54 protein-coding genes and 1 tRNA gene (1 of these 55 only partly in view) are annotated in these 55,566 nt (G+C 72.0%); 28 read left to right on the top strand and 27 right to left on the bottom strand.

From position 1 onward, the window contains the following. On the top strand, positions 1–1,216 hold the 3' portion of the coding sequence (locus ACH4FH_RS27135) for a class I adenylate-forming enzyme family protein (protein WP_398558526.1). The gene continues 446 nt to the left of window position 1, outside the view; the window shows 1,216 of its 1,662 coding nt (coding positions 447–1,662); its start codon lies beyond the left edge, outside the window; its stop codon occupies positions 1,214–1,216. Between the two features lie 104 nt (positions 1,217–1,320). Next, a complete protein-coding gene (locus ACH4FH_RS27130) occupies positions 1,321–1,920 on the top strand; it encodes a TetR/AcrR family transcriptional regulator (RefSeq protein WP_398558525.1) in 600 nt (199 codons plus the stop codon). A 60-nt stretch (positions 1,921–1,980) separates the two neighbouring features. Here ACH4FH_RS27130 and ACH4FH_RS27125 read toward each other — a convergent pair whose 3' ends face one another. The 9 genes from ACH4FH_RS27125 to ACH4FH_RS27085 form a co-directional block, all read right to left on the bottom strand. After that, on the bottom strand, positions 1,981–3,195 hold the full coding sequence (locus ACH4FH_RS27125) for an acyl-CoA dehydrogenase family protein (protein ID WP_398558524.1): 1,215 nt from the start codon (positions 3,193–3,195) through the stop codon (positions 1,981–1,983). Between the two features lie 5 nt (positions 3,196–3,200). Beyond that, the gene (locus ACH4FH_RS27120; RefSeq protein WP_398558523.1) at positions 3,201–4,262 is read right to left on the bottom strand and encodes a phosphotransferase family protein; all 1,062 of its coding nucleotides are present in this window, start codon (positions 4,260–4,262) and stop codon (positions 3,201–3,203) included. Between the two features lie 201 nt (positions 4,263–4,463). Next, positions 4,464–5,480, bottom strand: a complete 1,017-nt coding sequence (locus ACH4FH_RS27115) for an MBL fold metallo-hydrolase (protein WP_398558522.1) — start codon at positions 5,478–5,480, stop codon at positions 4,464–4,466. A 148-nt stretch (positions 5,481–5,628) separates the two neighbouring features. After that, a complete protein-coding gene (locus tag ACH4FH_RS27110; protein WP_398558521.1) occupies positions 5,629–5,979 on the bottom strand; it encodes a DUF202 domain-containing protein in 351 nt (116 codons plus the stop codon). A 3-nt stretch (positions 5,980–5,982) separates the two neighbouring features. Next, complete coding sequence (locus ACH4FH_RS27105; protein WP_398558520.1) at positions 5,983–6,393, bottom strand: YidH family protein; 411 nt, start codon at positions 6,391–6,393, stop codon at positions 5,983–5,985. 42 nt (positions 6,394–6,435) lie between these two features. Then, positions 6,436–6,969 carry an NUDIX domain-containing protein gene (locus ACH4FH_RS27100; RefSeq protein ID WP_398558519.1) on the bottom strand — a complete coding sequence of 178 codons (534 nt, stop codon included), beginning with the start codon at positions 6,967–6,969 and terminating at the stop codon, positions 6,436–6,438. A gap of 81 nt (positions 6,970–7,050) precedes the next feature. Then, positions 7,051–7,863, bottom strand: a complete 813-nt coding sequence (locus ACH4FH_RS27095) for a glucose 1-dehydrogenase (RefSeq protein ID WP_398558518.1) — start codon at positions 7,861–7,863, stop codon at positions 7,051–7,053. Next, positions 7,860–8,516 carry a TetR/AcrR family transcriptional regulator gene (locus ACH4FH_RS27090; protein WP_398558517.1) on the bottom strand — a complete coding sequence of 219 codons (657 nt, stop codon included), beginning with the start codon at positions 8,514–8,516 and terminating at the stop codon, positions 7,860–7,862. Before ACH4FH_RS27090 ends, ACH4FH_RS27095 begins: the two co-directional genes overlap by 4 nt. 125 nt (positions 8,517–8,641) lie before the next feature. Further along, positions 8,642–9,529 carry a DMT family transporter gene (locus tag ACH4FH_RS27085; protein WP_398558516.1) on the bottom strand — a complete coding sequence of 296 codons (888 nt, stop codon included), beginning with the start codon at positions 9,527–9,529 and terminating at the stop codon, positions 8,642–8,644. Between the two features lie 208 nt (positions 9,530–9,737). On the opposite strand from ACH4FH_RS27085, the gene ACH4FH_RS27080 reads away from it, so the two are divergent. Next, positions 9,738–11,393 (top strand): FAD-binding dehydrogenase, encoded by a 1,656-nt coding sequence (locus ACH4FH_RS27080; RefSeq protein WP_398558515.1) that lies wholly within the window; start codon positions 9,738–9,740, stop codon positions 11,391–11,393. Positions 11,394–11,430: 37 nt separating this feature from the next. Here the strand turns inward: ACH4FH_RS27080 and ACH4FH_RS27075 are convergent, their stop codons facing one another. Continuing rightward, positions 11,431–12,072, bottom strand: coding sequence for a ScbR family autoregulator-binding transcription factor (locus tag ACH4FH_RS27075; RefSeq protein WP_398558514.1), 642 nt, complete (start codon positions 12,070–12,072; stop codon positions 11,431–11,433). 525 nt (positions 12,073–12,597) lie between these two features. Here ACH4FH_RS27075 and fabG point away from each other — a divergent pair. The 5 genes from fabG (at position 12,598) to ACH4FH_RS27050 (ending at position 17,034) form a co-directional block, all read left to right on the top strand. Continuing rightward, the gene (fabG, locus tag ACH4FH_RS27070) at positions 12,598–13,305 is read left to right on the top strand and encodes a 3-oxoacyl-ACP reductase FabG (protein WP_398558513.1); all 708 of its coding nucleotides are present in this window, start codon (positions 12,598–12,600) and stop codon (positions 13,303–13,305) included. A gap of 144 nt (positions 13,306–13,449) precedes the next feature. After that, complete coding sequence (locus tag ACH4FH_RS27065) at positions 13,450–14,205, top strand: molybdopterin-dependent oxidoreductase (protein WP_398558512.1); 756 nt, start codon at positions 13,450–13,452, stop codon at positions 14,203–14,205. Beyond that, positions 14,189–14,911, top strand: a complete 723-nt coding sequence (locus tag ACH4FH_RS27060; RefSeq protein ID WP_398558511.1) for a cytochrome b/b6 domain-containing protein — start codon at positions 14,189–14,191, stop codon at positions 14,909–14,911. The genes ACH4FH_RS27065 and ACH4FH_RS27060 overlap by 17 nt, the downstream gene beginning before the upstream one ends. A gap of 84 nt (positions 14,912–14,995) precedes the next feature. Next, the gene (locus ACH4FH_RS27055; protein ID WP_398558510.1) at positions 14,996–15,739 is read left to right on the top strand and encodes a helix-turn-helix domain-containing protein; all 744 of its coding nucleotides are present in this window, start codon (positions 14,996–14,998) and stop codon (positions 15,737–15,739) included. Further along, the gene (locus ACH4FH_RS27050; protein ID WP_398558509.1) at positions 15,736–17,034 is read left to right on the top strand and encodes an MFS transporter; all 1,299 of its coding nucleotides are present in this window, start codon (positions 15,736–15,738) and stop codon (positions 17,032–17,034) included. The genes ACH4FH_RS27055 and ACH4FH_RS27050 overlap by 4 nt, the downstream gene beginning before the upstream one ends. A gap of 96 nt (positions 17,035–17,130) precedes the next feature. Here ACH4FH_RS27050 and ACH4FH_RS27045 read toward each other — a convergent pair whose 3' ends face one another. From ACH4FH_RS27045 to ACH4FH_RS27035, 3 genes are all read right to left on the bottom strand, one after another. After that, positions 17,131–18,264 carry a sensor histidine kinase gene (locus tag ACH4FH_RS27045; RefSeq protein ID WP_398558508.1) on the bottom strand — a complete coding sequence of 378 codons (1,134 nt, stop codon included), beginning with the start codon at positions 18,262–18,264 and terminating at the stop codon, positions 17,131–17,133. Then, entirely contained in the window at positions 18,264–19,025 is a 762-nt protein-coding gene (locus ACH4FH_RS27040; RefSeq protein WP_398558507.1) for a response regulator transcription factor, read from the bottom strand. Before ACH4FH_RS27040 ends, ACH4FH_RS27045 begins: the two co-directional genes overlap by 1 nt. 284 nt (positions 19,026–19,309) lie before the next feature. Then, a complete protein-coding gene (locus ACH4FH_RS27035; RefSeq protein WP_398558506.1) occupies positions 19,310–19,711 on the bottom strand; it encodes a (2Fe-2S) ferredoxin domain-containing protein in 402 nt (133 codons plus the stop codon). Positions 19,712–19,855: 144 nt separating this feature from the next. On the opposite strand from ACH4FH_RS27035, the gene ACH4FH_RS27030 reads away from it, so the two are divergent. Continuing rightward, a complete protein-coding gene (locus tag ACH4FH_RS27030; RefSeq protein WP_398558505.1) occupies positions 19,856–21,307 on the top strand; it encodes a cytochrome P450 in 1,452 nt (483 codons plus the stop codon). A gap of 254 nt (positions 21,308–21,561) precedes the next feature. Here the strand turns inward: ACH4FH_RS27030 and ACH4FH_RS27025 are convergent, their stop codons facing one another. The 3 genes from ACH4FH_RS27025 to ACH4FH_RS27015 all read right to left on the bottom strand — a co-directional run bounded on the left by ACH4FH_RS27025 (position 21,562) and on the right by ACH4FH_RS27015 (position 22,948). Continuing rightward, on the bottom strand, positions 21,562–21,963 hold the full coding sequence (locus ACH4FH_RS27025; RefSeq protein WP_398558504.1) for an NUDIX domain-containing protein: 402 nt from the start codon (positions 21,961–21,963) through the stop codon (positions 21,562–21,564). Between the two features lie 69 nt (positions 21,964–22,032). Further along, complete coding sequence (locus tag ACH4FH_RS27020) at positions 22,033–22,707, bottom strand: HAD family hydrolase (RefSeq protein ID WP_398558503.1); 675 nt, start codon at positions 22,705–22,707, stop codon at positions 22,033–22,035. Between the two features lie 153 nt (positions 22,708–22,860). Continuing rightward, a tRNA-Leu gene (locus ACH4FH_RS27015) sits at positions 22,861–22,948 on the bottom strand. A 308-nt stretch (positions 22,949–23,256) separates the two neighbouring features. On the opposite strand from ACH4FH_RS27015, the gene ACH4FH_RS27010 reads away from it, so the two are divergent. From ACH4FH_RS27010 to ACH4FH_RS27000, 3 genes are all read left to right on the top strand, one after another. Continuing rightward, the gene (locus ACH4FH_RS27010; RefSeq protein WP_398558502.1) at positions 23,257–24,582 is read left to right on the top strand and encodes a M20/M25/M40 family metallo-hydrolase; all 1,326 of its coding nucleotides are present in this window, start codon (positions 23,257–23,259) and stop codon (positions 24,580–24,582) included. A gap of 142 nt (positions 24,583–24,724) precedes the next feature. Continuing rightward, positions 24,725–24,958: a chaplin gene (locus ACH4FH_RS27005; protein ID WP_398558501.1), complete on the top strand. Its 234-nt coding sequence runs from the start codon at positions 24,725–24,727 to the stop codon at positions 24,956–24,958. 153 nt (positions 24,959–25,111) lie between these two features. Continuing rightward, positions 25,112–25,900, top strand: coding sequence for a chaplin (locus tag ACH4FH_RS27000; protein ID WP_398558500.1), 789 nt, complete (start codon positions 25,112–25,114; stop codon positions 25,898–25,900). Positions 25,901–25,996: 96 nt separating this feature from the next. On the opposite strand, the gene ACH4FH_RS26995 is transcribed toward ACH4FH_RS27000, so the two are convergent. Then, the gene (locus ACH4FH_RS26995; RefSeq protein WP_018537156.1) at positions 25,997–26,185 is read right to left on the bottom strand and encodes a DUF5703 family protein; all 189 of its coding nucleotides are present in this window, start codon (positions 26,183–26,185) and stop codon (positions 25,997–25,999) included. 47 nt (positions 26,186–26,232) lie between these two features. On the opposite strand from ACH4FH_RS26995, the gene ACH4FH_RS26990 reads away from it, so the two are divergent. After that, complete coding sequence (locus tag ACH4FH_RS26990) at positions 26,233–26,922, top strand: hypothetical protein (protein ID WP_398558499.1); 690 nt, start codon at positions 26,233–26,235, stop codon at positions 26,920–26,922. A 108-nt stretch (positions 26,923–27,030) separates the two neighbouring features. Here the strand turns inward: ACH4FH_RS26990 and ACH4FH_RS26985 are convergent, their stop codons facing one another. Together ACH4FH_RS26985 and ACH4FH_RS26980 are read right to left on the bottom strand one after the other, a co-directional pair. Next, the gene (locus tag ACH4FH_RS26985) at positions 27,031–29,583 is read right to left on the bottom strand and encodes a helix-hairpin-helix domain-containing protein (RefSeq protein ID WP_398558498.1); all 2,553 of its coding nucleotides are present in this window, start codon (positions 29,581–29,583) and stop codon (positions 27,031–27,033) included. Beyond that, a complete protein-coding gene (locus tag ACH4FH_RS26980; RefSeq protein WP_398558497.1) occupies positions 29,580–30,563 on the bottom strand; it encodes an aldo/keto reductase in 984 nt (327 codons plus the stop codon). Before ACH4FH_RS26980 ends, ACH4FH_RS26985 begins: the two co-directional genes overlap by 4 nt. Before the next feature lie 127 nt (positions 30,564–30,690). Between ACH4FH_RS26980 and ACH4FH_RS26975 the strand changes: the two genes are divergently transcribed. Beyond that, positions 30,691–31,740, top strand: coding sequence for an LLM class F420-dependent oxidoreductase (locus tag ACH4FH_RS26975; RefSeq protein ID WP_398558496.1), 1,050 nt, complete (start codon positions 30,691–30,693; stop codon positions 31,738–31,740). Between the two features lie 277 nt (positions 31,741–32,017). Beyond that, positions 32,018–32,806, top strand: a complete 789-nt coding sequence (locus ACH4FH_RS26970; RefSeq protein WP_398558495.1) for a ferritin-like domain-containing protein — start codon at positions 32,018–32,020, stop codon at positions 32,804–32,806. A gap of 45 nt (positions 32,807–32,851) precedes the next feature. Here the strand turns inward: ACH4FH_RS26970 and corA are convergent, their stop codons facing one another. Then, the gene (corA, locus tag ACH4FH_RS26965) at positions 32,852–33,844 is read right to left on the bottom strand and encodes a magnesium/cobalt transporter CorA (RefSeq protein ID WP_398558494.1); all 993 of its coding nucleotides are present in this window, start codon (positions 33,842–33,844) and stop codon (positions 32,852–32,854) included. A gap of 59 nt (positions 33,845–33,903) precedes the next feature. Between corA and ACH4FH_RS26960 the strand changes: the two genes are divergently transcribed. From ACH4FH_RS26960 to mshC, 4 genes are all read left to right on the top strand, one after another. Further along, positions 33,904–34,602: a histidine phosphatase family protein gene (locus ACH4FH_RS26960; protein ID WP_398558493.1), complete on the top strand. Its 699-nt coding sequence runs from the start codon at positions 33,904–33,906 to the stop codon at positions 34,600–34,602. Positions 34,603–34,720: 118 nt separating this feature from the next. Next, complete coding sequence (locus ACH4FH_RS26955; protein ID WP_398558492.1) at positions 34,721–35,311, top strand: DUF3090 domain-containing protein; 591 nt, start codon at positions 34,721–34,723, stop codon at positions 35,309–35,311. 5 nt (positions 35,312–35,316) lie between these two features. After that, positions 35,317–36,216 (top strand): SCO1664 family protein, encoded by a 900-nt coding sequence (locus tag ACH4FH_RS26950; protein WP_398558632.1) that lies wholly within the window; start codon positions 35,317–35,319, stop codon positions 36,214–36,216. A 121-nt stretch (positions 36,217–36,337) separates the two neighbouring features. Next, positions 36,338–37,567, top strand: coding sequence for a cysteine--1-D-myo-inosityl 2-amino-2-deoxy-alpha-D-glucopyranoside ligase (gene mshC / locus ACH4FH_RS26945; RefSeq protein ID WP_398558491.1), 1,230 nt, complete (start codon positions 36,338–36,340; stop codon positions 37,565–37,567). Positions 37,568–37,905: 338 nt separating this feature from the next. On the opposite strand, the gene ACH4FH_RS26940 is transcribed toward mshC, so the two are convergent. Next, positions 37,906–39,042 carry a PAC2 family protein gene (locus ACH4FH_RS26940; protein WP_398558490.1) on the bottom strand — a complete coding sequence of 379 codons (1,137 nt, stop codon included), beginning with the start codon at positions 39,040–39,042 and terminating at the stop codon, positions 37,906–37,908. A gap of 261 nt (positions 39,043–39,303) precedes the next feature. Here ACH4FH_RS26940 and ACH4FH_RS26935 point away from each other — a divergent pair, with 261 nt between their 5' ends. The 8 genes from ACH4FH_RS26935 (at position 39,304) to ACH4FH_RS26900 (ending at position 48,055) form a co-directional block, all read left to right on the top strand. After that, positions 39,304–40,671 (top strand): enolase C-terminal domain-like protein, encoded by a 1,368-nt coding sequence (locus tag ACH4FH_RS26935; protein ID WP_398558489.1) that lies wholly within the window; start codon positions 39,304–39,306, stop codon positions 40,669–40,671. Then, entirely contained in the window at positions 40,668–41,465 is a 798-nt protein-coding gene (locus ACH4FH_RS26930; protein ID WP_398558488.1) for an SDR family NAD(P)-dependent oxidoreductase, read from the top strand. The genes ACH4FH_RS26935 and ACH4FH_RS26930 overlap by 4 nt, the downstream gene beginning before the upstream one ends. 68 nt (positions 41,466–41,533) lie before the next feature. Then, complete coding sequence (locus ACH4FH_RS26925) at positions 41,534–42,565, top strand: sugar ABC transporter substrate-binding protein (protein ID WP_398558487.1); 1,032 nt, start codon at positions 41,534–41,536, stop codon at positions 42,563–42,565. Positions 42,566–42,651: 86 nt separating this feature from the next. Next, positions 42,652–44,184, top strand: a complete 1,533-nt coding sequence (locus ACH4FH_RS26920) for a sugar ABC transporter ATP-binding protein (protein WP_398558631.1) — start codon at positions 42,652–42,654, stop codon at positions 44,182–44,184. Then, complete coding sequence (locus tag ACH4FH_RS26915; RefSeq protein ID WP_398558486.1) at positions 44,181–45,215, top strand: ABC transporter permease; 1,035 nt, start codon at positions 44,181–44,183, stop codon at positions 45,213–45,215. Before ACH4FH_RS26920 ends, ACH4FH_RS26915 begins: the two co-directional genes overlap by 4 nt. A gap of 6 nt (positions 45,216–45,221) precedes the next feature. Further along, the gene (locus ACH4FH_RS26910) at positions 45,222–46,238 is read left to right on the top strand and encodes an aldo/keto reductase (protein WP_398558485.1); all 1,017 of its coding nucleotides are present in this window, start codon (positions 45,222–45,224) and stop codon (positions 46,236–46,238) included. Beyond that, positions 46,235–47,083 carry an amidohydrolase family protein gene (locus ACH4FH_RS26905; RefSeq protein ID WP_398558484.1) on the top strand — a complete coding sequence of 283 codons (849 nt, stop codon included), beginning with the start codon at positions 46,235–46,237 and terminating at the stop codon, positions 47,081–47,083. Before ACH4FH_RS26910 ends, ACH4FH_RS26905 begins: the two co-directional genes overlap by 4 nt. Before the next feature lie 150 nt (positions 47,084–47,233). Continuing rightward, complete coding sequence (locus tag ACH4FH_RS26900; RefSeq protein WP_398558483.1) at positions 47,234–48,055, top strand: SDR family NAD(P)-dependent oxidoreductase; 822 nt, start codon at positions 47,234–47,236, stop codon at positions 48,053–48,055. Positions 48,056–48,125: 70 nt separating this feature from the next. Here ACH4FH_RS26900 and ACH4FH_RS26895 read toward each other — a convergent pair whose 3' ends face one another. The 6 genes from ACH4FH_RS26895 to ACH4FH_RS26870 all read right to left on the bottom strand — a co-directional run bounded on the left by ACH4FH_RS26895 (position 48,126) and on the right by ACH4FH_RS26870 (position 55,106). Beyond that, on the bottom strand, positions 48,126–48,797 hold the full coding sequence (locus ACH4FH_RS26895; RefSeq protein WP_398558482.1) for a FadR/GntR family transcriptional regulator: 672 nt from the start codon (positions 48,795–48,797) through the stop codon (positions 48,126–48,128). Positions 48,798–48,857: 60 nt separating this feature from the next. Continuing rightward, positions 48,858–49,898 (bottom strand): hypothetical protein, encoded by a 1,041-nt coding sequence (locus ACH4FH_RS26890; RefSeq protein ID WP_398558481.1) that lies wholly within the window; start codon positions 49,896–49,898, stop codon positions 48,858–48,860. 217 nt (positions 49,899–50,115) lie between these two features. After that, positions 50,116–51,720 carry an FAD-dependent oxidoreductase gene (locus ACH4FH_RS26885; protein WP_398558480.1) on the bottom strand — a complete coding sequence of 535 codons (1,605 nt, stop codon included), beginning with the start codon at positions 51,718–51,720 and terminating at the stop codon, positions 50,116–50,118. A gap of 2 nt (positions 51,721–51,722) precedes the next feature. Then, on the bottom strand, positions 51,723–53,276 hold the full coding sequence (gene glpK / locus ACH4FH_RS26880) for a glycerol kinase GlpK (protein WP_398558479.1): 1,554 nt from the start codon (positions 53,274–53,276) through the stop codon (positions 51,723–51,725). Between the two features lie 49 nt (positions 53,277–53,325). Then, on the bottom strand, positions 53,326–54,114 hold the full coding sequence (locus ACH4FH_RS26875) for an MIP/aquaporin family protein (protein WP_398558478.1): 789 nt from the start codon (positions 54,112–54,114) through the stop codon (positions 53,326–53,328). Between the two features lie 227 nt (positions 54,115–54,341). Continuing rightward, on the bottom strand, positions 54,342–55,106 hold the full coding sequence (locus ACH4FH_RS26870) for an IclR family transcriptional regulator (RefSeq protein WP_398558477.1): 765 nt from the start codon (positions 55,104–55,106) through the stop codon (positions 54,342–54,344). 238 nt (positions 55,107–55,344) lie between these two features. Here ACH4FH_RS26870 and ACH4FH_RS26865 point away from each other — a divergent pair. After that, a partial coding sequence (locus tag ACH4FH_RS26865) for a homocysteine S-methyltransferase family protein (protein ID WP_398558476.1) occupies positions 55,345–55,566 on the top strand: 222 nt, incomplete at its 3' end.

Genomic DNA, 55,566 nt, shown 5'->3' with positions numbered 1-55,566 from the left:
CGCGCTGACCGCCTGTGAACTGGGCTTGCAGACCCGCGACGACACGCGGGTGCTGCGCGGCGATCGCCTCGGTCCGCGCGAGGGTGCCGATGACCTGCTCACGGTCGCGCGCACCGCCGGCCGGATACGCGCCGTACCCACCGACCCGGACCTCACCGCCGACGACATCGCACTGATCAGCTACACCTCGGGCACCAGCGGAGCCCCCAAGGGCGCCACCAACACCCACGGCAACATCAGTTACAACGCCGAGCGGCAGCGCACCGGCCTGGGCCTGCCCGAGGGCGCCACCTACTTCGCGCTCGCCCCGCTCTTCCACATCACCGGCATGGTGTGCGAGCTCTCCGCGTGCATAGCCAACTCCGGCACCCTCGTGCTGGCCTACCGCTTCGAGGCGGGCGTCGTCCTGGACGCCTTTCTGGAGCACCGCCCCGCCTACACGGTCGGCCCCTCCACCGCCTACATGGCGCTGACGGCCCACCCCGACGTCAGCCGGGACCACTTCGCGTCGTTCCTGACGCTGTCCTCGGGCGGTGCCCCCCTGCCGCCCGCGCTCGTCGAGAAGTTCCGGGCCGGCTTCGGCCCCTACATCCACAACGGCTACGGCCTGACCGAGTGCACCGCCCCCTGCGCCAGCGTCCCGCCGGGCAAAGAAGCGCCGGTGGACAAGGTCTCGGGCACCCTGGCGGTCGGCGTGCCCAGCCCCGACGCGGTCGTCCGCATCATCGACGAGAACGGCGCCGACCTGCCGTTCGGTGAGCAGGGCGAGATCGCGGTGCGCGGCCCGCAGGTCGTACCCGGCTACTGGCGGCGCCCCGAGGCCACCGCCGACGGCCTCCCGGACGGCGAGCTGCGCACCGGCGACATCGGCTTCATGGACTCCGACGGCTGGCTGTACGTCGTCGACCGCAAGAAGGACATGATCAACGCGTCCGGCTTCAAGGTGTGGCCGCGCGAGGTCGAGGACGTCCTGTACACCCACCCGGCGGTGCGCGAGGCCGCCGTGGTCGGCGTGCCCGACGCCTACCGCGGCGAGTCGGTGAAGGCCTACGTCAGCCTGCGACCGGGGGACACTCCCGAACCCGGCGAGCTGGCCGCGTACTGCAAGGAGCGGCTGGCAGCGTACAAATATCCGCGGGAGGTGGAGATCCTGCCGGAGCTTCCCAAGACCACGAGTGGCAAGATCCTCCGACGGGAGCTGCGCCACCGCGCATGACCCCGGGCATCGGCGGGTGCCGGGCCGGGCCGACCGGCCGGGTCCGCCGACCGGCCGGGCCCCCGGCACCACAGGCACATCAGCACGAAGGACAGGTGAGGGCGATGGCCGGCACGAAGGACGGCAACGGCAGCACGAAGCCCGTGGCCCAGCGGCTGCTGGCCACCGCCACCAAGCTCTTCGCGGAGCAGGGCTACGACCGCACCTCCGTCCAGGAGATCGTCGACGCGGCGGGCGTCACCAAGGGCGCCCTCTACCACTACTTCGGCTCCAAGGACGATCTGCTGCACGAGGTCTACGGCCGGGTGCTGCGGCTCCAGCAGGAGCGGCTGGACCACTTCGCCGACTCCGACGCGCCGGTCGAGCGGCGGCTGCGGGACGCCGCCGCCGATGTCGTCGTCACCACCATCGACAACCTCGACGACACCAAGATCTTCTTCCGCTCGATGCACCACCTCGGCCCCGAGAAGGACAAGCAGGTCCGCGCGGAGCGGCGGCGCTACCACGAGCGGTTCCGGGCACTGATCGAGGAGGGCCAGCGGTCCGGTGTGTTCGCCTCCGACATCCCCGCCGACCTCGTCGTCGACTACCACTTCGGCTCGGTGCACCACCTCGGCACGTGGTACCGCGAGCGCGGCCCGCTCACACCCCAGCAGGTCGCCGACCACCTCGCCGACCTGCTGCTGCGCGCGCTGCGCCCATAACGCATGCAACGCCGGAGGGCCCCGCGGCCGAACAGCCGCGGGGCCCCTCCGTCGTTGACGCTAGAGGTACTTCTTCAGCTCGCGGCGGGCCAGCGACCGCTGGTGCACCTCGTCGGGACCGTCCGCCAGCCGCAGCGTGCGGGCCGCCGCCCACAGCTCCGCCAGCGGGAAGTCCTGGCTCACGCCGCCGGCGCCGTACAGCTGCACCGCCTGGTCGAGGATGCCGACGACCGTGCGCGGGGTGGCGATCTTGATGGACTGGATCTCGGTGTGCGCGCCCTTGTTGCCGACGGTGTCCATCAGCCAGGCGGTCTTGAGCACCAGCAGCCGCAGCTGCTCCACCGCGACCCGCGCGTCCGCGATCCACTCCTGGACCACGCCCTGCTGGGCCAGCGGCTTGCCGAAGGCCGAACGGGCCACCGCGCGGCGGCACATCAGCTCGATGGCCCGCTCGGCCATGCCGATCAGCCGCATGCAGTGGTGGATCCGGCCGGGGCCGAGCCGGGCCTGGGCGATGGCGAAGCCGCCGCCCTCCTCGCCGATCAGGTTGCTCGCCGGCACCCGCACGTCGTGGAAGATCACCTCGGCGTGGCCGCCGTGGTAGTGATCCTCGTAGCCGTAGACCTGCATGGCGCGCTTGACCTCGAGCCCCGGGGTGTCGCGCGGCACCAGGATCATCGACTGCTGACGGCGGATGTCCTCGCCGCCGGGGTCCGTCTTGCCCATCACGATGAAGACCTGGCACAGCGGGTTCATCGCCCCGGAGATGTACCACTTGCGCCCGTTGATGACGTACTCGTCACCCTGCCGCTCGATCCGCGTCTCGATGTTCGTCGCGTCCGACGAGGCCACCTCGGGCTCTGTCATCGCGAACGCCGACCGGATCTCGCCCGCGAGCAGCGGCTCCAGCCACTGCTTCTGCTGGGCCTCGGAGCCGAACTGCGTCAGCACCTCCATGTTGCCGGTGTCCGGCGCCGCGCAGTTCAGCGCGGTGGGGGCGAGCTGCGGGCTGCGGCCGGTGATCTCCGCCAGCGGCGCGTACTGCAGGTTGGTCAGGCCCGCGCCGTGCTCCGCGTCCGGCAGGAAGAGATTCCACAGGCCCTGCCGGCGCGCCTCCGCCTTGAGCTCCTCCACGATCGCCGGGGTGTCCCACGGGGAGGCCAGCCGCGCGCGCTGCTCCTCGACGATCTCCTCGGCCGGCAGGACGTGCTCGTCCATGAAGGCCAGCAGCTTCTCCCGCAGCTCTTCCGTACGGGCGTCGAATGCGAAGTCCATGGGGCTCAGCCTTCCTTCAGGGCGGACAGGGTGGAACGGCCGTGCTCGATGAAGACCGGCACGACCTCGCCGATCCGGTCGAAGCCGGCGCCCAGGGTCTGGCCGAGCGTGTAGCGGTAGTGGATGCCTTCGAGGATCACCGCGAGCTTGAAGTAGGCGAAGGCGGTGTACCAGGCGACCTGCGAGACATCGCGGCCCGAGCGGGTCGCGTAACGCTCGATCAGCTCGGCCGGTTCGGGGTGTCCCGGGGCGCTGCGGGTCGTGGTGATGGGGGAGTCCGGGGTGTCCTCCTGCTCGCTGTACATCACCAGCAGCCCGAGGTCGGCGAGCGGATCGCCGAGCGTGGACATCTCCCAGTCCAATACGGCGGTGATCCGGTCGTCGGCGCCGACCAGGACGTTGTCCAGGCGGTAGTCCCCGTGGATCACGGTCGGCGCGGGGGAGTCGGGCAGCGCCTTGGCCAGCTCCTCGTGCAGCGCGTCGATGCCCGGCAGCTCACGGTTCCTCGACGCCGCCAGCTGCTTGCCCCAGCGCCGTAGCTGGCGCTCCAGGAAGCCCTCGGGACGGCCGAAGTCCGCGAGGCCGACCGCCTCGGGGTCCACGGCGTGCAGTGCGACGAGGGTGTCGACGAGGGAGAGCACCACGCCCCGGGTGCGCTCCGCTCCCAGCGGTCGCAGCTGGTCGGCCGTGCGGTACGGCGTGCCCTCGACCAGCTCCATCACGTAGAAGGGCGCCCCGATGACCGACTCGTCCTCGCACAGCAGCAGCGCCTCGGGCACCGGCACCGGCGTCTCGTGCAGCGCGCTGATCACACGGTGCTCGCGCCGCATGTCGTGCGCGGTGGCCAGCACATGGCCGAGCGGCGGCCGTCGGACGACCCAGGAGGACGTGCCGTCGGTGACGCGGTAGGTGAGGTTGGACCGCCCGCCCTCGATCAGCTGCGCGCGCAACGGGCCGCCGGTCAGGCCGGGCCGTTCCCGTTCCAGGTGCTCGCGCAATCGCGCCAGGTCCAGGCCGGGGGGTACCTCCCGGGCGGCGGCCTGAGGGGGAGGGGTGCCCTTGCTCATCGTGCTCCTCCGTACGGAGTGGACAGTCACTCGGTCAACGCCTCGATCATGCCGACTAGTCGGTATGGCGTCCAGTGCGCGCACGTGGGGCGTCGGTCACGCGACGGCGGCCGGGCGCCCCGGCAGGCCACGGGCCGACCGCCGTGCAGCCCCTGTGACCAGGCCGGATCGCATCGCGGCGGGCCGCCGCCCGCACTGCCCTCATGCGTGGCAGGCCATCGGAATCCCGCCGTTCATGACCGTCATGTCCCCGAACCCGGCCACCGGATCCAGCAGGGAGCCGGGCGCGGCGCCCGACAGTTCCGCGTACGCACGATGCAGATTCGCCACCAGCCGCTCGCTCTCGGCCAGCTCGGCGAAGGGGCCGAGGTCCGTCTCCCGGGCCACCTCCAACGGCGTCCGGCCGGCCGCGTGGCCCTCCGTCGCCAGCCGCTGGACGAAGCGCAGATAGCGCTCGACGCCGTCGTACACCTCCGGTCCGGTCACCGGGCCGTGCCCGGGTACGACCGTGACGGCGTCCAGCGAGCGCAGCACCTCGATCGCGTGCAGCGAGCCGGTCAGCGAGCCCATGAACACGAACGGTGTGCCGCCGTGGAAGACGAGATCGCCGGTGAAGACGATCCGGTGGTCGGGCAGCCAGACGATGGTGTCGCCCGGGGTGTGCGCGACGCCCGGATGGATCAGCTGCACCTCGATCCCGCCGACGTGCAGCGTCAGCGCGTCGGTGTACGTGACCGTCGGCGCGGTGAGGCGGATGTCGCCGTAGGCGACCTGCGGCCACATCGCGTGCAGCTGATGGCCGGCGGCCAGCAGTTCGCGGCGGCAGGCGGTGTGCCCGATGATCGTCGCCTCGGGCGCGAAGACGCCGTTGCCGTAGGTGTGGTCGCCGTGGTGGTGGGTGTTGACCACGGTACGGGGCGTCGCGGCGCCGCTCTCGGCGATCCGCCGGCGCAGCAGGCGCGCCCGGCGTTCGGTGGCGGCGGTGTCCACCACGAGAGTGGCGTCCCCGTCGGTGACGAACCCCGCGTTGTTCAGGCACCAGCCGCCGTCCGGCTGGATGAACGCGCCGACTCCGGCGGCCAGTTCGACGAGATACGGCTCCGGTACCGCCGTTTCCGTCACGGCTGCCGCGCCGGCCGGCGGCTCGGTGGCGGTCACTTCGGCGGCTGGCCCCGGGACGGTGCCGGGACCGGTGGCGGTCGGTGCGGTGTGGCTCATGCGTATGTTGCCCCTCGGCTGATGGATGCTCACTCCGCACTGTCGGTGCGGGTGTTGTGCCTGCTCCGGCAATGTGCGGGGTCGCGCCACGGTACCGCCGGGGGCCGAGCCGTCGGCGCACCGGGCGCCCTCCGCGCGACGGGCGCCTTCAGGGCAGCAGGATCGTCGCGCCACCCACCGCCAGCGCCAGGGTGCAGCCGACCAGCAGCAGCGCGGTCCGCGGGGGCATACCGGGCGGGCGCCCGTCGGCCATCGCCTGCATCCTGCGGTGGGCGACGGCGACGAAGACGATCCACACCAGCCCCATCAGCACCACCAGCGCCGCCTCCACGGCACCCGGGGCGTCGCTCTGGATCAGCTGCCTGCCGGCCAGCACCGCCACGGCCGTGCAGGACAGCGTCGTACGCCGCCATGCCAGCCTGGTCCGTTCGGGCTGCAGCCCCGGGTCCCGGTCGGGCTCCGGCTGCGGTGCGACGCCCTGCGTCCGCCCGTCACCCATCGGCTAGCGGGTCCGGCCCAGCAGCACCAGCACGACCATCGCCACCGCGAGCACCCCGACGCCCAGCGCCAGCACCGAGGGGAAACGGGACGTCGGCAGATCCTCACCGCGGCGCATTGCCCGCTCGCACCGCACCCAGTGGTTGACCGCCCGGAGCGCACACAGCGCCCCGCCCGCAAGCAGCGCGACGGTGAACGTCACCCGCAGCGCCTCGTGCAGCCGGGGCAGGAACTGATCCACCGCGAATCCGCCGCCGACCAGCGCCAGCCCGGTACGCAGCCAGGCGAGGAAGGTGCGCTCGTTGGCGAGGGAGAAGCGGTAGTCGGGTGTCGAGCCCTCCTCGCGGACCCGCCCGGGGGAGAACCAGAGCCGCACGGCCGCCGCCGTCGACCGCAGCCCGTCGGTGAGGATCATGCCCAGAACCCTACCCACCGGTTGGCTCGCCCGCGGGTGCCATCAGCGGGTCCCGCCCGCCCGGTGGGCGAGCAACTGACGCCATGCCGCCATGCCGTCCGGCGTCCACGGCCACTCGCTGAGCCGCCGGTCCAGCTCGTCCTCGGCCACGAAGGCATGCCAGTCGATCTCCGACTCCTGCGGGGCGACCGGCAGCGTGCAGCGCACCTCGTACACCGCGGACCACCAGGTGTGCTCGGGCGTCTCGTACAGGAAGGTGAAGAGGTGCTCCGGCTGCGGCAGGCCCTGGACGCCCAGCTCCTCCTCCGCCTCGCGCAACGCCGCCTCGTCGTAGGTCTCCCCGGTGCCGACCACGCCACCGACGAACATGTCGTAGTGCGAGGGGAAGACGAGCTTCTGCGGGGTGCGCCGGTGCACGAAGATCCGGTCCTCGGCGTCCCGGGCGAGGACGAACGCGCAGCGGGTGCGCAGCCTGCGGGCGTAGGCCTCACCCCGTGGGGCCTGTCCCACGACCTGATCGTTCTCGTCGACGACGTCGAGGATCTCGTCCGCGTTGAGCGGCTGCTGATCGGTCATGGGGCCATGCAATCACCCCCGGCGGCGGCCGGTTCCGCCGGGGACGCGGGGCCCCCGGGCACCGCGTCCCCGGCCGACCGCTCACTGCCCCATGACGTACTTCACCGTCGGGCCGGTGGTCCAGCCGCCGTCCACGGCCAGCTCGGCGCCGGTCACGTAGGAGGCGGCGTCGGACAGCAGGAAGACCACGGCGCCGGCGATCTCGTGGGCCTCGCCGACCCGGCCCATCGGGGTGTTGGGGTACCTGCCCTCGCCCCGCTCGATGCCGACCTCGGCGGTCATCGGCGTGTACGTCATACCGGGGTGGACGGAGTTCACGCGGATCCGCGCCGTGCCCAGTTCCACCGCCCCGATCTTGGTCAGTCCGCGCACGCCCCACTTCGACGCGCCGTAGCCGCCGGTCAGTGCCAGCCCCATCAGCCCGGCCGCCGAGGAGATGTTCACGATCGAGCCGGCACCGCGCTCCCGCATGGCGGGGATGACGGTCTTCATCCCGATGAAGACGCCGGTGAGATTGACGTCCAAAACCTTGCGGAAGAAGTCGACGGAGACCGACTCCAAGGGCGCCCCGGTGGATATCCCGGCGTTGTTGACCAGGCCGTCGATACCGCCGAACGCGTCCACGCAGAACTCCGCCACCCGCTGCCAGTCCTCCTCGGACGTGACGTCATGGGCGAGGAAGCGGGCCCGCTCGCCGAGCCGGGCCGCCGTCGCCGCGCCCTCCTCCTGGAGCACATCGGTGAGCACGACCCGGGCCCCGGCGGCCACGGCCTGCTCGGCGGCGGCCGCGCCCAGCCCGCGCGCGCCGCCGGTGATGATGAGGGTCTTGCCGGCCAGGTTCGCGGCGGGGGCGGGTGCGGCGGCGGGTGCGGCGGCGGGTGCGGCGGCGGTCATGAAGCGCTCCTTGAAGACGGGGTCGGGCCCGGGGCGGCGGCAAGCAGGAACGCCACCGTGGTCCCGGTGAGGTCGGCGAGGAACAGCTCCTCGCCGGTGAGGGGTGTGGCACCGTCGAGGTGGTGCCGTGCGCGGTCGGCCATCGCCGCGCCGATGAGGGTCAGCGCGAGGTCCAGCCGCTCCAGCCGCAGCGCCTCGGGCAGCCCGCCCGCGACGAGGGCGTCCTCGACACGGCAGATCAGCCGCCAGTAGGCGGTGCCGGCCAGCGTCGGGTGCGGAATCCGGGTGCGCACCCCGCTCTCGTGGCTGAGTTGGGCGGAGATCCGCAGACAGCGCCGCCCGCGGTTGTCGCGCAGCTCGGTCGCCTCCGCGGTGACCAGGGCGCCGATCAGCTCCCTGAGGGACGGCTCGCCCGGCATCGCCGCCAGCAGCGGCTCCAGCGCGGCTTCGGTACGGGCCAGCCGGCTGGCCATCACGGCGTCCAGCAGCCCGGCACGCGAGCCGAAGTGGTACTGCACCGCCGAGGGGTTGCTCTGCCCCGCCCGCCGCACGATGTCGCGGGTCTGGGCACCGTCCACCCCCTGCGCCGCGAAGACCTCCTCGGCGGCACGGAGCAACTTCTCCCGGGTTTCGGGTCCTGAGGTCCTGGCCATGGCGCCACTCTAATGCTGGCCATTATTAAAAAGCCATTGGTCAGCCGGTTCCCGACACCCGCCTGGGGCCTGCCTGCCGGCTGGGCCCCGCCAGGCACCCGGGCTCCGCCGGGCAACGGTCGGCGTCAGCGCGGCTGCAGCTCCCGCGAGGCCTCGGAGCGGCCCGCGCCCGGCGGCATCGCGGGGTGGCTGCCGATCAGCACGATGCCCGTGACGACGGCCGCGATCCCGACCCCTTCCCAGGCCAGTGCCCCGGCCGTGACCTCCAGCCGGTCGCCGAGGAATCCGACTCCGCAGGCGATACCGGCCAGCGGCTGGGCGGCGGTCAGCGCGGGCAGGGACATCCGCAGCGGCGCGGTCTCGAAGGCGCTCTGGACCAGCACCAGCGCCAGCACGCCGAGCACCACGATCGCGTACGGCTGCCACGTGGTGAGCAGGGCGCTCCAGCCACCCTCACCGAACCGCTCCCCGCTCATCCGGGTGAGCGCGTCCTGGAGCCCGTACAGCAGCCCCGCCGCGACGCCCAGCAGTGCGGCCTCCACGCTTATCCGCGCCCGCTTGGCGACCGCCGCGAGCAGCAGGGCGGTACCGAGCACCAGGCCCATGATCAGCCAGTGCCACATCGGTTCGCTCTCGGTGCTCCCGCCGCGGGGCCGGCCCGCCACGATGAAGGCCGTCACCCCGCCCGCCAGCAGCCACAGCCCCGCCCAGCCGCTGCGCCCGAGCCGCTGCCGGGTCAGCCGCCTGGCCAGGGCCATCGCGAACAGCAGATTGGTCGCCAACAGCGGCTCCACGAGGGTGATGTCGCCCATCCCCAGCGCCACCGCGCCCAACGACATCCCGACCACCATCAGGCCGATGCCCGCCAGCCAGCGCGGCATCCGCACCAGGTCGAGCAGCAGCCGAAGGGAGAGGAAGTCCTTCATCGGGGCTTGCTGCGCCGCGGCTTGCTGGAACACGAAACCCAGTCCCAGACAGCAAGCCGCACCAAGGGCGAGCAGTATCACCGTCACGTCGCACACCTCGTATCGCGCGGGGCGGGGGATGCGCCTGAGGATAGTCATCCGCCGGCGTCGGTGGAGTGGCCCTGGTCACCCCCATTCTCCCGCTCACCCGTGCGTACCACCCGGTAACAGCTGTTGACGGCCGTGCCCGGTGCGCTGAGGATCGTGTTCACCACGGCGGCCAGGTCGTCCGGCGTGTCCGGTGAGGAGAGCTGAGATGGCGTACGACGCTGATGTGATCGTGATCGGAGCGGGTCTTGCGGGGCTGGCGGCGACGGCGGAGCTGGTGGACGCCGGGCGCAAGGTCATCCTCCTCGACCAGGAGCCCGAACAATCCCTCGGCGGTCAGGCCCATTGGTCCTTCGGTGGCCTCTTCCTCGTGGACTCGCCCGAGCAGCGCCGGCTGCGGATCCGCGACAGCCATGAGCTGGCCTGGCAGGACTGGCTCGGCACGGCCGGTTTCGACCGCCCGGAGGACCACTGGCCGCGCCAATGGGCGGAGGCGTACGTCGACTTCGCGGCGGGGGAGAAGCGCTCCTGGCTGCACCGCCAGGGCCTGCGCATCTTCCCCGTCGTCGGCTGGGCCGAACGTGGCGGCTACGGCGCCACCGGGCACGGCAACTCCGTCCCCCGCTTCCACATCACCTGGGGCACCGGCCCCGGCATCGTGGCACCCTTCGAACGCCGGGTGCGCGCCGGTGTGGCGCGTGGCCTGGTGGAGCTGCGCTTCCGCCACCGCGTCACCGGCCTGTCGCGCAGCGCGGGCAGCCTGGACACGGTCAGCGGCGAAATCCTGGAGCCTTCCGACGCCGAACGGGGGACACCCAGCAGCCGGGCGGTGACCGGCTCCTTCGAACTCCGGGCGCAGGCCGTGATCGTCACCTCAGGCGGAATCGGCGGCAACCACGACCTGGTCCGCGCCAACTGGCCCGAACGGCTGGGCAACCCCCCGGAGCGGATGCTCTCGGGGGTACCGGCGCATGTGGACGGCAAGATGCTCGGCATCACCGAGGCGGCCGGCGGCCGGATCATCAACCGGGACCGGATGTGGCACTACACCGAGGGCATCGAGAACTGGAACCCGATCTGGCCGCAGCACGGCATCCGGATCCTTTCCGGACCGTCCCCGCTGTGGCTGGACGCCCGGGGAAACCGGCTGCCCGTGCCGCTGTTCCCCGGCTTCGACACGCTCGGCACGCTGGAGCACATCATGCGGACCGGTCATGACCACACCTGGTTCGTGCTCACCCAGAAGATCATCGAGAAGGAGTTCACCCTCTCCGGCTCCGAGCAGAACCCGGACCTGACCGGGAAGAGCATCCGGGACGTCCTGGGGCGGGCCAGGGCCGGCGCGCCGGGGCCGGTGCAGGCGTTCATGGACCACGGCGCGGACTTCATCGTGGAGCGGTCGCCGGCCGACCTGGTGCGGCGGATGAACGAGCTCACCGGGGAGCCGCTGATCGACGAGGCCGCGCTGCGCGACGAGATGGTGGCGCGGGACCGGGAGATCGCCCACCCCTTCACCAAGGACCTCCAGGTGACGGCGATGCGCGGCGCCCGCAAATTCCTCGGCGACCGCCTGATCCGCACGGCTGCCCCGCACCGCCTGCTCGACCCCAAGGCCGGGCCGCTGATCGCCGTGCGCCTGCACATCCTGACCCGCAAGACGCTCGGCGGGCTGGAGACCGATCTCTCCTCGCGGGTACTGGCCGAGGAGGGATCCCCCGTCCCGGGCCTGTACGCGGCGGGCGAGGCGGCGGGCTTCGGCGGCGGCGGAGTCCACGGCTACCGCTCGCTGGAGGGCACCTTCCTCGGCGGCTGCCTCTTCTCCGGCCGCACGGCGGGCCGCGCCGCGGCAAAGGCGGTCTCCTGACCGGAGGGCCGGGGGGCGGCCCGGGGGACTCTCTCTCCTAGGCCGCCGAGGAGCTCTGCACGATCTTGGCGTGCGCCTCGGCCGAGGCCAGGCCCAGCAAGGGGATGATCGGGGGGTGGGCGAGGGTCGGGATCACCGTCTGGAAGAACACCGTGAGCCAGTGCTGCAGGGGCGACGGGCCGCGTCCCGCCGAGAAGGTGTCCGACACCAGCTCGATGCCGGCGAACGACCCGACGATCATCTCGGCGACATCCCGACGCGCGGTCGCGCTCTCCATCGTCGGCAGCAGTTCACCCCGGGCATGCGCCACCGTCAGCAACTCCTCGACATACTCCGTCCACATGAGCATCGGCTGCGCACGGTCCAACTGGTTGGCGCCCTGCTCCAGGGTGAGACGTGCGGCCGCGCGCTGCACGACGTCCGTCTGGAGCCGGTCCACCAGGGTGTAGCCCGCGGACATCAGTTCACGGAGCTTGATGGCGTCCGGCTCGACCCTGATCTCGCTGACGTGCTCGGTCAGGAGGGTGTCGGCGAGCGCCTGCTTGTCCGTGAAGTGGAAGTACAACGCGCCCTTGGTGACGTTCGCTTCTCTCAGGATGTCGGAGATTCTGGCCTTGTCGTAGCCGTTCTCGGCGAAGACCTTGGCAGCGGCTTCGAGTATCACTCGCCTGGTTGCCATCGCGCGTTCCTGCTGAACCACAGGGCGCCTCCCGTCCGTCGAAGAATGTCAGGTGAGCAACTCGCTGCTCACGTCATTTGGCAGACCACCAGTCGTCTTCGGTCGAGCCCGGAAACAGCAGAACGTACCTGGTGGTGCGCAGCGTAGCCGTGCCGGCCCCCTCGTGAGAGGCGGGGCGGAGAGCGCCCGCCACACGGCGCACGGCGCCCGCCGCGCCGGGGCGCCGGGCTTCGCGTCGGCCAGATGGCCGGGACGGTCGGGACGGCCCGAAAAAATGGCCGACGCATCCCTGGCGGTGACAGTCATGACCTGATTGCGATGCCCGCGGTGCGACGCTCTACCGTTGCCCACGCGGTCGCCCTGACGCCCTGCGCGCTCCCGGATGAGGTTCTCGAGACATCGGACGGGACCACCCAGGGGTGTCATGGACACCGCAGGTGCCGCGCGGGGCGATCCCTGCGGCGGGCCCTGCGCACCGCCGCTTCACCCGTCCCCACCGACACTTCAGACAAAGGAGTCACCCGGATGTCCCGATCGGTACTGGTGACCGGAGGCAACCGCGGCATCGGCCGGGCTGTCGCCGAGACGTTCCGCGACGAGGGCGACAAGGTCGCCATCACCTACCGCAAGGAAGACCCGGAGATACCGGGGGTTCTCGCGGTGCGCTGCGATGTCACCGACAGCCGGCAGGTCAATGCGGCGTTCGCGGAGGTCGAGGCCCGGCACGGCAACGTCGAGGTGCTCGTCGCCAACGCGGGCGTCACCGCCGACAACCTGCTCGCGGACATGTCGGACGAGCAGTTCCGGCACGTCTACGAGACCAATGTGGCGGGCACCTTCTACGTCGCCCGGCGCGCCGCCACCGCGCCCATGCCGAACGGCGGCCGCATCATCGCGATCTCCTCGGCGATAGCCCCCTACGGCGCCTACGGCCAGGCCAACTACGCGTCCTCCAAGGCCGGGCAGATCGGGCTGGTCAAGTCGCTGATGCGCGAGCTGGCTCCGCGGGACATCACGGTGAACGCGGTTCTCCCGGGCCCCGTCCAGACCGACATGTACGACGAGCTCTCGGAGGAGGCCAAGGCCGGGCATCTGCGGAGCATCCCCCTGGGCCGCTGCGGTCAGCCCGAGGAGATCGCCGGAGTCGTGGCCTTCCTCGCCTCGCCCAAGGCCGCGTTCATCAACGGAGTGGCGCTGCCCGTCGACGGTGGGGCACTCGGCCACCTGATCTGATGCGTCCGCCGCGGTCGCACGACGGAAAAGGCAGGGAGCCGCCCGGTCCGGTCGCCGTGCACCTGGCGCCGCCGCCGATGACGAAAGTCTGACGCGATGGCCGGGGCACTGGACCGGGCGGCCGTACGGTGTTCGAATCCAAGAGTGACAAAGGACGCGATTCCGGCCCGCCCGGCGGACGGCGACGGCGAGGACGGGCGCGGTACACCCGTCGGCCGCCGCGTCGTGCTCGGCATGCTCGGGGCGGGCGCCGCGGGCGTCGCCGCGGCCCCCTTCCTCCAGCGTGCGTACGACAACACCCTCGGCGCCGCCGCCCAGAAGGACCCCACCGGGCTGTCCGGTCTGCTGCCGGCCGGCGGCGGCTTCCGCTACTACTCGGTCACCGGCTCCGTCCCGCCCAAGGACGAACGGACCTACCGGCTCACGATCGACGGTCTGGTGCGCCAACGCGTCACCTACCGCCTCGACGACCTGCGCCGACTCCCGCAGACCCGGCTCGTCCGCGACGTGCAGTGCGTCACCGGCTGGCGGGTGCCCGGCACCCCCTTCGAGGGCGTACGCCTCGCCGACCTCCTCGACGACGCCGGAGTCCGCCCCCAGGCCAAGGCCGTCCGGTTCACCTGCTTCGACGGCGCCTACAGCGAGTCCCTCACCCTCGAACAGGCCCGCCGCAGCGACGTCCTGGTGGCCCTGCGGATGCAGGACAAGCCGATCGGCCACGCACACGGCGGGCCGGTGCGGCTCTACGTGGCACCCATGTACTTCTACAAATCCGCGAAGTGGCTCTCCACGATCACCGTCACCGAGCGCGTCGAGCCCGGCTACTGGGAGGACCGTGGATATGACGTCGACGCCTGGGTCGGCAAGTCGAACGGACGCGACGATGCCCCGACCACCTGAGCGCGCCGAGGCCGGCCGCGTCGCCCGCTTCACGCCCGCCGAACACTGGGTGCACCGCGCCACCGCCACCCTGATGGCGCTCTGCGTCCTGACCGCGGGCTGCCTCTACCTGCCCTTCCTCGCCGAACTCGTCGGCCGGCGCGCCCTCATGGTCACGGTCCACGAATGGTCGGGCATCCTGCTGCCGGTGCCCCTCCTGGTCGGCCTCGCCTCGCGGGCCCTGCGTGCGGACCTCACCCGGCTGAACCGCTACGGCCCGCACGACCGCCGCTGGCTGCGCGCGTCCCTGCGCCGCCGCAGGCACCGCACCCGCGCCCGCACCGCCGGCAAGTTCAACGCCGGCCAGAAGGTCTACGCCGCCTGGATCGCCGGTGCCGTCCTGGTCATGCTCTGCACCGGTCTGCTGATGTGGTTCACCGACCTCGCCCCGCTGGTGTGGCGGACCGGCGCCACCTTCGTCCATGACTGGCTCGCCCTCGCCGTGGTCATCGTGATCGCGGGCCACGTCTGGATGGCCTTCGGCGACCCCGAGTCGCGTCGCGGCATGCGCACCGGCTTCGTCGACGCGGACTGGGCCCGGCGCGAGCACCCCCTCTGGGACCACGAGAAGGATCACCGGAGCGATCGCACCGGAAGCCGGGGGAGCGGCCGCGAAGCCGACAGGGGCGACGGCCGCGAAGACGACGGCGGGAGCGGCGTTCGTTAGGTCCCGGGCTCTTCCGGAGAAAGTGTCGCGACTCTTGCAGAGAAACCTCTGCAAAGAAGTCTCTGCATCTTCTACTCTGTCGCCATGACGGAGTCTCCCGAGCCACCCCCGACGGCCGCCGCCGCGCGCCCCGTCCGCCGCCTGGACGCCCGTAGCCTGCGCGGCCTCGCGCACCCGCTGCGGATGCGCATCCTCGAACTGCTGACCCTCGACGGCCCCGACACCGCCACCGGCCTCAGCCGCCGCGTCGGCGAGAACACCGGCACCGTGAGCTGGCATCTGCGCCACCTGGCCGACCACGGATTCATCGAGGAGGAGACCGGCCGCGGCACCAAGCGGCAGCGCTGGTGGCGGGCGGTCGCGGTCTCCCGCCACCTCGAAACGACGGAGTTCCGCGACGATCCGGATGCCCGCGGGCCGCTCTCCGTCTACGTGCACGAGCTCGTCCAGCAGCACTTCCACCAGGTCGTCAGCTACCTCGCCGAGGACTGGGACGCCGGTTGGCGCAACGCCGGCACCATCGCCCAATGGCACGACCTGCGCCTGACCGCCGGTCAACTCGAAGCACTGAACGCCGAGGTGACGGCCGTTGTCGACCGCTACCGGCAGTCCGCGGCCGCCACCGGCGAGCAGTCGAGCGACGAAGCGGCCGCCCGTACGAGCGCTTCCGGGGGGCCGGAGACCCAGCCCGTCCTCGTCCAACTGCAGTCCTTCCCCCGTAAGGAACGCGCGGAGCGCGCCGCGGCCCCGGAGCAGCCGGACGGGCGTGCCGAGGGCGAGCAGGAGGGGCGGCGCGAACCGCGGCGCCCGCGGGGAGACGGCCGATGAGCGGGCTGCTGCGCCGCGACCGGGACTTCCGGCTGCTGTGGTGCGGCGAGACCTCCGGGAAGTTCGGCACGGCGGTCACCGGTGTGGCCATGCCGCTGGTCGCCGTCTCCACCCTGCACGCCGACACCTTCGCGGTCGGGCTGCTGGGTGCCTGCAGCTGGCTCCCGTGGCTGCTGATAGGGCTGCCGGTGGGCGTCTGGGTGGACCGCACACGCCGCCGTCCGCTGATGCTGTCCGCCGCGGCACTGTCGCTGGCGCTGTTCGCCACCGTGCCGGTTCTCGCCTGGCTCGGCGGGCTGGGGCTCGGCATGCTGATCGTCGTGGCGCTGCTGGCGGGGGCCGCCTCGGTGGTGTTCCAGACCGCCTACAGCGCCTACCTCCCCACCCTCCTCCCGCCGGCCGATCAGGCCGAGGGCAACGCCGCACTGCACGGCAGCGCGTCCGCGGCGCAGATCGCGGGGCAGGGGGCTGGGGGCCTGCTCGTCCAACTGGCGGGCGCGGTCAGCGGATTGGCCGCCCAGGCCGCGACCTTCCTCGTCTCGCTGCTGTGCCTGCTCGGCATCCGCCACCGCGAACCGCGGCCAGCGGGGCGGGGCGGCGCGCCGCGGGCGCTGATCGCGGAGGTCGCCGAGGGCCTGCGGCTGGTCGCGGGCGACAAATGGTTCCGTACGCTCACCCTCTTCGGCGCCTCGTCCAACCTCGCGCTCATGGGCTACCAGTCCCTCCTGGTCGTCTTCCTGGTCCGCGAGGTCGGCCTGTCGCCGGGGGTGGTCGGCGGCCTGCTGGCGCTGGCCGGTACGGGCGGGATCGCCGGTGCCTTCGCCGCCCGCCGGCTGGCGAACCGCCTGGGCACCGCCCGCGCCATGCTGTTGTCCGAACTGGTCCTGCCCACCGGCGCATTGCTCATCCCCCTCACCGGAGGCGGCGCCGGCGCGCTGCTCTTCGTCGCGGGCAGCTTCTGCGTCTCCGCGGGCATCGTCGCGGGCAACATCGTCAAGGTCGGCTTCCAGCAGCGCTACTGTCCGCCGGCGCTGCTCGGCCGGCTCGTCGCCAGCACCGCCTTCCTCAACTACGGGACGCTGCCGCTGGGCGCCCTCCTCGGCGGCGCGCTCGGCGAGGTGCTGGGGCCCCGCACCGCGATGTGGATCCTGACCGCCGGCGTCCCGCTGGCCGCCCTGATCCTCGTGTTCTCTCCGGTGCGCACCGTCCGGGACCTGCCCCTCGCCCCACCGGAAGCCGACCGGGACCCCGAAACGCCGGGTCGCGAGGGGACGGCGTCCCTGCCGGGGCGATGAGGACTTCGCGCCGGGGGAGGGCCCGGTGGGCGCGCGCCCACCACCGAAGGCGAGCGCTCCCAGAAGCCGTGCCGCGGAGGTCCGCTGCCGGGAGCCTCACCCCACCGGCGTTTCCGCTGCCGGGAGTTCGACCTCGAAGCGGCAGCCCGCGCCGGCGTTGCGGACCGTCGCGCGGCCCTCGTGGGCCTCCACGATGCCGCGGACGATCGCGAGGCCGAGACCGGCGCCGCTCTCACCGTCCGAGCGGGGCGTCCGGGCCTGGCCGCCGCGCCAGCCGGTGTCGAAGACCCGCTCCAGGTCGCCCGGCGGAATGCCGCCGCAGCCGTCCTCGACGGCGAGGACGACCCGGCCTGCCTCGTGCCGCGCGCTGACCGCGACGGTGCCGTCAGCCGGTGTCGCGCGGATGGCGTTGACGAGCAGATTGCCCAGTACGCGGGTGATCTGCTGGGCGTCCACCCGCACCGGCAGCGGCACCACCCCGCCGTCCACCAGCCGCACACCGCTCACCCGGGCCAGTGGCCGGGCCCCCGCGAGCGCGTCGTCCACCAGGTCGTACACGGACACCCGCGACAGGGTCAGCGCCAGTGCCCCGGCCTGGATGCGGGAGAGTTCGAAGAGGTCGTCGACCATCGCCGCGAGCCTCTCCACCTCCACCCGCATCCGGGAGTGGTAGCGGGCGGTGTCCTCGGCGACGCCGTCCTCCAGCGCCTCGGCCATCGCCCGCAGCCCGGCGAGCGGGGTGCGCAGATCGTGCGAGATCCCGGCGATCAGGTCGCGCCGGGAGGCGTCCAGCGCCCGCTCCCGCTCGCGTGCCTCGGCGAGCCGCCCGCTGGTCTCCTCCAACGCGGCGGAGAGCGCGGCGAGTTCCGCGGTCGGCGGTTCGGCGGGCGCCATGAACCCGCCCTCGCTGCCGACGGTACGGGCCGACCGCGCCAGCTGCCGGCTGCCCGTGGCGATCCGCCGCCCGAACAGCAGGGCGGCGGCCAGCGAGACCACCCCCGAGACACCGACCACCGCCATCACCACGCCCAGGTCGTGCCCGGACAGGAACATCGCCTGGGCGACCGCGACGGTGCCCGCCGCCATCGAGACCACCGCCAGGGCGGCCACCGCGAACAGGGAGACGGCGACGGAGCGCCGCCGCAGCACGCGTACGGCGGGTGCCGCGAGCAGGCCCACGAGCACCGCGCCGAGCGCCGCAAGACCCACGATGACCAGGAAGTCCGTCATCACGGCGCCCCGCCTTCCGTGGGGTCGAAGCGGTAGCCGGCGCCCCACACCGTCGTCACCAGCCGGGGCGCCGCCGGATCGTCCTCGACCTTCTCGCGGAGCCGCCGTACGTGCACGGTCACCGTCGACAGGTCACCGAACTCCCACCCCCACACCCGGTGCAGCAGTGCCTCCCGGGAGAAGACCTGTCCGGGGTGCCGCATGAAGAAGACCAGCAGGTCGAACTCTCGGGCGGTAAGGGCGAGTTCGCGGCCGTCCCGGTCGGCCCGCCGGCCGCCGGGATCGGCCCGCAGATCACCGGACCGCAGGACCGGGGCGGGGGCCGCGGGCGGCGGCGCCGATTCCGCCCGCCGCAGCACCGAACCGATGCGCAACACCAGTTCCCGCGGGCTGAACGGCTTGGTCACGTAGTCGTCCGCACCCAGCTCCAGGCCGAGGATACGGTCGGCCTCCTCGCCCCGCGCCGTCAGCATCACCACCGGAACGGCGGGGCCCTCCTCCGCGCGGCGCAGCCGCCGGCACACCTCCAGGCCGTCGATGCCCGGCAGCATGAGGTCGAGGACGACGAGATGGGGGCGGAAGGCCGCTGCCCGGTCGAGGGCGGCGAAGCCGTCGGCCACATGCTCGGTGGCGTAGCCGGCGCGCGAGAGATAGCCGGTGACGACTTCGGCGACGGTCGGATCGTCCTCGACGACCAGGACGCGGCGCGGCGGCCCGTGTGACGGGGGGCGTGGGGGCGCGGGAGGCGTGGCTCGGTGCACGGGGTCAGCGTGCCATTCCCGGCGCGGCGCCGTGGGCGGCAGCGACGCCCGCGGGAGCGTACGCGCCGGTTTCCTTCAGGCAGCCGGCCTCCCGGCTACCCGCGGGCGAGGGATACCCGCCGACCAAGGGCCGTCCGGGGTCACCCGTCCCCTCGACAGGTCGGCTGTACAGGTGGTGCGTCATGCCTCCAGGAAACACCGGCCGGCGCCGCGGCGTGCGGCACGGGCCTGCCGCCGTAAGACTCCGGTAATAGCGGGCGGTCTCCGGCCCCCGCCCGCCCGGGTCAGCTCTCCAGCCCCTCCCGCACCCGCCGCGACACCGAGATCGCGTAGAGGTCGAGCACACCCGGCGGTTCGGCGAGGCCGGGACCGCCGGCGCGGATCCAGGCGGCGATGTCCGCCAGCGCGTCGTCGTCGTTGACCAGTCCCAGCCAGACGGGGCGTCCGCCCGCGGCCCGGCCCGCCGCCGACGGCTGGACCACGACGACATTCGCCTGGTCGCAGACGTCCAGGCACTCGGAGGCGCGTACCGGCGCCGCACCGTCGAGCGCCGCGCGCAGCTTGGGTATCTGGCCGGCGTGGTCGACGCCCGGGATCTTGGCCGCGTCGCCGCAGCAGCAGCCGCGGCAGACGGTGACCCGGCACGGGGATGCGGTGGCCGCACGGCCGGAACGCTGGGAGCTCATCCGCCCCATGCTACGTGCGGCGATCCGGCGGCCCGCCCCGTGCCCCCGGCCCCAAGCCACCCGCACCGACCGTCCCGTCGGCCCGCCTCGAAGGAATGCCGCAACCCGCTGTGCGGGCCACGTTTTTGGGATAGGAATCCGAATATGACGCTCACCGATTCCGATCGCACCCCAGGCCCCGGACCCGGTTCCGGAGAGCCCGTCACCGACATTCCCGGACCGGCCGGCCTGCCCCTCATCGGTTCGATGCTCGACCTCCGCCGCGACTCCCTGAGCGCGTTCCTCCGCGCGCGGCGCGAACACGGCGACGTGGTCCGCCTCGAAGCAGGCCCGCCCGGCCTGCGCAGCGTGTTCCACGCCGTCTTCTCGCCGGCCGGCGTCCAGCAGATCCTCGGCACCGAAGCCGCCAACTTCCGCAAGGACCACCCCCTCTACGAAGAGGTCCGGCAGGCATTCGGCAACGGCCTGCTCACCAGCCAGGACGAGGACTACCTCCGCCAGCGGCGACTGGTGCAGCCCCTCTTCACCAAGCGCCGCGTCGACACCTACGCGGCGGCCGTGACCACCGAGGCCGATGCCGTCTGCGAGCGCTGGCGGACCGCGGACCCGGCCGGCGTCGACCTCGTCGCCGAGATGAACCGGCTGGCGCTGCGCACCGTCTCCCGGATCCTGTTCGGCACGGACGTCGAGGCCGCCGTGGACGTCATCCACCGGTGCGCCCCGATCATCAACGCCTATGTCGTGCGCCGCGCCTACGCTCCCCTGAAGGTCCCACGCGACTGGCCGACGCCCGGAAACCGCAAGGCGCAGGAGGCCTCCGCGGAATTCTCCGCCGTCTGCGACCGCATCATCGCGGAACGGCGCGCCGCGTCCCGGGAGGCCGCCGAGGACGGTGGCCGCGCGGCGGACGGCGACGACCTGCTCTCACTCCTCGCCGAGGCAGGCAACGAGGAGGACGGCTCCCTGGATGCCACCGAGGTCCGCGAACAGGTGCTCATCTTCCTGCTGGCCGGCCACGAGACCACCGCCACCTCCATGGCCTTCACCCTCCACCTCCTCGCCAAGCACCCGGAGGAGCAGGCACGGGTCCGCGAGGAGATCGACCGCGTACTGGCGGACCGCGCGCCCACGGCTGCGGACCTGGAGCGACTGCCGTGTCTGACCCGGGCGTTCAAGGAGGCCATGCGGCTGTATCCGGCCGCGCCCGTCATCAGCCGCCGCGCCGTCGAGGCCACCGTGATCGGGGGCTACGTCATTCCCGCGGGCGCCGATGTGGTGGTCGCGCCGTGGGTCACCCACCGCAGCCCCGACCTCTGGGAGGACCCGGAGCGCTTCGACCCCGAACGCTTCACTCCGGAGCGGGAGGCGGCCCGGCACCGCTACGCCTGGTTCCCGTTCGGCGGTGGCCCGCGCGCCTGCATCGGCCAGCACTTCTCGATGCTGGAATCGGTGCTGGCGATGGCGACGCTGCTGCGGTCCCACGAACTGGAGGCCGTGGACCAGGAGGTGCCGGTCGCGGCCGGTATCACCCTCCAGGCGACCGGCCCGGCCCGGGTACGCCTGCGCCCGCGCGACCTCGTCGCGGAAGGCAGGTGAGCGAGCCGGTCCGCGGAATCGAGGCCCCGTGGCACCCGGGTAGCCGCCCCACGGTGGGCCGTTACCGCCCGAATTCGGTTGCCGAGTGCCGTTCCTGTGGGCCATGCTGCTGCGCATGACCTACAGGAAGGGCGGTTGCCGCCCCACCCGTTGACCGCGCGGACGCCGGGCCGGAGCCCGGTCCCCGTCCCGGAGTTGACCGACCGCACCGACTCGCACCGCCCGTGACGCCGCCGTCGTCAGGCCCTGCGACGTTACGCAGACCGGGCCGCGAAGAGCGCCAGGCTCGCCCCGCACTGCGAGTGCAACGGCGCCGGCAGCGCGTCCGGCGCGAACCACTCCCACGCATCGAACTTGTGCGGCTCGCCGAGCGCCACCTCACCCGGCTCCACCCGGACGGCGAAGACCACCGCGACCCAGTGCGAGTGCACCGGATCGCCACGCAGCACATTGCGCACTCCGATCCGGTCGATGCCGAGCGGCATCGTGCCGTACTCCTCGTGCACCTCCCGCGTCACCGCCGCCTCGAAGGTCTCTCCGAACTCCAGAGCCCCGGCCCCGCAGTCCCATGTCCCCGGCTCGTCCCTGGCGCCCCGGCTGCGCCGCGCCAGCAGCACCCGCCCGGCCCCGTCGTGGCACACGAAGACGCACGACACCCTTGGCTCCGACCCGCTCACACCGCACCCCTCAACACTCTCGTGGCCTTCCCCATACCCGCGCCCCTCTCAGAAGTGCCGCAGCAACTCGCCGAACGCCGACAGCCGCAGCACCTTCTCGTCGCCCGGATCCACGTCGCTGTGCTCCAGCACCCAGGTGTGCTCGTGCGGAATGAAGACGGCGTTCAGCCCGGCCGCGCGGGCGGGGAGGATGTCCGACTTCGGGGAATTCCCGATCATCCAGGTCGAGCCCGGCACCAGGTCATGGACCCGCACCAGCTCCTCGTACGTCGACACGTCCTTCTCCGCCACGATGTGCACGTCCCGGAAGTACGGCAGCAGACCGGACGCCGCCACCTTCCGCTCCTGCTCCTCGGTGTCGCCCTTGGTCAGCAACAGCAGTTCATGCCGCCTGGCCAGCTCCGCAAGCGTCTCGGCCACACCCGGAACGAGCTCCACCCGGTCGTGGGCGAAGGCCGACGCCCACCCCGCGATACGGGCCGTCTCCTCGGCCGTCGCCGCCCGCTCCCGCAGCCGTGCCACGCACTCGCCGAGGCTGCGCAGGAACACCTTGCTGCCGTAGCCGTGCGTCAGGGCGTTCGCGGCCTCGATGCCGTCGAGCACGGCCCGCACCCCGGCCCGGTCGAGCTCGGGGTGCGTCATCCACTCCAGAAACTCGTCGATGACCCGCTCGAAGATCACGTTGTTCTCCCACAACGTGTCATCCGCATCGAAGATCAGCACTTGCCCGCCCCTCCCACGCTCCACCGACCCGCGCAGCCTACGCACGCCCGGCCGGCCCGCGCACCGGAAATATCGCGGTGCCGGAGCGAACGGGCCCTGCGGCCGGGCGCCCCCGGGAAAAGCAAAGGACCCCAGATGAACTGGGGTCCTGGCTGGTGTCCGAGGGGGGACTTGAACCCCCACGCCCGATAAAGGGCACTAGCACCTCAAGCTAGCGCGTCTGCCATTCCGCCACCCGGACAAGGTGTCTGTCGTCGCGGCTGCGCCGTTCCGACGTGGAAAACAATAGCAAACCTTCGGCGGTGGTCGATCACCCACTCTTTTGGCCGGGGGAGGGGCTGTGACCAGGGCATGTCGGGAGTATTGCGGCCTTGGGCACAGCGGTCGCGAGGTGGAGGATGGCGGTGGACCCCCGCCGCGCTGCGGGCTCCCGCGGGGAGCGCGACGCGGCCGTGAACCATGAGGAGGCAGTGTGAGCGAGCTCGGCGAGCGAACCATGGCAAGGTGCGAGCCCCGCGGATGCGGGGCCGAACGAAGCGAGGTTCAGGCATGAGCGAGTCGCAGCCGACCCGTACGGTCACCGGCGAGGACGAGGTCGTCGACCTGTGCCGGGACCTGATCAGGATCGACACCAGCAATTACGGCGACCACTCGGGCCCGGGTGAGCGCGCCGCCGCCGAATACGTCGCGGAGAAGCTCGCCGAGGTCGGGCTGGAGCCGCAGATCTTCGAGTCGCACCGTGGCCGCGCCTCGACCGTGGCCCGGATCGAGGGCGAGGACCGCTCCCGGCCCGCGCTGCTGATCCACGGGCACACCGACGTCGTGCCCGCCAACGCCGACGACTGGACCCACCACCCGTTCTCCGGCGAGATCGCGGACGGGTGCCTGTGGGGCCGCGGCGCGGTGGACATGAAGGACATGGACGCGATGACGCTGGCCGTCGTCCGTGACCGGATGCGCACCGGCCGCAAGCCCCCGCGCGACATCGTGCTGGCCTTCCTCGCCGACGAGGAGGCGGGCGGCACCTACGGCGCGCGCTTCCTCGTCGACAAGCACCCCGGCCTCTTCGAGGGCGTGACGGAGGCGATCAGCGAGGTCGGCGGCTTCTCCTTCACCGTCAACGAGAAGCTGCGCCTCTATCTCGTCGAGACCGCGCAGAAGGGCATGCACTGGATGAAGCTGACCGTGGACGGCTCCGCCGGACACGGTTCGATGATCCACCGGGACAACGCGATCACCGAACTGTCCGAGGCCGTCGGGCGGTTGGGGCGGCACGAGTTCCCGGTGCGGGTGACGAAGACCCTGCGGGCCTTCCTGGACGAGCTGGGGGACGCGCTGGGCACCGAGCTCGACCCGGAGAACATGGACGACACGCTGGCCAAGCTCGGCGGCATCGCCAAGCTGATCGGCGCCTCGCTCAAGAACACCGCCAACCCCACCCAGCTGGGCGCGGGTTACAAGGTCAACGTCATCCCGGGTCAGGCCACCGCGCATATCGACGGCCGCTTCCTGCCGGGTTACGAGGAGGAGTTCCTGGCCGACCTGGACCGGATCCTCGGCCCGCGCGTCAAGCGGGAGGACGTGCACGCGGACAAGGCCCTGGAGACCACCTTCGACGGCGCGTTGGTCGACGCGATGCAGTCCGCGCTGCAGGCCGAGGACCCGATCGCGCGCGCGGTGCCGTACATGCTCTCGGCCGGTACGGACGCCAAGTCCTTCGACGACCTCGGAATCCGCGGCTTCGGCTTCGCGCCGCTGAAGCTGCCGCCGGAGCTGGACTTCGCCGGGATGTTCCACGGCGTGGACGAGCGTGTGCCGGTGGACGGGCTGAAGTTCGGAGTGCGGGTACTCGACCGGTTCATCGAACAGAGCTGAATTCGGCGCGGATTACCTGCCGTCCGCGTCGACTTAGCTGAAACGGGTGAATGCCTTGGTGTGTTCGTAGCTCAATCGCTCCGGCCTCGTTGGAGTGAGTGCGGTCCGCGGCTGGGATCGCATTTGCCTACAAGGAGGAATAATGATCAAGAAGATCGTCGCGGCTGCGGCAGTCACCAGTGGCCTTGTGCTCGCCGGCGCGGGCCTGGCTGTTGCCGATTCGGGTGCCCAGGGTGCGGCCCTGAACTCCCCGGGTGTCGTCTCCGGCAACGTCGTCCAGGTGCCGGTCCACGTTCCGGTGAACGTCTGCGGCAACACGGTCAACGTGATCGGGCTGCTGAACCCCGCCTTCGGCAACAAGTGTGTCAACCACTGACGTTCACTGACGTGGTAACGGCCCCTTTACGGGGCTGATCCAGGTCGGCTCCGGAATGCGCCGCGCGCATTCCGGAGCCTCTGGGTATTTCGGCGGGCGGGTGGATCTTACTCGCGCGCATTTCTGAATGGCACTAGGCAGGGGAACCAAGCTATGAGGCAGGTCGCGAAAAAGGGCCTGATCACGATGGCGGCCGCGGGTGGGCTACTCGCCCTCGCGGGCGGCTACGCGCAGGCGGACTCCGGAGCACGGGGAGGCTCGGCGCACTCGCCCGGCGTCGGCTCCGGCAACACCGTCCAGATCCCGGTCCATGTACCGGTGAACGTGTGCGGAAACACCGTCAACGTCATCGGACTGCTCAACCCGGCGTTCGGGAACAAGTGCGCCAACGACTCCGGTGGCAAGCACCACGGCTCCAGCGCCAAGGGCAAGGCATCGCACTCGCCCGGCGTCGTCTCCGGCAACCATGTCCAGGCCCCGGTCGACGTTCCGGTCAACGCCTGTGGCAACAGCGCTTCGGTGGGCGGGCTGCTGAACCCCGCCTTCGGCAACGACTGCGACAACAGCGGGTCGCACACGGTGCCGCCGACGAGCCCGGAGTACCCGGACAACCCCGGCGAGCCCACCCCGCCGACGGAGGAGCAGCCGCCGTCCCCGGAGAACCCCGAGGAGCCGGACAACCCGGACAACCCCGAGGAGCCCGAGGAGCCGGGCACCCCCGGGGGGCCGGAGACCCCGGACAGCCCCGATTCCCCGGACAACCCGGGGAAGGGGCCGCAGACGGAGACCGAGCCGCACACCCAGATCGTCACGCCGCCCAAGACTGCCGGGCATCTCGCGCAGACCGGTGCCGGGACGATCGGTTTCGCGGTTCCGGCCAGCGCCGGACTGCTGCTCGGGGGAGCCGTGCTCTACCGCCGGGCGCGCACCGCTCGCAGGTGACAGGCACCACATAGCCCGGCGTGACACCGACCGGGCATCGGAGCGGGCCCCGCGGCGACGGGGCCCGCTTTCGCTGTGCTCAGACCGCTCCGGCGGTCACCATGTGGCGCGGAGCTGTCGGATGATCCGGCGGCGCAGCCGCACCCTGCGGCTGCCGTCGGGATTGAGGCGAAGTCGGTCCAACTCCCAGTGTCCGTACTCGGCGTGGTCGGTCAGCAGGCGTGTGGCGGCCTTCCGGGAGACCCCCCGAGGCACGTACACATCGCAGAATTCGTATTCCGGCATCGCATCTATTGTGCGGGACCGGCCCCGGTACGGATAGCGTCTGCACTATGTCTGATGCTGCGCAGCCCTCCGCTGCCGAGGTACGTGCCGCCGCCGAGGCGGTCAAAGCCGCGCTGGACCGTCACCTCGACGCGGTCGAACGCCGCTCGGGGCAGGATGATCCAGCTGTCTATGCCGCGTTCGACGAGCTCGCCGCGGCGGCCGAGGCCTATGACGAGCTGCTGTACGACACCTACGACGAGGTCACCCCCTTCGAGATCCCCGGCAGCGACGTGCTGCCCTCCTACGCGGGCCCCGAGGAGCCCAGCGCGTTGAGCGTGCTCATCCGGCGCGACTACACCGTCGTGGAGCCACAGCGGTTGTTGCACCAGGCCCAGCGCATCGCCGACCTCGATCCGGACGCCGCCGACGACGTACCGGCGAACGGCTCCGCGGGTGCCGGGGCGAGCGGTGTGGTCGGCAACAGCGTGCATGCGGCGCTTGGGGTGCTCTTCGGGGAGTTCGAGCCGGACGAGATCGCCTCCCGCCACAAGGAGTTCGGCCTGGAGGAGGGCGACTCCACGCTGTGGGTGGCGGCCGCGGACGACCCGGCGGAGCCGGGGGAGTGGCTGTCCGCGCCGTTCGACCAGGCAGATCCGCAGCGGGTGGTCTGCCGCTTCGACGTCAGTTCCGTCTTCGACGAGGAGCTGGGCGAGGATGACGACGATCTGCTGGAGGTGCTCGACCAGGACCGGTGAGCCAGGGCGGGATGCTTTGCCTCCTGCCTGCCTTCCGTCCTCGTGCACCTCGCTGCCCCGGCCCCGTCAGGACGTACCGACGGGACCGGGGCAGCGGCGTACCGAAAGCTAGCCGGCCGCCGCGTCCGCCGCGGCCTGCACGGTCTGCATCTGCAGGAGGGTGCGCAGCCGGGTCGTGCGCTCCTTGACGGGCACTTCGGCCACGGCGCGCGCCAGCGCCTGGTCGACGCCCTGGACCACCGAGAGATGGCGTTCGCCACGGCTGAAGGCGGTGTAGGCCCAGGCGCGGGTCAGACCGCCCGCCGCGTCACCGGGCAGCACGGCCACCACTGCGGGCCAGCGCATGCCCGCAGCCTGATGGGCGGTGAGCGCCCAACCGTGCCGGACGGCACCGGAGCCGACCTGCTCGCGCGGCACCACCACAGGGGCGCCGCAGTCCAGGTGCAGGCCGTCGGCGTCCGCTCCGGTGACCGTGCCGGGCACGGTGCGGCCGGGCGCAGGGGCGTACGCGACGCGGTCGCCGGGGTCGAAGCCGCCGAACCGGCCGGGGCCCGGGTTGAGCCGCTCCTTGAGGGCGGTGTTCAGCGCGCGGGTGCCGGCCGCGCCGCCGTGGCCGACCGTGATGACCTGTGTCTGGTCGGCGGGGACGCCGAGCGCCCGGGGCACGGAGTCGGCGACCAGCTGGACGGTGCGGTGCACCGCCTCGCCGGCGTCCCGCGCCGGGACGATCACCACTTCCTTGCCGGGTGCCTCGACCTGGTTCAGCTCCCCGATGCCGATACCCGACACCAGCTCGCCGATCGGGCCGAAGTCCGGGGTACGGGAGGCGACCTGGGGGCAGCAGTGGGCCGCGAGGAGATCGGTGAACAGCCGGCCGGGCCCGGCGGACCACAGGACGCCCGGGTCTCCGCTGAGCACGAGACGGGTCCCGTCGGTCAGCGACTCGATGAGCAGCGCGGCGGTCTCCAGATCCAGCTGGGGTGCGTCCAGCACCACCAGGAGATCGAGGGCCAGTGCGCCGTCCGCGTCCCGGCCGGGGCCCTGCTGCCCGGAGAGCAGCCCGGACACCGTCACCGCCGCGGTGTCGGCGCCCTCAAGTGCGGTGGGGGCGGTGCCCTGCGGGGCCTGGGAGAGCTGCGCCGCCAGCCGTCGGCGGCCGTTCTCGCTGTGGGTTGCGCCGAAGGCCCGCAGGCCCAGGGCGCGGGCCGCGGCGATCAGTGCGGCGGGCTCGGCACGGGCGGCCTCCGCTCCGGTGTGGGCCACCAGTCCGCTGTGCGCGGCAGCGCGGATCAGCTCGGCGGCCGACGGCGACGGTGCGGCAGCCGCCGCGGCCTCCCATGCCGCGGCGGACGGGTGGGCGCGCCGGATCCCCTCGGGCTCTTCCTCTTCTCCGGGGGCCGGCGAATCGCCTCGGGGCTCCTCGGCAGTTGCCGCGGGGCTGCCCTCCGCGTCGTCGGCAGCGACGGCCGTCGAGGCGTCCTGCGCTCCGGTGTCGCTCTCGTCGGCAGCGGGGCCTTCGCTCTCGGGCGCCGGCTCGAAGGTGTTGAGCAGCCGTGCCAGGCCGTCGGCGACGCTCTCCTCGGCCATCGCGAACCGGTCGAGGCCGAGCAGGACCCGGACCGGCTGCTGCTCCTCGTCGTCGTCCGCCGCGGGGCGCGGCCGGCCCGGGGTGTCGATCGCGTCCTGGAACACCAGCACCGCGCCGTCCGCGATGGCGGTCTGCAGCGCCTCGTCGGGGTCGGGCACCGAGCGCTGGGCGAGGGCGGCACGCAGCGCGGGCGCCTCCAGCGCGGAGTGGCCCGCGACGGCGGCCTGTTCCAGCAGCCACAGCACCAGCGCCTGTGCGCGCCGTTCGTCGTCCGGCCGGCAGGCGGCGCCGAGCAGCGCCCGGGCGAACCCGTCGGCCTGCTCGGGGCGGACACCGGGGACGGCGAGCAGTTGCCAGGGGTCGTCGTTCAGCGCCTCGGCAGCCCGCTCCCCAAGCGTCTCGGCGGCCTTGTCGGCCAACTCCGCGGGAGCGCCGCCGGCCGCGAGAACTTGGCGCACGCCCGCCAGGCCGGGGGCCGTCGCCACGGTGGGCCTCGGGGTGGGCGCGGCGTGGTCCGGAGCGGGTGTGCCGCCGTGGTCGCCCGCGCCGCCGTCCGCGACCGGCGGGCGGACGGGGCCCGCGGGCGCGCCGGCGGGGCCGGCTGCCTGCTGCGGCGCAGGGCCGGCCGGTCCGCCGGCCTGCGCGGGCCGTGCGTCCGCGGCCGGCGTGCCGGCCTGCTGTCCGGAGGCGGCGGGGGTGGCCGGCTTGGGGGCGCGCTGGGTCTGGGTGAAGAAGGAGGCGGCCGAGCGCTCGCCGCTCTCGACGGCCCGCACCGCCGCGGCCAGCGCGGCGGCCGTCGCTGCGGCGGATCCCGGCGCCACAGCAGCCTCGGCGGGGTCGCCGGCGGCAGCGTCCGGGGCGGCGGCCTCCGGGGCGGTCTCGGGTCCGGAGCCGGTATCCGGCTCCGGCTCGGCGGCAGGGGCCGTTTCCTCGGAGCCGTGGCTCGCCGCGTCGGCGCCCGCCGCCTCGTCGCCCCGCGCGCGTGGGGAGTCGTCGGGCGACTGGGCATCCGTAGCGCCGGGCGCGGCCTCCTGCTCGGGCGTGGTCTCGCCGGCGAGGCGGTCGGTACTCACAGCGTGCTCCAGTCGTGATCGGGATAGTGGTGCACCGGGGCCGACACATCGTCCAGCGCCCGGCGGATCTCGTCAGGAAGACTAAGGGTCTCCACTGACAACGCCGCTCTGAGCTGCTGCGCGGTCCGCGCCCCCACGATCGGGGCGGTGACTCCGGGACGGTCGCGGACCCAGGAGAGCGCGACCTGAAGCGGGGTGACGGCGAGTCCGTCCGCGGCGGTGCTCACCGCCTCGACGATCCGGCCCGCCGACTCGTCGAGGTAGGGCGCGACGAACGGAGCGAGGTGGTCGGAGGCGCCGCGCGAGTCGGCCGGTGTGGCATGGCGGTACTTGCCGGTGAGCACGCCCCGGCCGAGCGGCGAGGACGGCAGCAGGCCGACGCCGAGATCGAGGGCCGCGGGCAGCACCTCGCGCTCGACACCGCGCTGCAGCAGGGAGTACTCCATCTGCGTGCTCGCCAGCCGGTTGCGCGCGCCGGGAACCGCCAGCTGCCAGGTGCCGGCCTTGGCGAGCTGCCAGCCGGAGAAGTTCGACAACCCCACATAGCGCGCCCGGCCGCTGCTGACGGCGAGGTCGAGGGCGTGCAGGGTCTCCTCCAGCGGTGTCTGCCCGTCGAAGCCGTGCAGCTGCCACAGGTCGACGTAGTCGGTCCCCAGCCGCTGCAGCGAGGCATCCAGCGCGGCCAGCAGATGGCGGCGGGAGCAGTCGACGCGGCGGTCCGTCTCCAGGACGCTGCCGGCCTTGGTCGCGATCACCAGATCCTGGCGGGGGACGAGCGCCTCGGTCAGCCGGCCCAGGAGGTATTCGGCGCCGCCGTCGGCGTAGATGTCGGCGGTGTCGACGAGGTTGCCGCCGGCCTCCCAGAACGTCTTGAGCTGGTCGGCCGCTTCCTGTTCGTCGGTGTCGCGTGCCCAGTTCAGGGTGCCGAGCCCGAGGCGGGACACACGAAGGCCGGTACGCCCGAGGTGCCTTTGCTCCATGGTCTGTGAGATTACTGGCCGTGGGCCCGGATCAGGGGACCTGTGGACAACCCGCCGGTGACGGTCGGCGGGGTTGCGCGCTAGAGTCCCCGCAACAGCGACGTTACTGATCAGTAAGGGGAGCGGCATGAGGCTTGGCATCAACCTCGGCTACTGGGGTGCCGGGATGGACTCGGACAATCTCGCCGTGGCGCAGGAGGCCGATCGCCTCGGTTATTCGGTCTGCTGGGCCGCCGAGGCCTACGGATCCGACGCTCCCTCCGTGCTCTCCTGGGTGGCCGCCCAGACCGAGCGCATCGACATCGGATCGGCGATCTTCCAGATCCCGGCGCGTGCCCCCGCGATGACCGCGATGACCGCCGCCACGCTCGACTCGCTCTCCGGTGGCCGGTTCCGGCTCGGTCTCGGTGTCTCGGGGCCGCAGGTCTCCGAGGGCTGGTACGGCGTGAAGTTCGACAAGCCGCTGGCGCGCACCCGCGAGTACGTCGACATCGTCCGCAAGGCGATGTCGCGCGAGCGGCTGTCCTACGAGGGCGAGCACTGGACGCTGCCCCTGCCCGGCGGCCCCGGCAAGCCGCTGAAGCTCACCGTGCACCCCCAGCGCGAGCACATCCCGCTCTACATCGCGGCGATCGGCCCCAAGAACCTCGAGCAGACCGGTGAGATCGCCGACGGAGCGCTGCTGATCTTCCCCTCCGCGGAGAACCTGGCCGAGACCGCGATCGCCCCCATCCGGGCCGGCCGCGAGAAGGTAGGCAAGACCATGGAGGGCTTCGACGTCTGTCCGACGCTGCCGCTCGCCCTCGGCGAGGACGTCAGCGCGCTGGCCGACATGTTCCGCCCGTACACCGCGCTGTACGTCGGCGGTATGGGCAGCCGGAAGCAGAACTTCTACAACAAGCTGGCCCAGCGCATGGGCTACGAGAAGGAAGCCGCCGAGATCCAGGACAAGTACCTGGCCGGCGACAAGGAGGGCGCGGCCGCCGCGATCCCGGAGCGGCTGATCGACCAGACCACGCTGCTCGGTTCCGTCGAGCGGATCGCCGAGCGGATGCAGGCGTACGCGGCGGCCGGGGTCACGACCCTGACGCTGGCGCCGGCGGGCTTCACCCTGGAGGACCGCCTCGCGTCCCTGCGGGCGGGCACCGAGGCCCTGGAGCGCGCCGGGCTGGCATAACGCCGCCCGAGAGCAACACAGCGCACCGCGACACAACGCGAAGCCCGGCACGGAGAGTGCCGGGCTTCCGGGAAGCGCTGCGGCCGTGGTGGGGGCTCGGGGGTCTTCCCCGCCACGGCCGTCACGCAGCACAACGCCGCGCCGGGCACGGTGGTTACGCCCCGGTGCCGAGCGGGCATGTCATTCGAACGGCCGAATGGGCCGGTCCTCCGGTTGCCGCACTCCGCACGCCGACCTTGACTTTTTCTGCGGGTGTGTCCGTTCGGAGGTGGCGTGAATGTTCTCGGCCAGAAGCCTGTTCCAAGAGATCGTCGACAACGACGACTCCTATCGCCTGTTCTGCTCCATAGCGGCCAGTGGTGAGACCCAGGGAGGGTGGGAGAACGGCCGGATCGCGGCTCTGCTCCCCCCGTCGATGGCCGATCTCGCGCCCAAGGTCGCGCGGCACGGCGCGGATGAGGACAAGCACGGCAGAATCTTCCAGGCACTGCTGCGAAAGCGTGGCATGACGGCCACCGATGTCCCCGAGCAGACCGACTACACCATGCTGCTGGAGCGGCGCGGCATCGGTCTGGCGCACGACAAGCTGCGCCGCGACGCCCCCCTCAGCGAGCTGGACATCATCACCTACCTCTCGCACAGCAGGGTGACCGAGCAGCGTGCCGCCGACCAGATGGACATGCTGACGAATTACTTCGGTGACCACCCCGAGGTGGGCAAGGCGATCCGGATGATCTCGAACGACGAGGACAACCACCTCGCCTACTGCCACGAGGAACTGCTCCGGCTGGCCCGGGCCGGGCACGGGCGGACCATCCAGCGGATCCTGCACGAGTGCGCGAACGCCGAGATCGCGGTCTACCGGGACGTGAGCCTGGCGGTGATGAGCCACATGGGCCGGATCCTGAAGTGGCCCCCGGCCAAGTCCGCGATGCTACGGGCGGGAATCCGGGCGATGTACGGCTACGAGCGGGCGGGCGGCTGGCGGCGGATGGTCAGCCTTGCGATGCCCGAGCGGCGTGACGCGCTGGGCGGGCCGGCCAGTTCCGCGGCGGAGTTCGCCTGACGGCGCACCGCCCACCGGTGTGACGGGGGCCTGCCGGCCCGGCCGTCACAGCCAGCCGCGGCGTTTGAACTGCCGGTACAGCCAGACCTCCAGGGAGACCATCACCAGCAGGATCGCCGGGTAGCCCAGGGACCACCGCAGCTCCGGCATGTGCTCGAAGTTCATCCCGTAGATGCCGGCGATCAGGGTGGGGACGGCGGCCAGCGCCGCCCACGACGAGATCTTGCGCATGTCGTCGTTCTGCCGCACACCCATCTGCGCGAGGTGGGCGGAGAGAATGTCCGACAGCAGCCGGTCCAGGCCCTCGACCGACTCGTTGGCGCGGGTGAGATGGTCGTCGACGTCGCGGAAGAACGGGCGGGCCTTCTCGTGCACGAACGGCACCCCGGGGTTCTGCAGCCGGGCCATCGGCTCGGCCAACGGGCCGGTAGCGCGCCGGAATTCGAGGATCTCGCGCTTGAACGCGTAGATCGCGGCCGCGGTGTTCCTGGTGTCGCTGCGGACCGGTGCGAAGACCTCGGCCTCCAACTCCTCCAGATCCAGCTGGAGTTCGGCGGCGACCTCGATGTAGTGGTCGACCACCGCGTCGCTGACGGCGTACAGCACCGCGGTGGGCCCGTGCCGGAGGATCTTCGGCTGCTGCTCCAGGCGCAGGCGCACGGCGCGCAGCGGGCTCGCCTCGCCGTGCCGGACGGTGACGACGAACGAGTCGCCGAGGAAGAGCATCAGCTCCGAGGCGGTGACGGTGTCGGCCGCGTCGTCGTAGGTGACCGGCTTGAGCACCACGAACAGTGAGTCGTCGTAGACCTCCAGCTTCGGTCGTTGATGGGCCTTGAGGGCGTCCTCGACCGCCAGCGGATGCAGCCCGAACTGGCTGCTGACGCGATCGAACTCCTCCTGCGTCGGCTCGTGCATGCCGAGCCACAGGAAGGAATTTCCCTCGGCCCGTGCCTCGTCGAGCGCGACGGAGAGATCTTTCGGCCCCTCGGTGCGGCGGCCGTCCCGGTAGATGGCGCAGTCCACGATCACATCTGGCATTCTCACCCCTCCTCCGGCCGCCTGCCAGGAACGGGCCCGGGGAACGTAGGCTGGCGGCCATGCCCACGCTGATCCTGGTGCGGCACGGCCGCTCCACCGCCAACACCTCCGGCGTACTCGCCGGACGGACGCCCGGTGTCGCCCTCGACGAGCGGGGCGCCGCCCAGGCCGCGGCGCTGCCCGCGCGGCTGGCGCAGCTGCCGCTGGCCGCCGTCGTCTGCAGCCCCTTGCAGCGCTGCCAGGAGACCGTGCAGCCGCTGCTCGACGCCCGCCCCGGTCTGCCGCTGCACCAGGAGGACCGGATCAGCGAATGCGACTACGGCGACTGGTCGGGCCGCAAACTCGCCGAGCTGAGCGACCAGCCGCTGATGGAGGTGGTCCAGCAGCACCCGTCCGCCGCCGCCTTCCCCGGCGGCGAGTCGATGCGCGGTATGCAGGCCCGCGCGGTCGACGCGGTACGCGACTGGAACGCCCGCATCGAGGCCGCCCACGGCGCCGAGGCGGCCTACGTGATGTGCTCGCACGGCGACATCATCAAATCCCTTGTCGCCGACGCCCTGGGCATGCACCTCGACCTCTTCCAGCGGATCTCCGTGGAGCCCTGCTCGGTCACCGCGATCCGCTACACCCGGCTGCGCCCCTTCCTCGTACGCCTCGGTGACACCGGTGACTTCGGCGGGCTGGTTCCCCGCGAGGAGGGCGGAGCGGCCGCGGCCGAACGGGATGCCGCGGTCGGCGGTGGTGCGGGAGCACCGTGATCAGTCCGCGCAGTAGGGTGGTGCGACGGCGCTGCCCGCCACGCCCCTGCGATCCGACGCAGTGACCAGGGCCGCAGCGACCGCAGTGCCCCCGCAGTCGAGCAATCGGAGCAGGACGTTGTCCCGTCAGGTGTTCTTCTACGACGCGCCGGACCGCTTCGTGGCCGGTACGGTCGGGCTGCCTGGCCGCCGTAGCTTCTACCTCCAGGCCACCGCGGCAGGCCGCACCACCAGCGTCGCCCTGGAGAAGACCCAGGTCGCGGCCCTCGCGGAGCGGATCGACGAGCTGCTTGACGAGGTGGTGCGGCGCAGCGGCGGCAATGCCCCGGTGCCCGCGATGACCCCCACGGAGGTGTCCGACACCGCCCCGCTGGAGTCGCCGGTCGAGGAGGAGTTCCGGGTCGGCACCATGGCGCTCGCCTGGGACGGCGAGGACGAGCGGATGATCGTCGAGGCGCAGGCCCTGGTGGAGCTGGACGCCGACAACGAAGAGGACCTCGCGGACGCCGAGGAGCGGCTGCTCCAGGACGACGAGAACGGCCCCCCGATGCTCCGGGTGCGTCTCACCGGCACCATGGCCAGGGCGTTCGCCAAGCGGGCCCTGGACGTCGTCAACGCCGGGCGTCCGCCGTGCCCGCTGTGCAGCCTGCCGCTCGACCCGGAGGGACACGTGTGTCCGCGCCAGAACGGATACCGGCGGGACGCGTGAGCGCCATGGAGCCCTCCGTCGAGCCGGCCGGGCAGCTTCCCGGCCCCGCCGCCCCGCAGGACCCGCCGCAGGGCGCGGCGCCGCGGGAGCGGGCCCAGGGACTGCCGGACGCGTTTCTCGCCGAGGGCGAGCTGACGGTGCGCGGGCAGATCAGGGAGGCGTCCAACGCCGTGCTCTACTGCTCGGTCACCCACGAGGGCCGCACCGCCGCCTGCGTCTACAAGCCGGTGGACGGCGAGCGCCCGCTGTGGGACTTCCCCGACGGCACCCTCGCGCAGCGGGAAGTGGCGGCGTACGAGATCTCCCGCGCGACCGGCTGGGACCTGATCCCCACGACCGTGCTGCGGGACGGCCCGTACGGCACCGGCATGGTCCAGGAGTGGATCGAGGCGCCGGCCGCCGGCGATGACGGCGAGGCCGTCCCGGAACTGCTGGCCCTGGTGGAGGACGAGGAGCCGGGGCCGGGCTGGAAGGCCGTCGGCTTCGCGGAGATCGGCGAGGGCCGCACCGCGCTGCTGGTGCACGCCGACCACCCGTGGCTGCGGCGGCTCGCGGTGCTCGACGCGGTGATCAACAACGGTGACCGCAAGGGCGGGCATCTGCTGCCCGCGACCGGCGGACGACTTTTCGCCATCGACCACGGGGTCACCTTCAACGCCGAGGACAAGCTGCGCACGCTTCTGTGGGGCTGGGCGGGAGAGCCGCTGACCGAGGAGGCCCTGGAGGTCCTCCGCGGTCTCCAGGACGCACTGAGGGACGCCGCGCCGCTCGCCGCCCGACTGGCCGAACTGATCACGGACGCCGAGATCGAGGCGTTGCGGGAGCGGGTCGCGGGGCTGCTGCGGACGGGCCGGCACCCGGAGCCCAGCGGTCAGTGGCCCGCGATCCCCTGGCCGCCGGTCTGAGAGCGCCCGCTCGCCCGTCGTGGCTCCTTGCATGATCGGGCCCCGAACACAAGAGCGCCTATCCGGCCAAGAGCGCTGATCCGGTTCGTATGCGGAACATGCGTCCGGTTACGCTCAAGGCATGCATGCATGGCCCGCTTCTGAGGTTCCCGCCCTGCCCGGTCAGGGCAGCGACCTGAGGATCCACGACACCGCGACCGGCGGACGGGTGACCCTCGCCCCCGGTCCCGTCGCCCGTATCTACGTCTGCGGCATCACGCCGTACGACGCCACCCACATGGGGCACGCGGCGACCTACAACGCGTTCGACCTGGTTCAGCGCGTGTGGCTCGACACGAAGCGCCAAGTTCACTACGTACAGAACGTCACCGACGTCGACGACCCGCTCCTGGCGCGGGCCGTCGACACCGGTGTGGACTGGACGGCGCTCGCGGAGCGTGAGACCGCCCTCTTCCGCGAGGACATGACGGCCCTGCGGATGCTGCCGCCCCGCGAGTACATCGGCGCGGTCGAGGCGATACCCGGGATCGTCCCGCTGGTGGAGCGGCTGCGCGACGCCGGCGCCGCGTACGAACTGGACGGCGACACCTACTTCTCCGTCGAGTCCGACCCGCACTTCGGCGAGGTCTCCGGGCTGGACGCGGAGGCGATGAGGCTGCTGTCCGCCGAGCGCGGCGGCGACCCCGAGCGGGAGGGCAAGAAGAGCCCGCTCGACCCGATGCTGTGGATGGCCGCCCGTGAAGGCGAGCCGAGCTGGGACGGCGGCTCCCTCGGCCGCGGCCGGCCCGGCTGGCACATCGAGTGCGTGGCCATCGCCCTGGAACACCTGGGCATGGGCTTCGACGTCCAGGGCGGCGGCTCCGACCTCGCGTTCCCGCACCACGAGATGGGCGCCTCGCACGCCCAGGCGCTCACCGGCGAGCACCCGTTCGCCAAGGCGTATGTGCACGCCGGGATGGTCGCGCTGCACGGCGAGAAGATGTCCAAGTCCAAGGGCAATCTCGTCTTCGTCTCCACGGTGCGGCGCGAGGGCACCGACCCGGCCGCGATCCGGCTCGCGCTGCTCGCGCACCACTACCGCGCGGACTGGGAATGGACCGACGCGGTGCTGGAAGAGGCCGTGGAGCGCCTGGCGCGCTGGCGTGCCGCCGTCTCGCGGCCCGACGGCCCGTCCGCCGACGCCCTCCTCGCGGAGGTCCGTACGGCGCTCGCCGACGACCTGGACTCCCCGGCCGCGCTCGCGGCCGTGGACCGCTGGGCCGCGGCCCAGCAGGCCGACGGCGGCAACGACGAGTCCGCCCCCGGCCTGGTCTCCCGCACGGTCGACGCGCTGCTCGGCGTGGCGCTCTGACGGCCGTGCGCTGACGTCCTCCCCTCCGTCCTCCGGGGCGCTCCCGCCGATCGGCGGGAGCGCCCTCTTTCTTTGTGCGCGGCTCTTTGTGCGTGGGGCCCAACCGGTCGGCGGGCGAAGGCGATTGCGGCGAAGGTGATCGCAGCGATCGCGTGTTCCCGCTCGGTACGCCGGCGCTTGTCGGGGGCGTACCGGGACTCCTCGCGTCGAATCCGTTGCCGACGGGTCGTCACCAGCGCCCGGAGGGGCCGCAGTCGCCGCCGAACGGACCGGGGCGCCGATCCGGCCTCGCGGCAGGTTCGGCGCCCGGTGTGGTGACGCGGTGTTCGGTGCGCGACTCAGCGGTCGGAGTCCTCCGTGCCGCTGCCGTCCTCGGGCTTGCCGGTGTCGCCGGAGTCCGCCCCGTCGGGAACGTCCGGTGACGCGGGCGAGTCCTTGGCGCTCCCGTCCGGCTCCGAGGTGTCCCTTCGCGGCTCCGTGGCGTCCTCGGCGGGCCGGGACTCGCGCGGTTCCTTCGGCGCCGGACGCGGCGGGCGGGTGCGGCCGCTGGAGGTGTCCCGCAGGTAGGAGCCGTCGCGGCCGTCGGTGAGGCCGCCCTCGGTCGCCACGCCCGGTCCGGCCTGCGGATCGCGGCGGCGGAGGTAGCGCTCGAATTCCCGGGCGATCGCCTCGCCCGACGCCTCCGGCAGCTCCGCGGTGTCCCGGGCCTCCTCCAGCGACTGGACGTACTCGGCGACCTCGCTGTCCTCGGCGGCCAGCTGGTCCACGCCCAGCTGCCAGGCGCGCGCGTCCTCGCTCAGCTCGCCGAGCGGGATGCGGATGTCGAGGAGGTCCTCAAGGCGGTTGAGCAGCGCGAGGCTGGCCTTCGGATTCGGCGGCTGGGAGACGTAGTGCGGCACCGCCGCCCACAGGCTCACCGCCGGAACTCCCGCGTGCGTGCACGCCTCCTGGAGGATGCCGACGATGCCCGTGGGGCCTTCGTAGCGCGACTCCTCCAGATCCAGCCGGCCCGCCAGTTCCGTGTCGGAGGTGACGCCGCTGACCGGCACCGGCCGGGTGTGCGGGGTGTCGCCGAGCAGCGCGCCCAGTACGACCAGCATCTCCACGCCCAACTCGTGCGCGAAGCCCAGGATTTCGTTGCAGAACGAGCGCCAGCGCATGCTGGGCTCGATGCCGCGGACCAGGACCAGGTCGCGGGGCCGGCCCTTGCCGTCGGAGTCGGCGACGCGCACGACGGACAGGCGGGTCGTCGGCCAGGTGATCTTGCGCGCGCCGCCCTCCAGGAAGACGGTCGGGCGGTTCACCTGGAAGTCGTAGTAGTCCTCCGCGTCCAGCGCGGCGAAGACCTCGCCCTTCCACTCCCGGTCCAGGTGCGCGACCGCGGCGGAGGCGGCGTCGCCGGCGTCGTTCCAGCCCTCGAACGCGGCCACCATGACCGGGTCGATCAGCTCGGGTACCCCCTCGAGCTCGATCACCCAGCGCCTCCTTCCGACCGGTCGGGCCGCCTCGGGGCGGCCGCCGGCAGCAGTTCCATTACGTGCGTTCCCAAGACTACGGCGTCCGGTGTGTCTGCTCGCAGCCCCTCTGCACGAACGAGTGCTCATTCATCCGACCTGTTTCGAGATCGTCCGATCAACTTCCGTACGCGGTCTGGACGCTGCCGTGTGGGCGGGGCTATACATCGGATGACCGGTAAAGGTCCGATGTTCTTCCGCGACATGCCAGGGGGCGTCCGCATGGCTGCAGCCGACACCGTCACCGCGCTGGAGGTGCACGACGTCCGCTTCCCCACCTCGGAGCAGCTCGACGGCTCGGACGCCATGCATCCCGACCCCGACTACTCCGCGGCCTACGTCCTGCTGCACACCGCCGCCGGGCCGCCCGGCCACGGCTTCTGCTTCACCATCGGGCGCGGCAACGATGTCATGGCGGCCGCGATCCGCTCTCTCGCGCCGCACCTCGTCGGCCGCCCGGCCCCCACCACCGCCGCCGGCCTGGCCGCCCTGTACCGCGACCTCACGCACGACTCCCAGCTGCGCTGGCTCGGCCCGGAGAAGGGCGTGATGCACATGGCGGCGGGCGCGGTGATCAACGCCGCCTGGGACCTCGCGGCCACCCGGGCCGGCCTGCCGGTCTGGGAGTACCTGGCGGCCATGTCCCCCGAGGACCTGGTCTCGCTGGTCGACTTCCGCCACCTCTCCGACGCCCTGACTCCCGCCGAGGCGCTGGCCCTGCTGCGCGCCGCCGAACCGGGCCGCGCCGAGCGCACCGCCCGCCTGCGGGCCGAGGGCTATCCCGCGTACACCACCACGCCCGGCTGGCTCGGCCACGACGACGCCAAGCTGGTGCGGCTGGCCAAGGAGGCGGTGGCCGACGGCTTCGGGCAGATCAAGCTGAAGGTGGGCGGCGACCTGGAGGACGACCGCCGCCGGATGCGGCTTGCCCGGGACGCCGTCGGCCCCGCGGTGCGTATCGCCGTGGACGCCAACCAGCGCTGGGACGTGGCCGAGGCGGTCCGCTGGATGACCGCGCTGGCGCCGTACTCCCCGCACTGGATCGAGGAGCCCACGAGCCCGGACGACATCCTGGGACACGCGGCCGTGCGCGCCGGGCAGCCCGTGCCGGTCGCCACCGGCGAGCATGTCGCCAACCGGGTGGTCTTCAAGCAGCTGTTGCAGGCCGGCGCCGTGGACTTCGTGCAGATCGACGCGGCGCGGGTGGCGGGTGTCAACGAGAACCTCGCGATCCTGCTGCTGGCCGCCAAGTTCGGCGTCCCGGTCTGCCCGCACGCTGGCGGGGTGGGGCTCTGCGAGCTGGTGCAGCACCTCGCGATGTTCGACTACGTGGCGGTCTCCGGCAGCCGCGAGGACCGGGTCATCGAGTACGTCGACCACCTGCACGAGCACTTCACCGATCCGGTGGTCGTCGAGCACGGCCGCTACCGAGCCCCCACCGCGCCGGGGTTCTCCGCCCGGATCAGGCCCGAGTCGGTCGCCGCCCATTCCTATCCCGACGGCCCGGTGTGGCGTGCCCGACGCGACCGCCGGCCACCGCACGCGCACGGCAGGCCCACGGGCCAGGACGAACAGGAGATCACCGTATGAGCACCGGAGCGCAGACCGGCCGCCCGCCTGCCGACTTCGCGGGCATGGGCGCCCTCGTCACCGGCGGCGGCTCCGGCATCGGCGCGGCCACCGCCGCCCTGCTGCTGGCCCGCGGCGCCCGGGTCGCCGTCCTGGACCGCGACCCGTCCGGCGCGCCCGAGGGGGCGATCGGTGTGAAGGCCGATGTGACCTCCGACGCGGCCGTCCGCGCCGCTGTCGCCGAAGCGGTGGGGGAGTTGGGCACCCTGCACACCGTCGTCGGCAACGCCGGGGTGGGAGCCGTCGGCACCGTCGAGGACAACGATGACGCCGAATGGAGCCGGGTGCTGGAGGTGAACGTCATGGGGCTGGTGCGCACCGCACGCGCCGCACTGCCACACCTGCGTCGCGCGGCGGCCGATCAGCCCGGCCGGGTCTCCCTCACCCACACCTGCTCCATCGCGGCCACCGCCGGCCTGCCGCAACGCGCGCTGTACAGCGCCAGCAAGGGGGCCGTCCTCTCGCTGACGCTGGCCATGGCCGCCGACCACATCCGCGAAGGCATCCGCGTCAACTGCGTCAACCCCGGCACCGCCGACACCCCATGGGTCGGCCGGCTGCTGGACCGGGCGGACGATCCGGCCGCAGAGCGCGCCGCACTCAACGCCCGCCAACCGATGGGGCGCATGGTCGCCGCCGACGAAGTGGCCGCCGCCATCGTCTACTTGGCGTCACCGGCCGCGTCCGGGATCACCGGAACCGCACTCGCCGTCGACGGCGGCATGCACGGCCTGCGCCTGCGCCCGGCCACCTGAGCCGCGCCCGGCGGCCCCGTATCCCTCGCTCCGTCACCCCAGCCGTACCCCACGACCAAGGGACCACCATGAGACTGCGTACGACCGGCGCGGCGGCCTGCGCCGTACTGCTCGCCACCGCCGCGCTCGCCGGCTGCAACCGCGGCAGCGACGCCGCCGGCGCCAAGGTGGGCATCGACATGCCCCGTACGGACACCGACTTCTGGAATTCCTACCAGCAGTACGTGGAGAGAGGGCTGGACAAGGGCACCGTGTCCGCGCTGCCGCTGTCCAACTCGCAGAACGACATCTCCAAGGTCGTCTCCAACGTGCAGGCCCTGACCGACCAGGGCGCCAAGGCGATCGTGATGGCCCCTCAGGACACCGGCGCCATCACCGCCGAGCTGGAGCGGCTGGAGGAGAAGAAGATCCCGGTGGTGAGCGTGGACACCCGGCCCGACGAGGGCAAGGTCTACATGGTCGTACGCGCCGACAACCGTGCCTACGGCGAGAAGTCCTGCGACTACCTCGGCAAGAAGCTGGGCGGCAAGGGACGCGTCGCCGAACTCCAGGGAGACCTCAGCTCGATCAACGGGCGGGACCGCTCCGAGGCGTTCGCGACGTGCATGAAGAAGAAGTTCCCCGGCATCACCGTGCACGAGCTGGCCACAGACTGGAAGGGCGAGGTCGCCTCCGCCAAACTGCAGAGCCTGCTCGCCCAGCACCGGGACATCGACGGCCTCTACCTCCAGGCCGGCGGCGCCTTCCTCCAGCCGGTCCTCGCCCTGCTGGAGCAGAAGAAGCTGCTGAAACCGGCCGGTGCCGACGGGCACATCACCATCATCTCCAACGACGGCATACCGGATGAACTGGCCGCGATACGCGCCGGGAAGATCGACGCCACGCTCTCCCAGCCGGCCGACCTCTATGCCAGGTACGCGTTGTTCTACGCACGGGCCGGCCTCGACGGGAAGACCTTCACCCCCGGCCCGACCGATCACGGCTCGACGATCGTGAAGATCAAGAACGGGCTGGAGGACCAGCTGCCGGCGCCTCTGGTCACCAAGGACAACGTCGACGACCCGAAGCTGTGGGCCAATCAGCTCCAGAAGCGGAAGTAGCGGCCGTGGACACCACCGGCCGCCCCGCCCCGGGCGAGGAGGGACCCGCGGTCGGCCCGCAGGAGGCCGCGGTACACGCCGAGGGGATCGTCAAACGCTACGGGCCGACCGTCGCCCTCGACGGCGCCCGGCTGACCGTACGGCCGGGCGAGGCGCACGCCCTCGTCGGCCGCAACGGCGCCGGCAAGTCCACCCTGGTCTCCGTGCTGACCGGGATGGAGCGGCCGGACGCCGGCGAGGTCACCTTCGGCGGTGCGCCCGCGCCCGGCTGGGGGGACACCGCCGCCTGGCAGCGCAGGGCCGCCTGCGTCTACCAGAAGTCCATGACCGTGCCCGAGCTGACCGTCGCGGAGAACCTCTACCTCAACCGCTTCCAGGGCGAGCGGACCATCCGCTGGCGGGCACTGCGCGCGCGGGCGCGCGAGCTGCTCGCCGACTACGGCGTCGAGGTCGACCCGGCCGCCCGCATCAAGGATCTCGGGGTCGAGCAGCGGCAGTTCGTGGAGATCGCCCGCGCGCTGTCCTTCGGCGCCCGGCTGATCATTCTCGACGAGCCGACCGCCCGGCTCGACGCCGGCGGCATCGCCCGGCTCTTCGCCAAACTGCGGGAACTGCGCGCCCAGGGCGTCGCCTTCCTGTTCATCTCGCACCATCTGCAGGAGGTCTACGAGCTGTGCGACACCGTCACCGTCTTCCGAGACGCCCGGCAGGTGCTGACCGCCCCGGTCTCCGGGCTGGCCAAGGACGACCTGGTGGCGGCGATGACGGGGGAGGGGGCGGGCGCTGCGCGGCGGGCGGCGCCGTCCCGGCGGCCGGCAGGCGAGCCGGTGCTGCGTACCGAAGCGCTCGCTCTCGACGGCCGGTTCGCGCCGCTGGATCTGACCGTACGGGCCGGTGAGGTGGTGGGGCTGGCAGGCGCGACGGCCAGCGGGAACACCGCGATCGCCGAGACCCTGGTCGGGCTGCGCGCGCCCAGCGGTGGCCGGATCGCCGTGCGCGGCCGGCCCGTCAGAACGGGCAGTGTGCCGCACGCCCTCGACGCGGGCATCGGCTACGTCCCCGAGGACCGGCACCGGGAGGGGCTGATCCTGGGCCGCAGTGTCGCCGAGAACGCCACCTTGACCGTCACCGACCAACTCGGGCCGGCCGGAACCGTACTGCCCGCCAGGATCCGGGAGTTCGCCGGGCGCATGATCAGGTCGCTGGACATCAAGACCACCGGCCCCGGGCAGCCGGTGTCCGGGCTCTCCGGCGGCAACCAGCAGAAGGTCGTCATCGCCCGTGCGCTGGCCCGCGACCCCGGCGTGCTGGTCGCGGTCCGGCCCACCAACGGGGTGGACGTCAGGTCCAAGGACGCGTTGCTCGGCGTGGTGCGCGATGTCGCGGACCGCGGCCGCGCCGCGGTGATCGTCTCCGACGAGCTGGACGACCTGCGGATCTGCGACCGGGTGCTGGCGGTCTTCCACGGCCGGGTGATCGCCGAGTTCACCGGCGGCTGGCGCGATCACGAGCTGGTGGCGGCCATGGAAGGTATGGCGGACAGGGCGGACAGGGCGGGTGCACCCGGCACCGGGCCCGCTCCATCGCACACGGAGGGAACGGAAGGGACCGCGCCATGACCGAGACCGCATCGCCACCGGCCACCGACGCGGTGGGCAAGTCCGCCGCGCCCGATCGTGCCCCGGGCGGCCTCGCCCGCTGGCGGGACTTCTCCCTCGTACCGGTGATCTTCGTGCTGGGCGTCATCGGCTTCATCGTCTCGCCCGCCTTCCTCACCCAGGACAACCTCATCGGCGTCATCCAGCAGTCCACGGAGCTGGGCCTGCTGGTGCTGGGCGAGGCGCTCATCCTGATCAGCGGCCGGATGGACCTGTCGCTGGAGTCGACCATCGGCCTGGCACCGGTGATCGCGCTGTGGCTGGTGATGCCCGCGCAGGGTTCCCGCTTCGCCGGCCTGGAACTCTTCCCGGCCTGGACGGCGATCCCGCTCTGCCTCGCCGTGGGCGCGGCGGTCGGCGCGGCCAACGGTTTCCTCATCCTGACCCTGCGGGTCAACGGATTCATCGCCACCCTCGGGATGCTCACCATGCTGCGCGGCCTTCAGGTGGGCATCTCCGAAGGGCAGTCCATCGGCGGCGTCCCGGCGTCCTTCGCCTATCTGGGCAAGGCCGACTGGCTGGGCGTCCCGGCCGCCGTCTGGATCTGCCTTGCCCTCTTCGCGTGCGGCGGCGGGGTGCTGGGATATCTGCGGCACGGACGGGCGTTGTACGCGATCGGCGGGAACCCGGAGGCGGCCCGCGCGGCCGGCGTACGGGTGGACCGCATCACCTGGATCGTGCTGGCGGTGGGCGGGGTGCTCGCCGCGTTCGCCGGCATCCTCTACACCGGCCACTACGGCGCGGTCTCCGCGAGCCAGGGCAACGGCTGGATCTTCCAGGTGTTCGCCGCCGCGGTGATCGGCGGTATCAGCCTCAAGGGCGGCCGCGGCACCCTGTTCGGCGCGCTCACCGGCGTCCTCACCCTCCAGCTGGTGATCAATGTGATGACGCTGGGCGGAGTGCCGCCGCTGTGGACGCAGTTCCTCAACGGCATGATCATCATCATCGCGCTGGTCATCTCCCGGTTCACCAGCGGCGAGAAGCAGGACTGAGCGGCCATGAGCCATCAACCCTTTGCGCCAAGGGAGTTGGGGCGCAGCGGCGTCACCGTCCCGGCCCTCGGCCTCGGCTGCGCCCCGCTCGGCAACCTCTACCGCGCCATCCCCGAGGAACAGGCCCAGCAGGTGGTGCGTACCGCCTTCGCCACCGGCGCGCGCTACTTCGACACCGCCCCCCACTACGGCCTCGGCCTCTCGGAGGAGCGTCTCGGGCGGGCGCTGCGCGGCCACGACCGGGGCGCGTACACGCTCTCCACAAAGGTCGGCCGCAGGCTGCGGCCGCTCGCACCGGGAGAGGGGGTGGACGGCGAGGGATTTGTCGACACCCCGGCACGCGCCCGGGTACGGGACTTCTCCCGCGACGGCATCCGCGCCACCCTCGACGCGTCCCTGAAGCGGCTCGGCGTGGACGCCGTCGACATCGTCTACCTGCACGATGTCGAGGAGCACCTGCCCGAGGTGTACGCGACCGGCTTTCCCGCGCTCGCCGAACTGCGCGCCCAGAAGGTGGTCCGCGCCATCGGCTTCGGCATGAACCACAGCGATGTGCTGGCACGTCTGGTCGCGGAGCTCGACGTGGACGTGGTGCTGTGCGCGGGCCGCTGGACGCTGCTGGAGCGCACCGCGTTCGACGATCTGCTGCCGGTGTGTGCGCGGCGTGGCACCTCGGTGGTCGTCGGCGGTGTCTACAACTCCGGTCTGCTGGCGGATCCGTCCCCCGGCGCGCCGTACAACTACGCGCCCGCACCGCACGAGCTGCTCCGCCGGGCGTGTCAACTCGCCGCGGTGTGCGCGGAATTCGCCGTCCCGCTCAAGGCCGCGGCGCTCCGCTTCCCGTTCGGGCACCCGAGCGTCGCGTCAGCCGTGGTCGGTGCCGCCACCCCTGAGGAGGCCGCGCAGAACGCCACGCTTTTCGAGCGGGACATCCCCGACGAGTTGTGGCATACCCTCGTCGCCCGGGGCCTGCTCGACCCGGATCTGCCGCTGCCCCTCGCCGCCCCTGGAGCCTGTTCTTGACGCGCATCGACGCCCATCACCATCTGTGGGACCTGAGCCGGCGCGCTCAGCCGTGGATGGACGGTTCGTGGGCGGACCCGATCCGCCGCAGCTACGCGCTGCCCGATCTCCTCCCGCATCTGGAGGCGCACGGCATCGACGGCACCGTCCTGGTCCAGTCCTCGTCGTCGTGCGAGGAGACGGCCGAACTGCTGGCGGTCGCGGCCGGGGACGGGCCGGTGCGCGGCGTCGTCGGCTGGGCCGACCTCACCGATCCGGCGCTCGCCGAGGTGCTCGCGGGGCTCCCTGCGGGCCTGGTGGGCATCAGGCACCAGGTGCAGGACGAGGCGGACCCGGACTGGCTCGCGCGGCCGGATGTGCTTCGCGGTCTGCGCGTCCTGTCCGATGCCGGGCTGGTCTACGACTTGCTGGTCACGCCGCGCGAGCTGCCGGCCGCGCTGACCGCCGCGCGCGCCCTGCCGGGCCTGGCCCTGGTGCTGGACCACGCGGCCAAACCGGCCATCGCCCAGGGCGATTGGCAGCCCTGGGCCGACCTGGTCGCCGAGCTGGCCCGGCTGCCGCAGGTGACCTGCAAGCTCTCCGGGCTGGTCACCGAGGCCGATCGGTCCGGCTGGCGGCCGCAGCAGATCCTGCCCTACGCCCGGCACGTCCTGGATGTCTTCGGGCCGGACCGCGTCATGTTCGGCTCCGACTGGCCGGTCTGCACCCTGGCCGCCGACTACGACGACGTCTTCGCCCTCGCCGAGGCCGCCACCGGCCCGCTCGACGACACCGAGCGGGCCGCCGTCTTCGGCGGAACGGCCGTGCGGGTGTACGGCATCGGGCCGGGGCGGGCCGGGCGGTAGTTCGCGGACGCGTCCCAGGCCGCGTCCGCACGCCCTGGCCGCCGATTCGGCGTCCGGATTCCGCCAGCACCCTTCTTCGCGCCGTCCGAGGATCGAGTTGTGCCGCTGACGTGAGCGGTGCGGACCACGAGCCGAAAGGTGGGCGACAGCATGGCAACGACAGCCGCGGGAACCGGGGCAGGCACGACGGCCGGGACGACAACGCCGGAAGGGGGAACGGCGACGGGCGGTGCGCGGCAGCTCCGCGGCAAGGTGGCGCTGGTGACCGGCGGCAGCCGCGGCATCGGTGCGGCGACGGCACTACGGCTCGCCGCGGACGGCGCGGCCGTGGCGCTCACCTACCTGAGCCGGCAGGACCGCGCGGAGCAGGTCGTCAAGGAGATCGAGCAGGCCGGCGGACAGGCATGGGCGATACGGGCCGACAGCGCGGACCCGGAGGAGGTGCGGTCCTCGGTGACGGGCACCGCCGACCGCTTCGGGCGGCTCGACATCCTGGTGAACAACGCGGGTGCCGGCGTGCTCGGTCCGCTGGAGGGGATCTCCCTCCAGGACGTCGACCGGGTGCTGCACATCAACGTCCGGGCGCCGTTCCTGGCGTCGCAGGCCGCGGCCGGGCTACTGACCGACGGCGGCCGGATCATCACCATCGGCAGCTGCATGGCCGAACGGGTCGCCTTCCCCGGCGGCACCCTCTACGCCACCAGCAAGGCCGCGCTCACCGGCCTGACCAAGACCCTGGCCAGGGAGCTGGGCCCGCGCGGTATCACCGCCAACCTCGTGCACCCCGGGCCGGTCGACACCGACATGAATCCGGCCGACGGGGAGAGCGCCCCGCTGCAGGCCGGGCTCACCGCGCTCGGATCGTACGGACAGGGGGCGGACGTCGCGGCGACGGTGGCGCATCTCGCGGGCGAGGGCGGGCGCTACATCACCGGCGCCTCGATCGCGGTGGACGGCGGCTTCGCGGTCTGAGCGGTCGGCGGCGGGTGTGGGGGAACTGCCGGGCGGGCGCCGACCGCTCGCCCGGCAGCCCGGTCAGGTGTCACAGCGTCGAGCGCAGCCACTGCTCCACGCTGGCGATGTGCACCGTGGCCCACGACCGCGCCGCCTCCGCGTCCCGGTCGCGCAGCGCGGCGACGATCGCCCGGTGCTCGGTGAGCGTGCGCGTCACCGCGTCCTTCTGCGTCAGTCCGCGCCAGATCCGGGCCCGGGTGGTCGGACCGGACAGGCCGTCCAGGAGGGAACAGAGCACGGAGTTGCCGGAGGCCGCGACGATCCGGCGGTGGAACTCCAGATCACCGGCGACCAGGTCCTCCACCGCGGGCTGCGGGCCCAGTGCGTCCAACTGGTCCTCCAGCGCGTCGAGTTCGGCGACCGGGATCCGGCCGGCCGCCATCGCGGTGGCGGCCGGCTCCAGCATGCGCCGGACGGCGAGAAACTCCAGCACCGTGTCGTCGCGGTGGAAGTCCACCACGAAATTCATGGCCTCCAGCAGGAGCTTGGGGTCGAGGCTGGTGACGTAGGTGCCGTCGCCCTGGCGCACGTCCAGAATGCGGATGAGGGAGAGCGCGCGCACCGCCTCGCGCAGCGAGTTGCGCGACAGTCCCAGCTCGGCCGCCAGCTCGCTCTCCTTGGGCAGCCGGTCGCCCGGCCGCAGCGCCCCGGAGACGATCATCCCCTTGATCTTCTCGATGGCCTCGTCGGTGACCGCCATGGCCGCCCTCCCCGCTCGGACCCGCCGGACATCCGCACAGACATCCGATGTCTGGGCCCATTATGACCCGGGACGCTCGCACCAGCCGGTGCGGTACGCGGACCAGTCCTCTTCCGTGGCCGCGAAATCGACATACAGCGCCATTCCGAACCTCCGACGGTCCCCGTCCTCGCGGGTCAGCCCCAGACGCACCCCGCGCACCGCCGCGCGCACCGTCTCCGCCGAGGCGCGGTGCCCGACGTCGTCGGTGTGGAAGAACGGCAGCCCCATCAGCAGATCGGTACGGCCGCCGGTCGCCTCCAGCGCCAGCCGGGTCTGCTGCGCCACATAGCCGCCGTACAGCCCCTCGGTCGGCAGCGCGGTGTCGTACGACATCAGCGCGATCTGATCGACGCGGCGCGCCACCTGCCCGAAGAACCGCTGGGATATCCACTTGCGATGCCCCGTCACCGCCCCGCTGAGGGTGTGCAGGCCGGGCAGCGGGTCTATCTGGTGGACGGCCACGGAGAGCAACGCGCCCCGGCCGCGGACCGCGGGCCCGAGCCGGTCCAGCAGCCGCAGGTAGTCGGCGTTTTCGGAGTGCACCGGCTCCAGATCCAGATGGACCCCGGCGAACCCCTCCGCCAGGACCCGGCGCGCGCTCGCCACGATCGCCCGGCGGGCCGCCGCGTCCGACAGCCGCAGCCCGCCCCGCTCGTCGGCGTCGTACACCAGCCGGTCGCCCAGCCAGGCGTGCACCCGAACCGACGGCAGCGCGCGGTGCACCGCGGCGATCAGCCACTTGGCACGCGGATGCGCCGTACGGGCCGGGGGCAGGGTGCCGTCATGCTCCAACGGGCCGGCGTGTACGTACAGATCGCGTATCCCGGTGCCCGCGACGCGCCGCTTCAGCGCAGCCACATCGGTGGCGTCCCGCCGGCCGTCAACCCAGGCGTGCCCCAGCCAGATGGCGTCCCGGCCGCGGGTGACCGCCTCCGGCGAGGCCGCTCCCGCATACCCGGCGCGCAGAGCGGTGCCGGCGATCGTCACCGGCAGGACGACCAGCACGGCGACCACCCAGGCCGCCCATTTCCCCGCGCGCCGCAACCGTCGACGAGCCATCGTCCTACCCCCGTTGATGCGTTTTCGGGGACATCATGGCAGCCGCCACTGACAGTCACCCCTCCGCCGCCCGCACCGAGGCGCCGGGCGCCTCGCGGCGGATCACCGGGGCAGCCCGCCCGCGGACACGGCGATGGGGCGGCCCCCCGTGGACCGCCCCATCACTGTTGTTCTTCGGGCACATGAGCTGCCGTCAGCCGTGTCCCCGGCCGGGGAGTCAGCCCTCCAGCATGCCCTTGACCTTGGCGCGAACGTCCTCCGTGTCCAGGCCGCGGATCATCAGCGTCGTACGGCGACGGAGCACGTCGTCGACCGTCTCGGCCCACTCGTTGTCCCGGGCGTAGGCGACCTGCGCCCAGATCTCCGGCGCGTCCGGGTGGATGCGCTCGGCCAGCGCCGAGTCCTCGTTCGCCATCCGCGCGATGTCGAAGGACAGCGAGCCGTAGTGGGTGGCGAGGTGCCTGGCGGTCTCGGGGGCCATCCGGGGGCCAGGCGTGCCACCGTCGATGAGCAGCCGGTGCGCGACCGCGTTGGGGTTGGCGATGCCGGGCAGCGGGAGCTTCTTCGGCAGGTGCGCGATCGGCTCCATGTCGTCGGCCAGCGGCTGGCCGGGCAGCGCGGCGAGCTTGTTCATGACCGTACGGCCGATGTGGCGGAAGGTCGTCCACTTGCCGCCGGCGACCGACAGCATGCCGCCGCTGCCCTCGGTGACGACCGTCTCGCGCTTGGCCTTCGAGGTGTCTCCGGGGCCGCCGGGCAGCACCCGCAGGCCCGCGAAGGAGTACGTGATCAGGTCGCGGGAGAGCTGCTGGTCACGGACGGAGTAGGCCGCCTCGTCCAGGATCTGGGCGGTGTCCTTCTCGGTGACCGTGACATCCGCCGGGTCGCCCTCGAACTCCTCGTCGGTGGTGCCGAGCAGCAGCATGTCCTCCCAGGGGAGGGCGAAGGTGATGCGGTACTTGTCGATCGGGGTGGCGAGCGCGGCCTTCCAGGGGGCGGTGCGCTTGAGGACCAGGTGCGCGCCCTTCGACAGGCGGATGGAGGGCGCCGCGTTCGGGTCCTCCAGCTTGCGCAGGTGGTCCACCCAGGGCCCGGTGGCGTTGAGCACCAGGCGCGCGTTTATCCCGAACTCGTGGGAGTCCAGCCGGTCCTTGAGCTCCGCGCCGGTGACCCGTCCCTGGGTGAAGCGCAGGCCGGTGACCTCGGCGTGGTTGAGGACCGTGGCGCCGGCCGCGACCGCCGCGCGGACGGTCATCAGGGCCATCCGGGAGTCGTTCATCTGGTCGTCGCCGTACACGGCCACGGCCTTGAGGTTCTCCGTCCGCAGCTCGGGCACATCGCGCTGCGCCTTCGACGGGCTGATGACGTGGCCGACGCCGTCACCGAACGCGGAGAGCGCGGAGTAGGCGAAGACGCCCGCGCCGAGCTTGGCCGCGCCGTGCGGGCCGCCCTTGTAGACGGGCAGGTAGAAGGTGAGGGGGTTGGCGAGGTGCGGTGCCACATCGCGGGACACCGCACGCCGCTCGAAGTGGTTCTCCGCCACCAGCTTCACCGCACCGGTCTGCAGGTAGCGCAGACCGCCGTGCAGCAGCTTCGAGGAGGCGGAGGAGGTGGCGCCGGCGAAGTCACCGGCGTCCACCAGAGCCACCCGCAGCCCGGCCTGCGCGGCGTGCCAGGCAGTGGAGATGCCCAGGATGCCGCCACCGATCACCAGGAGGTCGTACGTCGCCTTGGACAGGTGCTCCCGAGTCTCGGCGCGGCTCGCGGTCGAACCGTCGGCCGGGTGCGTCCCGAGTGCCGGGACGCTCTGCAGGGTGCTCATGTTTACTCCTCGACAGTGCTGTCATCTTCGAGCCAGCCCATCGAGCGTTCGACGGCCTTGAGCCAGCTCTTGTACTCGCGGTCACGGGTGGCCGCATCCATCCGGGGGGTCCATTCGGCGGCCCGCCGCCAGTTGGCGCGCAGTTCGTCGGTGCTGGACCAGAAGCCGACGGCCAGTCCGGCCGCATAGGCAGCGCCGAGGCAGGTCGTCTCGGCGACCATCGGGCGCACCACGGGTGCGTCCAGGAAGTCCGAGAGGGTCTGCATCAGCAGGTTGTTGGAGGTCATTCCGCCGTCGACCTTGAGTGCGGTCAGATCGACGCCGGAGTCCTTGGTCATGGCGTCGCTGATCTCGCGGGTCTGCCAGGCGGTGGCCTCGAGCACGGCACGGGCGATGTGCGCCTTGGTGACGTAGCGGGTGAGGCCGGTGATCACACCGCGGGCGTCGGGGCGCCAGTACGGTGCGAAGAGGCCGGAGAAGGCGGGCACGAAGTAGGCGCCGCCGTTGTCCTCGACCGAGCTGGCCAGCGTCTCGATCTCGGCCGCGCTGTTGATCAGGCCCATCTGGTCGCGCATCCACTGGACGAGCGAGCCGGTGACGGCGATGGAGCCTTCCAGTGCGTACACCGGCTTCTGGTCACCGATGCGGTAGCCGACGGTGGTCAGCAGCCCGTTGTAGGAGTTGACGGGCTCGTGACCGGTGTTCATCAGCATGAACGTGCCGGTGCCGTACGTCGACTTGGCCTCGCCCTTCTCGTAGCAGGTCTGGCCGAAGAGGGCCGCCTGCTGGTCGCCGAGCGCGGAGGCGACCGGGACGCCCGACAGGACGCCCTCCGCACACCGCCCGTACACCTCGGAAGAGGACTTGATCTTCGGCAGCAGAGCGGCCGGAATGTCGATCGAGGCCAGGATCTTCGGGTCCCAGGCGAGGTTGTGCAGGTTCATCAGGAGGGTGCGCGAGGCGTTGGTGACGTCGGTGACGTGCTCGCCGCCGTCGACGCCGCCGGTGAGGTTCCAGATGACCCAGGAGTCCATGGTGCCGAAGAGGATGTCGCCGGCCTCGGCGCGCTCGCGCAGGCCCTCGACGTTGTCCAGCAGCCAGCGGATCTTCGGGCCGGCGAAGTACGAGGCCAGCGGCAGGCCGGTCTCGCGGCGGAAGCGGTCCTGGCCGACGTTGCGGCCGAGCTCGCGGCAGAGGGCGTCGGTGCGGGTGTCCTGCCAGACGATGGCGTTGTGGACGGGCTCACCGGTGTTCTTGTCCCAGAGGACGGTGGTCTCGCGCTGGTTGGTGATGCCGATGGCCTTGACGTCGGCCGAGGTGATCCCGGCCTTCTCGACGGCGCCGGCGACGACCTGCTGGACGTTGGCCCAGATCTCGGTCGCGTTGTGCTCGACCCAGCCGGGCTTGGGGAAGATCTGCTCGTGCTCCTTCTGGTCGACCGAGACGATCCGGCCGTCCTTGTCGAAGACGATGCAGCGGCTGGAGGTGGTGCCCTGGTCGATGGCCGCGATGAACGGACCGTGGCCGTGCGAGGAGGTGCTGTGGGTGTCGCTCATGGTGTGCTCCAAGGAGTCTGTGCGGGCGGATTCCGGACGGTCAGGCAGGTCAGGCGAATGCCACCTGATATATGCCTCCGGCGATGGCTCCGCCGATCAGCGGGCCGACAACCGGAATCCATGCATAGCTCCAGTCTGAGCCGCCTTTGTTCGGCAGCGGCAGAAGCGCGTGCACGATTCGCGGACCGAGGTCACGGACCGGGTTGATCGCGTAGCCCGTCGGTCCGCCGAGCGACAGTCCGATGCCCACGACGACGAGCGCGACGAGCAGGGTGCCGATCGGGCCGACGCCCTTTCCGTTGTCGCTCAGGCCCAGGGTGAGGATCGCCAGCACGAGCACGATGGTGGCGATGATCTCCGTCGCGATGTTCTGCACGACGTTCCGGATCTCCGGGCCGGTGGAGAAGATGCCCAGGACCGGGCCGGCCTTCGGCGCGGCGGCCTTGTCGACCATGCCTTCCTCACCCGTGTGGTCGGCGAGGACCTCGGGGTCCGTGAGGTGGGCGCGGAACTGTCCGTAGTAGGTGACCCACACCAGTACAGCGCCGATCATCGCGCCGAGCATCTCGCCCGCGAAGTACACCGGCACCTGGTTCCACTCGATGCCGCCCTGAATGGCGAGGCCGATGGTGACCGCGGGGTTGAGGTGCGCGCCGGACTTGGCGGCGATGTAGGCACCCGTGAGGACGGCGAAGCCCCACCCGAAGGCGATGGCGACCCATCCCGCGTTGAACGCCTTGGACTTTTTGAAGGTGACGGCGGCGCACACGCCACCGCCGAGCAAGATCAGAACAGCGGTACCGATGGTCTCGCTGATGAAGATGTCGGAGCTGGACACCGGCGACTCCTTTGTCCTACGTCCAGGGGAAGGCGAACCCCGGGTCCCTCCGGTGGTCCGCACCCTCCGAGAGGGCAGTGGTCGGCCGGCGGCAGTGACCACCATAGCGAATATTGTCGTTAGGTGTTCGACAATGCCGACCGACGAACGGCAGTTTTGTTCACCTCCAGCACCCCGTCAAGGGTGCCGTGGCGAAAAACTTAGATGAACATATCGGTGGAATACGGTCAGAACCGCCCAGCACCAAGATCCCTTGACACCGCGCGTGCACAATCGCGCACCGCAGCGATGATTTCCGGCCGCAGTTCACCGTCCTTGCAGACCCGCTCCACGGCCCCCGTGACACCCACCGCACCCACCGGCATCCGCCGCCGGTCATGGATCGGGGCGGCCAGCGAGGCGACGCCGTCCCAGGTCTCCTCGACGTCCGCGGCCCAGCCGCGCGCCCGGGTCAGGTCGAGCAGCCCCTCGAAGTCCTCCAGCCCGGTCACCGTGCGCGGCGTGAACGCCTCCCGGTCCGCCTCGGCGACCTCGCTGTGCGCCACCGGGTCGTAGGCCGACAGCACCTTGCCCAGCGCCGTGCTGTGCAGCGGCTGCATCGCCCCGACCTCCAGCACCTGCCGGCTGTCGTCCGGACGGAAGACGTGGTGCACGATCAGCACGCCCTGCTGGTGCAGGACGCCCAGATAGACGCTCTCCCCGCTGGAGCGCGCCAGGTCGTCGGTCCACACCAGGGCGCGGGCCCGCAGCTCGTGGACGTCCAGATAGCTGTTGCCCAGCCGCAGCAGCTCCGCGCCCAGCTGGTAGCGGCCGGAGGTCGCGTCCTGCTCGACGAAGCCCTCCTGCTGGAGGGTGCGCAGAATGCCGTGGGCGGTGCCCTTGGCCAGTCCCAGGGAGGAGGAGATGTCGGAGAGCCCCAGCCGCCGCTCCCCTCCTGCGAGCAACCGCAACATCGCGGCGGCCCGCTCCAGCGACTGGATGGTGCGTGCCATCGGGCGACCTCCGAGGTAAGTGGTTCGACAATGCTGAACGATATCGGCCCATGCCGACTCGTGGGGACGCAACGGAAGAGTTGCAGCGATCATGGTGAATGCACCGGCCAGGTCCGTGCCTCCCTGTCCACGGCGTGGAACAACAGTCCCGTCTCCCGGACCGGCAGCTAGGCTGGCCGGGTGCGCCCTCTCCCGGAGGGTGCAAAGCCGACAGCCGTCGCAACCAGGGAGCATCTCCATGGCCTCGTACACGCCATCGTCCACCAGCTCATCCCGCGTCGAATCCTTCCGTGAGGCGCTCGCCACCCGGGTGGTGGTAGCCGACGGCGCGATGGGCACGATGCTGCAGGCGCAGGATCCGACCATGGAGGACTTCGAGCAGCTTGAGGGTTGTAACGAGATCCTCAACATCACGCGTCCGGACATCGTGCGTTCGGTGCATGAGGAGTACTTCGCGGTC

This window comes from Streptomyces sp. NPDC017993 (assembly GCF_044328065.1).
Classification (GTDB): domain Bacteria; phylum Actinomycetota; class Actinomycetes; order Streptomycetales; family Streptomycetaceae; genus Streptomyces.
This window is presented reverse-complemented; position numbering and strand designations above follow the sequence as displayed.

Excerpts from the sequence above, each read along its gene's own strand:
- ACH4FH_RS27130 (WP_398558525.1), top strand. The coding sequence starts at position 1,321 with ATGGCCGGCACGAAGGACGGCAACGGCAGCACGAAGCCCGTGGCCCAG.
- ACH4FH_RS27125 (WP_398558524.1), bottom strand. The coding sequence starts at position 3,195 with ATGGACTTCGCATTCGACGCCCGTACGGAAGAGCTGCGGGAGAAGCTG.
- ACH4FH_RS27120 (WP_398558523.1), bottom strand. The coding sequence starts at position 4,262 with ATGAGCAAGGGCACCCCTCCCCCTCAGGCCGCCGCCCGGGAGGTACCC.
- ACH4FH_RS27115 (WP_398558522.1), bottom strand. The coding sequence starts at position 5,480 with ATGAGCCACACCGCACCGACCGCCACCGGTCCCGGCACCGTCCCGGGG.
- ACH4FH_RS27110 (WP_398558521.1), bottom strand. The coding sequence starts at position 5,979 with ATGGGTGACGGGCGGACGCAGGGCGTCGCACCGCAGCCGGAGCCCGAC.
- ACH4FH_RS27105 (WP_398558520.1), bottom strand. The coding sequence starts at position 6,393 with ATGATCCTCACCGACGGGCTGCGGTCGACGGCGGCGGCCGTGCGGCTC.
- ACH4FH_RS27100 (WP_398558519.1), bottom strand. The coding sequence starts at position 6,969 with ATGACCGATCAGCAGCCGCTCAACGCGGACGAGATCCTCGACGTCGTC.
- ACH4FH_RS27095 (WP_398558518.1), bottom strand. The coding sequence starts at position 7,863 with ATGACCGCCGCCGCACCCGCCGCCGCACCCGCCGCCGCACCCGCCCCC.
- ACH4FH_RS27090 (WP_398558517.1), bottom strand. The coding sequence starts at position 8,516 with ATGGCCAGGACCTCAGGACCCGAAACCCGGGAGAAGTTGCTCCGTGCC.
- ACH4FH_RS27080 (WP_398558515.1), top strand. The coding sequence starts at position 9,738 with ATGGCGTACGACGCTGATGTGATCGTGATCGGAGCGGGTCTTGCGGGG.
- ACH4FH_RS27075 (WP_398558514.1), bottom strand. The coding sequence starts at position 12,072 with ATGGCAACCAGGCGAGTGATACTCGAAGCCGCTGCCAAGGTCTTCGCC.
- fabG (WP_398558513.1), top strand. The coding sequence starts at position 12,598 with ATGTCCCGATCGGTACTGGTGACCGGAGGCAACCGCGGCATCGGCCGG.
- ACH4FH_RS27060 (WP_398558511.1), top strand. The coding sequence starts at position 14,189 with ATGCCCCGACCACCTGAGCGCGCCGAGGCCGGCCGCGTCGCCCGCTTC.
- ACH4FH_RS27055 (WP_398558510.1), top strand. The coding sequence starts at position 14,996 with ATGACGGAGTCTCCCGAGCCACCCCCGACGGCCGCCGCCGCGCGCCCC.
- ACH4FH_RS27050 (WP_398558509.1), top strand. The coding sequence starts at position 15,736 with ATGAGCGGGCTGCTGCGCCGCGACCGGGACTTCCGGCTGCTGTGGTGC.
- ACH4FH_RS27045 (WP_398558508.1), bottom strand. The coding sequence starts at position 18,264 with ATGACGGACTTCCTGGTCATCGTGGGTCTTGCGGCGCTCGGCGCGGTG.
- ACH4FH_RS27035 (WP_398558506.1), bottom strand. The coding sequence starts at position 19,711 with ATGAGCTCCCAGCGTTCCGGCCGTGCGGCCACCGCATCCCCGTGCCGG.
- ACH4FH_RS27030 (WP_398558505.1), top strand. The coding sequence starts at position 19,856 with ATGACGCTCACCGATTCCGATCGCACCCCAGGCCCCGGACCCGGTTCC.
- ACH4FH_RS27010 (WP_398558502.1), top strand. The coding sequence starts at position 23,257 with ATGAGCGAGTCGCAGCCGACCCGTACGGTCACCGGCGAGGACGAGGTC.
- ACH4FH_RS27005 (WP_398558501.1), top strand. The coding sequence starts at position 24,725 with ATGATCAAGAAGATCGTCGCGGCTGCGGCAGTCACCAGTGGCCTTGTG.
- ACH4FH_RS27000 (WP_398558500.1), top strand. The coding sequence starts at position 25,112 with ATGAGGCAGGTCGCGAAAAAGGGCCTGATCACGATGGCGGCCGCGGGT.
- ACH4FH_RS26995 (WP_018537156.1), bottom strand. The coding sequence starts at position 26,185 with ATGCCGGAATACGAATTCTGCGATGTGTACGTGCCTCGGGGGGTCTCC.
- ACH4FH_RS26990 (WP_398558499.1), top strand. The coding sequence starts at position 26,233 with ATGTCTGATGCTGCGCAGCCCTCCGCTGCCGAGGTACGTGCCGCCGCC.
- ACH4FH_RS26980 (WP_398558497.1), bottom strand. The coding sequence starts at position 30,563 with ATGGAGCAAAGGCACCTCGGGCGTACCGGCCTTCGTGTGTCCCGCCTC.
- ACH4FH_RS26975 (WP_398558496.1), top strand. The coding sequence starts at position 30,691 with ATGAGGCTTGGCATCAACCTCGGCTACTGGGGTGCCGGGATGGACTCG.
- ACH4FH_RS26970 (WP_398558495.1), top strand. The coding sequence starts at position 32,018 with ATGTTCTCGGCCAGAAGCCTGTTCCAAGAGATCGTCGACAACGACGAC.
- corA (WP_398558494.1), bottom strand. The coding sequence starts at position 33,844 with ATGCCAGATGTGATCGTGGACTGCGCCATCTACCGGGACGGCCGCCGC.
- ACH4FH_RS26960 (WP_398558493.1), top strand. The coding sequence starts at position 33,904 with ATGCCCACGCTGATCCTGGTGCGGCACGGCCGCTCCACCGCCAACACC.
- ACH4FH_RS26950 (WP_398558632.1), top strand. The coding sequence starts at position 35,317 with ATGGAGCCCTCCGTCGAGCCGGCCGGGCAGCTTCCCGGCCCCGCCGCC.
- mshC (WP_398558491.1), top strand. The coding sequence starts at position 36,338 with ATGCATGCATGGCCCGCTTCTGAGGTTCCCGCCCTGCCCGGTCAGGGC.
- ACH4FH_RS26935 (WP_398558489.1), top strand. The coding sequence starts at position 39,304 with ATGGCTGCAGCCGACACCGTCACCGCGCTGGAGGTGCACGACGTCCGC.
- ACH4FH_RS26930 (WP_398558488.1), top strand. The coding sequence starts at position 40,668 with ATGAGCACCGGAGCGCAGACCGGCCGCCCGCCTGCCGACTTCGCGGGC.
- ACH4FH_RS26925 (WP_398558487.1), top strand. The coding sequence starts at position 41,534 with ATGAGACTGCGTACGACCGGCGCGGCGGCCTGCGCCGTACTGCTCGCC.
- ACH4FH_RS26915 (WP_398558486.1), top strand. The coding sequence starts at position 44,181 with ATGACCGAGACCGCATCGCCACCGGCCACCGACGCGGTGGGCAAGTCC.
- ACH4FH_RS26910 (WP_398558485.1), top strand. The coding sequence starts at position 45,222 with ATGAGCCATCAACCCTTTGCGCCAAGGGAGTTGGGGCGCAGCGGCGTC.
- ACH4FH_RS26900 (WP_398558483.1), top strand. The coding sequence starts at position 47,234 with ATGGCAACGACAGCCGCGGGAACCGGGGCAGGCACGACGGCCGGGACG.
- ACH4FH_RS26895 (WP_398558482.1), bottom strand. The coding sequence starts at position 48,797 with ATGGCGGTCACCGACGAGGCCATCGAGAAGATCAAGGGGATGATCGTC.
- ACH4FH_RS26890 (WP_398558481.1), bottom strand. The coding sequence starts at position 49,898 with ATGGCTCGTCGACGGTTGCGGCGCGCGGGGAAATGGGCGGCCTGGGTG.
- ACH4FH_RS26885 (WP_398558480.1), bottom strand. The coding sequence starts at position 51,720 with ATGAGCACCCTGCAGAGCGTCCCGGCACTCGGGACGCACCCGGCCGAC.
- glpK (WP_398558479.1), bottom strand. The coding sequence starts at position 53,276 with ATGAGCGACACCCACAGCACCTCCTCGCACGGCCACGGTCCGTTCATC.
- ACH4FH_RS26870 (WP_398558477.1), bottom strand. The coding sequence starts at position 55,106 with ATGGCACGCACCATCCAGTCGCTGGAGCGGGCCGCCGCGATGTTGCGG.